At 66.7% G+C, this 57,472-nt stretch carries 56 protein-coding genes, 1 tRNA gene, 1 pseudogene and 1 riboswitch (2 of these 59 running past the window's edge); of the genes and pseudogenes, 37 read left to right on the top strand and 21 right to left on the bottom strand.

The genetic code is table 11. The annotated features are described in order from the left end of the window. Positions 1-531 carry the 5' portion of an ABC transporter ATP-binding protein gene (locus ABZ293_RS29540; protein WP_355185925.1) on the bottom strand. 372 nt of this gene lie to the left of the window's left edge, so the window shows 531 of its 903 coding nt (coding positions 1-531); it begins with the start codon at positions 529-531; the stop codon falls past the left edge of the window. Between the two features lie 283 nt (positions 532-814). Here ABZ293_RS29540 and ABZ293_RS29545 point away from each other — a divergent pair, with 283 nt between their 5' ends. Next, positions 815-2,134: a histidine kinase gene (locus tag ABZ293_RS29545; RefSeq protein ID WP_355185927.1), complete on the top strand. Its 1,320-nt coding sequence runs from the start codon at positions 815-817 to the stop codon at positions 2,132-2,134. Continuing rightward, positions 2,131-2,808, top strand: coding sequence for a response regulator transcription factor (locus tag ABZ293_RS29550; RefSeq protein WP_355185929.1), 678 nt, complete (start codon positions 2,131-2,133; stop codon positions 2,806-2,808). The genes ABZ293_RS29545 and ABZ293_RS29550 overlap by 4 nt, the downstream gene beginning before the upstream one ends. Positions 2,809-2,821: 13 nt before the next feature. Here ABZ293_RS29550 and ABZ293_RS29555 read toward each other — a convergent pair whose 3' ends face one another. The 4 genes from ABZ293_RS29555 to mhuD form a co-directional block, all read right to left on the bottom strand. Then, positions 2,822-3,289 (bottom strand): hypothetical protein, encoded by a 468-nt coding sequence (locus ABZ293_RS29555; protein ID WP_355185931.1) that lies wholly within the window; start codon positions 3,287-3,289, stop codon positions 2,822-2,824. A 36-nt stretch (positions 3,290-3,325) separates the two neighbouring features. Then, positions 3,326-4,111 (bottom strand): CbtA family protein, encoded by a 786-nt coding sequence (locus ABZ293_RS29560; RefSeq protein WP_355185933.1) that lies wholly within the window; start codon positions 4,109-4,111, stop codon positions 3,326-3,328. After that, on the bottom strand, positions 4,102-4,296 hold the full coding sequence (locus ABZ293_RS29565; protein ID WP_040686176.1) for a CbtB-domain containing protein: 195 nt from the start codon (positions 4,294-4,296) through the stop codon (positions 4,102-4,104). Before ABZ293_RS29565 ends, ABZ293_RS29560 begins: the two co-directional genes overlap by 10 nt. A gap of 29 nt (positions 4,297-4,325) precedes the next feature. Then, positions 4,326-4,478, bottom strand: a riboswitch (cobalamin riboswitch). Positions 4,479-4,544: 66 nt separating this feature from the next. Beyond that, positions 4,545-4,859, bottom strand: coding sequence for a mycobilin-forming heme oxygenase MhuD (gene mhuD, locus ABZ293_RS29570; RefSeq protein ID WP_040686177.1), 315 nt, complete (start codon positions 4,857-4,859; stop codon positions 4,545-4,547). A gap of 526 nt (positions 4,860-5,385) precedes the next feature. Here mhuD and ABZ293_RS29575 point away from each other — a divergent pair. Both ABZ293_RS29575 and ABZ293_RS29580 read left to right on the top strand, forming a co-directional pair. Next, positions 5,386-6,132 (top strand): alpha/beta hydrolase, encoded by a 747-nt coding sequence (locus tag ABZ293_RS29575; RefSeq protein ID WP_355185934.1) that lies wholly within the window; start codon positions 5,386-5,388, stop codon positions 6,130-6,132. A 51-nt stretch (positions 6,133-6,183) separates the two neighbouring features. Next, the gene (locus ABZ293_RS29580) at positions 6,184-6,402 is read left to right on the top strand and encodes a hypothetical protein (RefSeq protein ID WP_355185936.1); all 219 of its coding nucleotides are present in this window, start codon (positions 6,184-6,186) and stop codon (positions 6,400-6,402) included. Positions 6,403-6,404: 2 nt separating this feature from the next. Here ABZ293_RS29580 and ABZ293_RS29585 read toward each other — a convergent pair whose 3' ends face one another. After that, positions 6,405-7,304 (bottom strand): A/G-specific adenine glycosylase, encoded by a 900-nt coding sequence (locus ABZ293_RS29585; protein ID WP_355186032.1) that lies wholly within the window; start codon positions 7,302-7,304, stop codon positions 6,405-6,407. Between the two features lie 147 nt (positions 7,305-7,451). Between ABZ293_RS29585 and ABZ293_RS29590 the strand changes: the two genes are divergently transcribed. Continuing rightward, entirely contained in the window at positions 7,452-8,075 is a 624-nt protein-coding gene (locus ABZ293_RS29590) for a carbonic anhydrase (RefSeq protein ID WP_355185938.1), read from the top strand. Positions 8,076-8,195: 120 nt separating this feature from the next. After that, positions 8,196-8,876 (top strand): hypothetical protein, encoded by a 681-nt coding sequence (locus tag ABZ293_RS29595; protein WP_355185940.1) that lies wholly within the window; start codon positions 8,196-8,198, stop codon positions 8,874-8,876. A 114-nt stretch (positions 8,877-8,990) separates the two neighbouring features. Here ABZ293_RS29595 and radA read toward each other — a convergent pair whose 3' ends face one another. Together radA and ABZ293_RS29605 are read right to left on the bottom strand one after the other, a co-directional pair. Then, a complete protein-coding gene (gene radA / locus ABZ293_RS29600; protein ID WP_355185942.1) occupies positions 8,991-10,397 on the bottom strand; it encodes a DNA repair protein RadA in 1,407 nt (468 codons plus the stop codon). 120 nt (positions 10,398-10,517) lie between these two features. Next, complete coding sequence (locus ABZ293_RS29605) at positions 10,518-11,252, bottom strand: hypothetical protein (protein WP_355185944.1); 735 nt, start codon at positions 11,250-11,252, stop codon at positions 10,518-10,520. A gap of 496 nt (positions 11,253-11,748) precedes the next feature. On the opposite strand from ABZ293_RS29605, the gene carD reads away from it, so the two are divergent. The 6 genes from carD to ABZ293_RS29635 all read left to right on the top strand — a co-directional run bounded on the left by carD (position 11,749) and on the right by ABZ293_RS29635 (position 16,300). Beyond that, positions 11,749-12,237, top strand: coding sequence for an RNA polymerase-binding transcription factor CarD (gene carD, locus ABZ293_RS29610; RefSeq protein ID WP_354959943.1), 489 nt, complete (start codon positions 11,749-11,751; stop codon positions 12,235-12,237). Between the two features lie 2 nt (positions 12,238-12,239). Further along, complete coding sequence (gene ispD / locus ABZ293_RS29615; RefSeq protein ID WP_355185946.1) at positions 12,240-12,944, top strand: 2-C-methyl-D-erythritol 4-phosphate cytidylyltransferase; 705 nt, start codon at positions 12,240-12,242, stop codon at positions 12,942-12,944. Between the two features lie 2 nt (positions 12,945-12,946). After that, positions 12,947-13,414, top strand: a complete 468-nt coding sequence (gene ispF / locus ABZ293_RS29620; RefSeq protein ID WP_354959966.1) for a 2-C-methyl-D-erythritol 2,4-cyclodiphosphate synthase — start codon at positions 12,947-12,949, stop codon at positions 13,412-13,414. Between the two features lie 64 nt (positions 13,415-13,478). Beyond that, positions 13,479-14,906 (top strand): cysteine--tRNA ligase, encoded by a 1,428-nt coding sequence (gene cysS, locus ABZ293_RS29625; RefSeq protein WP_355185948.1) that lies wholly within the window; start codon positions 13,479-13,481, stop codon positions 14,904-14,906. After that, positions 14,906-15,886, top strand: a complete 981-nt coding sequence (gene rlmB, locus ABZ293_RS29630) for a 23S rRNA (guanosine(2251)-2'-O)-methyltransferase RlmB (RefSeq protein ID WP_355185950.1) — start codon at positions 14,906-14,908, stop codon at positions 15,884-15,886. The genes cysS and rlmB overlap by 1 nt, the downstream gene beginning before the upstream one ends. A 135-nt stretch (positions 15,887-16,021) precedes the next feature. Next, positions 16,022-16,300: a DUF4190 domain-containing protein gene (locus ABZ293_RS29635; protein ID WP_355185952.1), complete on the top strand. Its 279-nt coding sequence runs from the start codon at positions 16,022-16,024 to the stop codon at positions 16,298-16,300. Between the two features lie 10 nt (positions 16,301-16,310). Here the strand turns inward: ABZ293_RS29635 and ABZ293_RS29640 are convergent, their stop codons facing one another. Next, a complete protein-coding gene (locus ABZ293_RS29640) occupies positions 16,311-17,120 on the bottom strand; it encodes an enoyl-CoA hydratase-related protein (protein ID WP_355185954.1) in 810 nt (269 codons plus the stop codon). Between the two features lie 269 nt (positions 17,121-17,389). Further along, a complete protein-coding gene (locus tag ABZ293_RS29645; protein ID WP_354958529.1) occupies positions 17,390-18,559 on the bottom strand; it encodes an acyl-CoA dehydrogenase family protein in 1,170 nt (389 codons plus the stop codon). 247 nt (positions 18,560-18,806) lie between these two features. Here ABZ293_RS29645 and ABZ293_RS29650 point away from each other — a divergent pair, with 247 nt between their 5' ends. Then, entirely contained in the window at positions 18,807-19,328 is a 522-nt protein-coding gene (locus ABZ293_RS29650; RefSeq protein WP_355185956.1) for a hypothetical protein, read from the top strand. 263 nt (positions 19,329-19,591) lie between these two features. Here ABZ293_RS29650 and ABZ293_RS29655 read toward each other — a convergent pair whose 3' ends face one another. The 5 genes and pseudogenes from ABZ293_RS29655 to kstR form a co-directional block, all read right to left on the bottom strand. Continuing rightward, positions 19,592-20,461, bottom strand: coding sequence for a metal ABC transporter permease (locus tag ABZ293_RS29655; RefSeq protein ID WP_355185958.1), 870 nt, complete (start codon positions 20,459-20,461; stop codon positions 19,592-19,594). Positions 20,462-20,667: 206 nt separating this feature from the next. Continuing rightward, a pseudogene (locus ABZ293_RS29660) lies at positions 20,668-21,498 on the bottom strand (ATP-binding cassette domain-containing protein); the annotation flags it as partial. Between the two features lie 263 nt (positions 21,499-21,761). Beyond that, positions 21,762-22,637, bottom strand: coding sequence for a zinc ABC transporter substrate-binding protein (locus tag ABZ293_RS29665; protein WP_355185960.1), 876 nt, complete (start codon positions 22,635-22,637; stop codon positions 21,762-21,764). Positions 22,638-22,826: 189 nt separating this feature from the next. Beyond that, on the bottom strand, positions 22,827-25,397 hold the full coding sequence (otsB, locus tag ABZ293_RS29670; RefSeq protein ID WP_355185962.1) for a trehalose-phosphatase: 2,571 nt from the start codon (positions 25,395-25,397) through the stop codon (positions 22,827-22,829). Between the two features lie 248 nt (positions 25,398-25,645). Beyond that, complete coding sequence (gene kstR, locus ABZ293_RS29675) at positions 25,646-26,308, bottom strand: cholesterol catabolism transcriptional regulator KstR (RefSeq protein WP_354958534.1); 663 nt, start codon at positions 26,306-26,308, stop codon at positions 25,646-25,648. A 119-nt stretch (positions 26,309-26,427) separates the two neighbouring features. Here kstR and ABZ293_RS29680 point away from each other — a divergent pair, with 119 nt between their 5' ends. The 7 genes from ABZ293_RS29680 (at position 26,428) to ABZ293_RS29710 (ending at position 33,970) form a co-directional block, all read left to right on the top strand. Then, positions 26,428-28,599, top strand: coding sequence for an acyl-CoA dehydrogenase (locus ABZ293_RS29680; protein WP_355185964.1), 2,172 nt, complete (start codon positions 26,428-26,430; stop codon positions 28,597-28,599). Positions 28,600-28,672: 73 nt separating this feature from the next. Beyond that, positions 28,673-29,737: an acyl-CoA dehydrogenase family protein gene (locus ABZ293_RS29685; protein ID WP_355185966.1), complete on the top strand. Its 1,065-nt coding sequence runs from the start codon at positions 28,673-28,675 to the stop codon at positions 29,735-29,737. Beyond that, positions 29,722-30,882, top strand: coding sequence for an acyl-CoA dehydrogenase family protein (locus ABZ293_RS29690; RefSeq protein WP_355185968.1), 1,161 nt, complete (start codon positions 29,722-29,724; stop codon positions 30,880-30,882). The genes ABZ293_RS29685 and ABZ293_RS29690 overlap by 16 nt, the downstream gene beginning before the upstream one ends. A 34-nt stretch (positions 30,883-30,916) precedes the next feature. Then, complete coding sequence (locus ABZ293_RS29695) at positions 30,917-31,855, top strand: OB-fold domain-containing protein (RefSeq protein WP_355185970.1); 939 nt, start codon at positions 30,917-30,919, stop codon at positions 31,853-31,855. Further along, entirely contained in the window at positions 31,852-32,262 is a 411-nt protein-coding gene (locus ABZ293_RS29700) for a MaoC family dehydratase (RefSeq protein WP_354958539.1), read from the top strand. The genes ABZ293_RS29695 and ABZ293_RS29700 overlap by 4 nt, the downstream gene beginning before the upstream one ends. Beyond that, positions 32,262-33,449 (top strand): lipid-transfer protein, encoded by a 1,188-nt coding sequence (locus ABZ293_RS29705; RefSeq protein WP_355185972.1) that lies wholly within the window; start codon positions 32,262-32,264, stop codon positions 33,447-33,449. Before ABZ293_RS29700 ends, ABZ293_RS29705 begins: the two co-directional genes overlap by 1 nt. Before the next feature lie 77 nt (positions 33,450-33,526). After that, positions 33,527-33,970 carry an NUDIX domain-containing protein gene (locus ABZ293_RS29710; RefSeq protein WP_355185974.1) on the top strand — a complete coding sequence of 148 codons (444 nt, stop codon included), beginning with the start codon at positions 33,527-33,529 and terminating at the stop codon, positions 33,968-33,970. Here the strand turns inward: ABZ293_RS29710 and ABZ293_RS29715 are convergent. Further along, a complete protein-coding gene (locus ABZ293_RS29715; protein WP_355185976.1) occupies positions 33,967-34,545 on the bottom strand; it encodes a TetR family transcriptional regulator in 579 nt (192 codons plus the stop codon). The two genes, ABZ293_RS29710 and ABZ293_RS29715, sit on opposite strands and share 4 nt — an antisense overlap. A 64-nt stretch (positions 34,546-34,609) precedes the next feature. Between ABZ293_RS29715 and zapE the strand changes: the two genes are divergently transcribed. The 6 genes from zapE (at position 34,610) to ABZ293_RS29745 (ending at position 40,129) form a co-directional block, all read left to right on the top strand. Further along, the gene (gene zapE / locus ABZ293_RS29720) at positions 34,610-35,584 is read left to right on the top strand and encodes a cell division protein ZapE (RefSeq protein WP_355185978.1); all 975 of its coding nucleotides are present in this window, start codon (positions 34,610-34,612) and stop codon (positions 35,582-35,584) included. Between the two features lie 135 nt (positions 35,585-35,719). Then, positions 35,720-36,667: a DUF4129 domain-containing protein gene (locus ABZ293_RS29725; RefSeq protein WP_355185980.1), complete on the top strand. Its 948-nt coding sequence runs from the start codon at positions 35,720-35,722 to the stop codon at positions 36,665-36,667. Then, positions 36,664-37,158: a hypothetical protein gene (locus ABZ293_RS29730; protein ID WP_355185982.1), complete on the top strand. Its 495-nt coding sequence runs from the start codon at positions 36,664-36,666 to the stop codon at positions 37,156-37,158. The genes ABZ293_RS29725 and ABZ293_RS29730 overlap by 4 nt, the downstream gene beginning before the upstream one ends. A 103-nt stretch (positions 37,159-37,261) precedes the next feature. Beyond that, positions 37,262-38,224: a MoxR family ATPase gene (locus ABZ293_RS29735; RefSeq protein WP_355185984.1), complete on the top strand. Its 963-nt coding sequence runs from the start codon at positions 37,262-37,264 to the stop codon at positions 38,222-38,224. 169 nt (positions 38,225-38,393) lie between these two features. Next, positions 38,394-39,680, top strand: a complete 1,287-nt coding sequence (locus ABZ293_RS29740; RefSeq protein WP_355186034.1) for a DUF58 domain-containing protein — start codon at positions 38,394-38,396, stop codon at positions 39,678-39,680. Further along, positions 39,677-40,129 (top strand): hypothetical protein, encoded by a 453-nt coding sequence (locus ABZ293_RS29745; protein WP_355185986.1) that lies wholly within the window; start codon positions 39,677-39,679, stop codon positions 40,127-40,129. Before ABZ293_RS29740 ends, ABZ293_RS29745 begins: the two co-directional genes overlap by 4 nt. 65 nt (positions 40,130-40,194) lie before the next feature. Here ABZ293_RS29745 and ABZ293_RS29750 read toward each other — a convergent pair whose 3' ends face one another. From ABZ293_RS29750 to kstD, 3 genes are all read right to left on the bottom strand, one after another. Beyond that, positions 40,195-40,359 carry a hypothetical protein gene (locus ABZ293_RS29750; RefSeq protein WP_355185988.1) on the bottom strand — a complete coding sequence of 55 codons (165 nt, stop codon included), beginning with the start codon at positions 40,357-40,359 and terminating at the stop codon, positions 40,195-40,197. 686 nt (positions 40,360-41,045) lie between these two features. Then, complete coding sequence (locus tag ABZ293_RS29755) at positions 41,046-41,906, bottom strand: MaoC/PaaZ C-terminal domain-containing protein (RefSeq protein ID WP_355185990.1); 861 nt, start codon at positions 41,904-41,906, stop codon at positions 41,046-41,048. A gap of 188 nt (positions 41,907-42,094) precedes the next feature. Further along, entirely contained in the window at positions 42,095-43,819 is a 1,725-nt protein-coding gene (gene kstD, locus ABZ293_RS29760; RefSeq protein ID WP_355185992.1) for a 3-oxosteroid 1-dehydrogenase, read from the bottom strand. A 105-nt stretch (positions 43,820-43,924) separates the two neighbouring features. Between kstD and ABZ293_RS29765 the strand changes: the two genes are divergently transcribed. The 10 genes from ABZ293_RS29765 to ABZ293_RS29810 all read left to right on the top strand — a co-directional run bounded on the left by ABZ293_RS29765 (position 43,925) and on the right by ABZ293_RS29810 (position 54,575). Beyond that, positions 43,925-45,565 (top strand): FAD-binding protein, encoded by a 1,641-nt coding sequence (locus ABZ293_RS29765; RefSeq protein ID WP_355185994.1) that lies wholly within the window; start codon positions 43,925-43,927, stop codon positions 45,563-45,565. Position 45,566: 1 nt separating this feature from the next. After that, on the top strand, positions 45,567-46,352 hold the full coding sequence (locus ABZ293_RS29770; RefSeq protein ID WP_355185995.1) for a 2-keto-4-pentenoate hydratase: 786 nt from the start codon (positions 45,567-45,569) through the stop codon (positions 46,350-46,352). A gap of 10 nt (positions 46,353-46,362) precedes the next feature. Further along, positions 46,363-47,277, top strand: a complete 915-nt coding sequence (locus ABZ293_RS29775; RefSeq protein WP_354958557.1) for an acetaldehyde dehydrogenase (acetylating) — start codon at positions 46,363-46,365, stop codon at positions 47,275-47,277. Positions 47,278-47,290: 13 nt separating this feature from the next. Then, on the top strand, positions 47,291-48,325 hold the full coding sequence (gene dmpG / locus ABZ293_RS29780; protein ID WP_355185997.1) for a 4-hydroxy-2-oxovalerate aldolase: 1,035 nt from the start codon (positions 47,291-47,293) through the stop codon (positions 48,323-48,325). A 319-nt stretch (positions 48,326-48,644) separates the two neighbouring features. Further along, positions 48,645-49,535: a hypothetical protein gene (locus ABZ293_RS29785; protein ID WP_355185999.1), complete on the top strand. Its 891-nt coding sequence runs from the start codon at positions 48,645-48,647 to the stop codon at positions 49,533-49,535. After that, positions 49,520-50,704 carry a hypothetical protein gene (locus tag ABZ293_RS29790; protein ID WP_355186001.1) on the top strand — a complete coding sequence of 395 codons (1,185 nt, stop codon included), beginning with the start codon at positions 49,520-49,522 and terminating at the stop codon, positions 50,702-50,704. The genes ABZ293_RS29785 and ABZ293_RS29790 overlap by 16 nt, the downstream gene beginning before the upstream one ends. 738 nt (positions 50,705-51,442) lie before the next feature. Then, positions 51,443-51,919, top strand: a complete 477-nt coding sequence (locus tag ABZ293_RS29795; RefSeq protein ID WP_355186002.1) for a hypothetical protein — start codon at positions 51,443-51,445, stop codon at positions 51,917-51,919. Positions 51,920-51,999: 80 nt separating this feature from the next. Next, a complete protein-coding gene (locus tag ABZ293_RS29800) occupies positions 52,000-53,649 on the top strand; it encodes an asparagine synthase-related protein (RefSeq protein ID WP_355186003.1) in 1,650 nt (549 codons plus the stop codon). A gap of 37 nt (positions 53,650-53,686) precedes the next feature. Continuing rightward, positions 53,687-54,442, top strand: coding sequence for a hypothetical protein (locus ABZ293_RS29805; RefSeq protein WP_355186004.1), 756 nt, complete (start codon positions 53,687-53,689; stop codon positions 54,440-54,442). Between the two features lie 60 nt (positions 54,443-54,502). After that, positions 54,503-54,575 (top strand) — tRNA-Lys (locus tag ABZ293_RS29810). 400 nt (positions 54,576-54,975) lie between these two features. Here the strand turns inward: ABZ293_RS29810 and ABZ293_RS29815 are convergent. After that, positions 54,976-55,698, bottom strand: a complete 723-nt coding sequence (locus tag ABZ293_RS29815) for a flavodoxin family protein (protein ID WP_355186006.1) — start codon at positions 55,696-55,698, stop codon at positions 54,976-54,978. Between the two features lie 132 nt (positions 55,699-55,830). Between ABZ293_RS29815 and ABZ293_RS29820 the strand changes: the two genes are divergently transcribed. Then, positions 55,831-56,730, top strand: coding sequence for a LysR family transcriptional regulator (locus tag ABZ293_RS29820; protein ID WP_355186008.1), 900 nt, complete (start codon positions 55,831-55,833; stop codon positions 56,728-56,730). Between the two features lie 265 nt (positions 56,731-56,995). Here the strand turns inward: ABZ293_RS29820 and ABZ293_RS29825 are convergent, their stop codons facing one another. Then, on the bottom strand, positions 56,996-57,472 hold the 3' portion of the coding sequence (locus ABZ293_RS29825; protein ID WP_355186010.1) for a helix-turn-helix domain-containing protein. It continues 93 nt past the right edge of the window; only the last 477 of its 570 coding nucleotides appear in the window; its start codon lies off the right edge, out of view; its stop codon occupies positions 56,996-56,998.

Below are 57,472 nucleotides of genomic sequence, written 5' to 3' on the forward strand. Positions count from 1 at the left end.
GGCGAGAGTCGTGATGAGTTCGCGCATTTCGGCCATGCCCTGTGGGTCGAGGCCATTGGTCGGCTCATCCAGGATCAGCAGATCGGGGCCGCCGAGCAGCGCCGCGCCGACGCCGAGGCGCTGCTTCATACCGAGGGAGTAGGTGCGGAATTTATCGTCGGCACGGTTGGCGAGGCCGACGCGGTCCAGCGCCTCCGCCACGTCGGCGCTGTCGAGGCCGCGGTACTTCGCGAGCACCCGCAGGTTATCGCGACCGGTGAGATAGGGATAGAAGCCGGGACCCTCGATGAGGACGCCGATGCGACGAACCGCCGCCGGATCGCCGGGCGGGTGTCCGAGCACGGTGGCGGTACCGGCGCTGGGGCGGATCAAACCGACCAGCATGCGCAGCGTGGTCGTTTTACCCGCCCCGTTCGGGCCGAGGAAGCCGTAGATCTCGCCGGGTGCGACAGTCATATGCACGCCGTCGACGGCGCTGTGGGTGCCGTAGCGTTTGGTCAACCCCGCGGTGACCACGATGGAATCTGTCATGCACCGAGAATCCGCCTCCGACCAGGGCCGACACATCCGTCGCGCGGCGACGTTCGATCTACGTAACGCGGCCTACGAAGCATCGTGATACCGGACGCGGCGACTGATTTCGTGAGCACCCGGGTGACTCGTCGCCGAACGCGCAGAAACTGGCTGTCACCTCGGCCGTCGGCCCGCGACGCGACCGTCGGGGCACCGACGGCGGGCCAAATATTGGGGGAGGCGGGGGAGCATACGTAGCGCGATGGACGTCTCAGCGGGGTCGGGCTAATAGGCTGCAAGTGTGACAGCGCCAGGGGAATCGAAACGTGGTCCGGTCGTGCAGGACTGGGTCCTCGCGCTCGTCGTCGCGGTGATCCAGCTCGGTGGGGGCCGCAATGCCAACCTGCGTCAGACCGGAGTACACACGATCGACGCACTCGGCTATGTGTTGTTGCTCGTCGGGCCGGTCGCATTGCTGCTGCGGCGTTCGTATCCGCTGCCGGTGCTGCTCGTGACGATCGCGTCCTGCGCGGTGTACCTATTGCGCGGCTACGGCTATGGCCCGATCTTCGTTTCGCTGGTGATCGCGTTCATCTCCGCCGCGATCGTCGGATCACGCTGGTGGACATATCCGCTCGCCCCGATCGGCTATCTCGCACTGGTCTGGCCGCTGCCCGCGATCGTCGGACATCCCGCGAATCCGTGGCTGGCATTCGGGATGATCGCCTGGCTCGGTGTGCTCGTCGCGATCGCGGAGGGGATTCGTCAGCGCCAGGCGGTGCTGGTGGCGCGCAGGCAGCGCGCCGAGGCGGCGCGCCGCGATGCGGAGGCGCAGCGCGAACGGCGGGCCAGCGAGGAGCGCCTTGCCATCGCGCGTGAGCTGCACGACGTACTGGCACACAGTCTTTCGCTGATCAATGTGCAGTCCTCGGTGGCACTCGAGCTGTTCGACAAGAAGCCGCAGCAGGCCCGATCGGCGCTGGCGGCGATCAAGACGGCAAGTAAGGACGCGCTGGCCGAGGTGCATACGCTCTTGCACTCGATCCGCAACGGCAGCTCGCCGTCAGACGCGCAGGACATGCGCGAATCCGGTGCCGACAGCGCGTCCGAATCCGCAATCGCACACCGCGATTCCGAACTGGCCCAAGACAATTCGACTGTCCACACCAACGGTGCCGCCGAAGCGCGGCCGCCTGCCCCGCGCAGCCCCGCACCGAGCATCGAGGATCTGGACGCACTGTTGCAGCGCGCCCGCGCCGCTGGTCTCACCGTCGACACCCGCATTATCGGCACCGCCCACAAATTGCCGAGCGTCGTCGATGTGGCGGCGGCGCGCATCATTCAGGAATCGCTGACCAATGTGGTCCGGCACGCGCCGGGCGCTCCGGCCGCGGTGACCGTGCGCTATGCCGCCGATTCGGTCGAGATCACCATCGACAATGCCCGCGCCAGCACGCCACAATCGAAGTCCGGAACGAGCGGGGGCAATGGCATTCTCGGCATGCGCGAGCGCGCACATGCCCTCGGCGGCCAGCTCATCGCGGGTCCGCGGCCGAGCGGCGGGTTCCGGGTGGTGGCCCGGCTACCGTCCCGGGTGGGGGCTCCGGAGGAGGCGCAATGAACAAGGAGGCGGGTGGGATTCGGGTAGTGGTCGCCGACGATCAGGCCCTGGTGCGCGGCGGATTCGTCGCGCTGCTCGAGGCGCAGGACGGTATCGAGGTGGTCGGCGAGGCCGATAACGGTGAACAGGCCGTCCGGATGACCCGCAGTCTGATCCCGGATGTGGTCCTGATGGATATCCGAATGCCGGTTCTGGACGGCCTCGCCGCCACCCGCATGATCGCCGAGGATCCGACGCTCGCCGGGGTGAAGGTCGTCGTACTGACCACCTTCGAACTCGACGAGTACGTCTTCGAGGCAATGCGCGCCGGTGCGACCGGTTTCCTGGTCAAGCACACCGAACCCGCCGACCTGGTCCGCGCCATCCGAGTGGTGGCCGCCGGTGACGCCCTGCTCTCACCCGGCGTCACCCGCCGCCTCATCGCCGAATTCTCCGCCCATGCCAAACAGCCGCCACCGGCCGCGTTCACCGAACTCACCGACCGCGAACGTGAGGTCATGACCCTGGTCGCCGAGGGCCTTACCAATGCCGAAATCGGCGAACGCCTGTTCATGAGCCCCGCCACCGCCCGCACCCATGTCAGCCGCATTCTGATGAAGCTGGACGCCCGAGACCGCACCCAATTGGTGGTCATGGCCTACGAATCCGGCCTGGTCCGCCCCGGCTGGCACTGACCACGCACACGGCTCAGGGGCGGAAGTATCGACGGGCACTCGGCCGGTACATTGCGGGGATGGCCACCAGGACGGCCAGGATGTGCGCGGTACGGAAGATTCCGGTGATCACCGCGGTGGCGGTGAGGTCATCGAACAGGTCGCCGATTTCCCTGGCGGATAACGTGGCCGCCAGCGGCTCGATGATCAGCGAGGCCATGCCGATCACGCCGATGCCGAAGGTGAGCACGATCCTGGCCCAGCGGGCGCCGCGCGCCATGTGGACGGCGACCCCGAGCACCACTAGATATATGACGCCGCGAACGGCCAGACCTGTTGTGAGAGAGCCGATATCGGCATTCGTCCGGTCCAATTGCACGGCGGTGTAGGTTATGGCCTCGCCGACACCGCACAGCAATGCGATGACGAGCCCGATGAATGCGACGGAAACCGAGCGCGGTGGGTGAGTGCGTGGCCGTATGGAAAAGGCAGTGCCGGTCATGACACCGACACTGCCCTTGGCAATCCGAATTCCGGATCAGCCTGCGGTAGTGACCGGCTCTCGTACCGGAGTGCTACCGCGCGTGGCGAATTCGGTGAGTGCCGCGAAACCGAGGCCGAGGCAGGCCCACAGCGTGGCCGTCTCGCCGAGCGACGCCGCACGGAACTGCCACAGCAGCGCGGCCGGGAAGTCGTCGGTCACCTCATTGATGCCCGGCAGCAGAATGTAGCCCAGCACGACGATCAGGACGAACGCACCGACCCCCGCGATCAGCCGGAGCGTATCGAGTTGCGCGGCAAGCAGTTTGTAGACGTACACCCCGATGCCGACCGCGGCCAGACCGAGCAGCACCGCCGCCAACCACAGCAGGGTCCGCTGGTTGATGGTGTCCGGATCGCCGACGGCGGGTGGATTGGCCGGGTATTTGAAGAACGGCACCGCCACGATCGCAGCCCAACCGGCCAGTGCCAGCCCGAGCGCGAGCTTCGGCCCCGACAGTGTGGAGTACCTGCGTGCGAAATACGCGACCGAACCGAATATGGCCCCGAGTGCGAGCCCGGCAAGGCCGAGCGCCAAGAATTGCCCCGCCTTCTGTCCGGACCGGCTGACCAGCGGCTCCTCGTCACCGTGGGTATGCCCGGCCGGTTCCTGAGCGTGGTCGGCGGCCTTCTCCTTGGCGGTATTGGCCTCTTCGATGGCAATGGCGGCCTCGATTTTGGGCTCGCCGACGAAATAGCCCACTGTCGCGGCCAGCAGACCGGCGATAAGACCGGCCAGCAGGCCACGGAGCAGCAGGGTCTTGAGCGAACCGATCAATGGCACGGCACACCGAGCAGGTGACGTCCATCGTGCATCAGCTCATGCAGGTACATCCCGCTGCGCGAGATGACACCCTGGTCGAAGCCGACCAGGTACAGGGTGAGCAGTGCGAGTAGAACGACGCCCACTGCGATGAGCAGCGTGCCGAGCGAATCGGTTGCCCGACTCGGTGAATGCGCGATAGCCATTCGAGTCCTCCTAGGGATGCGCGTCCCGTGAGTTGGTGATGCGAAGGTGCCGGTGTCTGGCTTTCCGGCACCAAGGACTCGGTGCAAGAACACAGTGGCGCGACCGCTTCGGAATCTCACCGAATTACCGCGTCACCCTCGCGTTTGTCATTCAAACTGTCGCATCTGGCCGCATCTGCCGTCAACACAACCGCGCCTTGCCCACCACGCGGTGGGGCGCGTCGCGCGCTGGTGCTGGCCAGCGGATTTCAGGATGCGGACTTGGCCGCGACGTCCAGGACGACCTCGAACTCGAGCAGCGATGCGCCCGTCGAAACCGGCTTCTGCCGCTCGCCCGCATGCGCCTCCCGCGCGGGTCCGTCGCGCCATGCCGCGAACGACTCCTCCGAATCCCACTGGGTCACAACGAAGTACCGGTTCTCTCCGGCCACCGGCCGCAGCAACTGGAAGCCGAGGAATCCGGGCGAGCCCTCGACCGCGTGCGCGCGATGGGCGAACCGCTTCTCCAACTCGGGGCCAGCGCCCTCTGGAACCTCGATCGCATTGATCTTCACAACAGCCATGGCTTCGACCATACGTCTGCCCCATTCGGCCACCCCGCAGCGCATGCGCTGGCGCGTCGACGCGCGACTCTGCCACTAGGGAAGCGAGTCTTACGAGCGACCCCGTTCGTGCCGCCTCGCGTCCGGGAAAGAGCGGCCATCGAACTCGGCCGAGTCGGTCGAAGCGCGTGCGGCGCAGGCGTGGGGTTCGGCTGCAGGGCAGGTGTACATGTAGCGCCGAACTGCCCACCTTCAGGTGACGCCGATGTAGCGAGTCTTACAAGTGACCCGGTTCGCGGCTCGTCTCGCCGCCGAGTCCTCGAAGCGCATGCGCCGAGCCGCGAGCCTCGGCCGCTGGGCACGTATGCATCCAGCGCCGAACTTCACGCCCAGGTGACCACCGCGGGGCGGGTCTTACGAGCGATCCGTTCGCGGCTTGTCTCGCGGCCGAGTCGTCGAAGCGCACGCACCGAGGTCTCGACTGGTCGGACGCGAGAACCCAGGGGGCCGTGCACACGCAGTGTCAAAGGCGCTGCAAAATGACACAGTGTTGCACGACGAAGGCGGAGCAGGGGTGCCGATCCTGCTGCTGCACGGACTGATGGGCAGCGCCCGCACCTGGCGCGATCAGCTGGACTGGCTGCGGGCATACGGCCACGTCTACACCTTCGACGCCGCGGGACACGGCCGTCCCGCGCCCGCCGAATTGAGCACCGAGGCCTTCATCGACGACCTCGCGTCGGCGACCGCCGAGATATCCGAACCGATGGTGGTGATCGGGCATTCGATGGGTGGGCTGCACGGCTGGGTGTTCGCCGCGCAGTATCCGGAGCGGGTGCGCGCACTCGTCGTCGAGGACATCGCCCCTGATTTCCGCGGCCGCACCGCCGAGAACTGGGCGGCCATGATCGAAGCCTGGCCGCAGCCGTTTCCGGATGAGCGCGCGGTCCTGGACTATTTCGGTCCGGTTGCCGGACGCTACTTCCTCAAATCCTTCGACCACGGCCCCGACGGCTACCGCCTGCACGGCTCGGTCTCGACCTTCCGCGATATCTCCGAGGAATGGGGCACTCGCGACTTCTGGGCCCAGTGGCGCGCGGTCAAAGCCCCGGTCCTGCTGATCGAAGGCGAATTCACCATCACCCCGGAGGGCCAGATGGGGGAGATGGCCGCGGTCCACCCCGACGCGGTCTACGTTCGCGTTCCGAACTCCGGTCATCTGGTCCACGACGATCAACCCGAGCGCTACCGCGCCGAAGTCGAGCAGTTCCTCCGCAGAGTCCTCGACCCCTAGTCACTCCCGCGCACCGGAACCGTGCAGATTCGTCTCCGTTCCGCGGCGAAGATGCCCGGTCTGATCGAGATCACCGGCCTGACCAGGGATATCACCCCGGGGCTCACCTACCCGGTGACGTTCAACCTCGAGCAGAACGGCACCGTGACGGTCCAGGTCCCGGTCGATGCTGAGCCGCTGGCCGAACGGCACGAGGGCCAGGCCACTCCGGTAGGCAGCGACTTCGGCGATAGTTTGGCGGTAGTCGCAGGAGCGTTGGTTGCCCGATGAGGTCAGGCGCGGGTGGGATCGCCCTCGCCCGCGAGAGCGAACAGACCGTCGGCGGTTTGCTCGATCAGGCCGTCTACGAGCAGTGAGTCCAGGGCGCGGTCGCGTTGGCCCGGATCGCGAGTCCAGGCCAGGTCCAGGCGAATTCGCTCGACGGGGCCGGTGGCGTCGCGTAGTACGTCGAGCAGGCGACCGCGCGCCTGGCGATCGGTGCCCTCGTATTTCTGCGTCTTGCGAACCACCTCGGATACCGGCCTGCCCGCGGCGACCCACGCGCATGCCGGCAGCGGACAACGCGCGCAGTCGGGCGTGCGGGCCGTGCACACCGTGGCGCCCAGTTCCATCAGCGCGGCGGAAAACATTGCGGCATGGTCGATTCGGCGCGGCAGCAATGCCTCGGTTTCGGGCAGATCGCGCGCGGACGGATTACCCGCCTCCGCCCGCCCGTGCACTGCGCGCGCGACCACTCGCCGAACATTGGTGTCCACCACCGGAACTCGCTGCCCATAGGCGAAGCAGGCCACCGCCCGCGCCGTATACGCGCCGATGCCGGGCAGACCGAGCAGCACCTCGACATCGGTCGGCACCTCGTCGCCGTGTACCTCGGCGAGCACCTTGGCGCATTCGTGCAGCCGCAGCGCCCGGCGCGGATAGCCGAGCTTGCCCCAGGCGCGCAGCACCTCGGCCTGCGACGAGGCCGCCATCGCGGAGGGGACCGGCCAGCGCGCCACCCACTCCCGCCAGATCGGCTCGACCCGCACCACCGGCGTCTGCTGCAACATGATCTCGCTCATCAGAATCTGCCAGGCGGTGACATCCGCACGCCGCCACGGCAGATCCCGCGCGGTCGCTCGGTACCAATCCAGCAACGAGTCGGCATCCACCCGGTTGGCTACCGCCGTGATCTTGGGTTTCCCGCCTGCACGCCCGTGCGCTGCGCTGCCCTTCAGCACTGCCCTCACCGTTCCTATTGTCCTGCGGACAGTCGATATTTGCCGATCCGTAACGCACCGAACTCGCTGGTAACCGCTGCGATGTGCACAATGGTCGGTATGCCGGATTCCAACCCGATCAGTGCCTGGAAATCCCTTCGCGAGGGTAATGAGCGCTTCGTGAACGGCACGCTGCTGCATCCTAGCCAGGGCGCGGCCGACCGGGCCAAGCTCGTCAGTGGCCAGCACCCGCAAGCCATCCTGTTCGGCTGCGGTGACTCCCGCGTCGCCGCTGAGCTGATCTTCGACCAGGGTCTCGGCGATATGTTCGTCGTGCGCACCGCGGGCCATGTGGTGGACAGCTCGGTGCTCGGATCGATCGAATACGGGGTGCAGGTGCTGAATGTGCCGCTCATCGTGGTGCTCGGCCACGACAGCTGCGGCGCGGTGAAGGCCACCATCGACGCGCTGGACGGTGGCGAGGTGCCCGGCGGATTCATCCGCAGCGTGGTCGAGCGGGTCACGCCGTCGATTCTGGTCGGCCGCCGGGAGGGGCTGTCCACCGTCGACGAGATGGAGGCCAGGCATGTGGTGGAGACCAGCCGTCTGCTCATGCAGCGGTCGATGATCATTTCGCAGCGGGTGGCCACCGGTGAGTGCGCAATCGCCTGTGTCACATACAAACTGGCCGAAGGTCAGGTGAAGTTGCAGCGGGTCATCGGTAATATCGGCGAGATGGCCTGACGCGGCCGATCGAAGCGGTCCAGCGTGCGAGCGGAATTTACCTGCCGCGCTCGGGTTTTCCGATCCGACACGCCGGGGTCCTGAGTCGCTGTACCGGATCGTGCCCTTACCGTTGACTTCGTGCTGGAACCGAATGGACCGCTGCCTCCGGAGATCTATTGGCGACGCCGCGCGTTCGCCATCGGCATCCTGGTCGTAGCGCTCGCACTGGTCATCTGGTTGGTCTTGACGGTCACGCGCGGCGGCGATTCGCCCGGCACGACAAAGGCGGCCGCGACGAGCACGTCCTCGGCGACGAGTAAGCCAGCGGGTGCGTCCTCGACACCCCCGCCGACCACCGCCGAATCCAGTGCGAAGCCCTCCGGCACCATCACCGCCGCCGCTCCGGCCAGCAGTCCGGTCGCCGCTGGCGCCTGCCCGGATCAGTCGCTCGCGGTGAAGGTGACCGTCGAACAGCCGACCTACAAGACCGGGGAGACCCCGGTATTCGGCATCGTGATCACCAATATCTCGTCCTCGGCCTGCTCCCGCGATGTCGGCTCCGGCCTGCAGCAGGTCTCGGTGACCACCCTCGACGGCCAGCGCCGCCTCTGGTCGAGCACCGACTGCTACCCGGACGGCGCCCCCGACGTCCGCACCCTGAACCGCGGCGAACAGGCCGCCTTCATGGTCACCTGGTCCGGCTCCACCTCCCAACCCAACTGCGCCGGTGACCGCGTCCAAGTCCCCCCCGGCGCCTACGCCGTAATCGCCCAACTCGGCTCCCTACGCAGCGCCGCCGAACCCTTCAACATCGCCTAACGCCCGCCCCAGGGCGCTGCCGCATCCACTGGTTATCGCGCACAGAGTGTGGGTTGTGCGTGATACCTACCGGCGGTGCGTGATCAATTAGGTTGCGCAACAGCCGTTATCGGCTCAGAAGTCGGGGGCGGTTTCGGCGGGTGTGGTGCGTGACTTGCGGAGACCGGCGAGGCGGATGGCCGATTTGACGTCGGCTACCTCATGCACCTTCATGCCGTTTTTCGTGCGCGCCAGGCCCGGCGGTACCAGGGCGGTGGTGAAGCCGAGTCGTTCCGCCTCGGCCAGTCTGCGCTCCAATCCGGTGACCCGCCGCACCTCGCCCGCCAGGCCGACCTCACCGAGGATGACCCAGCCGACGGGCAGCGCCTGATCCCGTTCGGCGCTGGCGATGGCAAGGGCGATGGCCAGATCCGCGGCGGGCTCGAGCAGCCGCATACCGCCCACCGTCGCGGCGTACACATCGTGTTTGCCGAGGAACACCCGGCCGCGGCTCTGCAGCACGGCCAGCACCATCGCGACCCGGTTGTAGTCGAGTCCGCTCACCGCCCGCCGTGGATTCGGGATCTCGGTGTGCACGGTGAGCCCCTGCACCTCGGCCACCAGTGGCCGCTTACCGTCCATCGCCACCGTGACCGCCGTGCCCGGCACCGAATCGGTGCGGTGGTGCAGGAACAGGCCGGACGGATCCGTGACGCAGGAGATCCCGTCGTCGTGCAGTTCGAAACAGCCGACCTCATCGGAGCTGCCGAAGCGGTTCTTGATGCCGCGCACCATGCGCAGCGTGGAATTCTTATCGCCCTCGAACTGCAGCACCACATCCACCAGATGCTCCAGCGTGCGCGGGCCAGCGACATTGCCGTCCTTCGTGACATGTCCGACCAGCAGCACCGCGATACCGCTCGCCTTGGCCAGCGAGGTGAGTGCGGCAGCCACCGCGCGCACCTGGGTGACGCCGCCGATGGTGCCGTCCACCTCGGGGACCAGCATGGTCTGCACCGAGTCGACGACGAGCAGCGTCGGACGCACCTGCTCGACATGGCCGAGCACCACCGACAGATCCGATTCCGCTGCCAGATAAACCCTTTCGTGCACCGCATCGGTCCGGTCGGCTCGCAATCGGACCTGGCCCGCCGATTCCTCCGCGGTGACATACAGCGACTTCTCATCGCGCTGGGTGGCCCACCGATGCGCGACCTCCAACAACAGCGTCGACTTGCCGACCCCCGGCTCACCGGAGAGCAGCACGACCGAGCCCGGCACGATGCCCCCGCCGAGCACCCGGTCCAGTTCCTCGACGCCGGTCGGCCTGGCCTTGGTGACCTTCGAATCGATCTGTGAGATCGGCGCGGCGGCGGTGCTCGGCAGCATCGCGCGCCGCCCGACCGGCGATGCGGCGGTCGCCGCCGCTCCGGCAACCTCGTCGACGGTGCCCCAGGCACCGCAATCCGGGCATTTGCCCACCCACTTGGCGACCTCGTGTCGGCAGGCGGAGCATCGGAAGATCGACTTGGTCTTGGCCACAGGCGCACCTTACGTACCATCTCCGACAAGCGGGCTCGACAGTGCCAAGTGGGCTCGACAGATATGAAAACGGCTGCCGCGCGATTGCGCGACAGCCGTAGGTGGGGATCGGTCGGCGGATCAGTGTCCGCCCTTGTGCTCGCCCTCGTTCGCAGTGGCCTGGCCCTCGTGCCGTTCGGCCAGCGGCCCGGCGTCGACCGGGACCTGGACCGTCACGGTGCCGTTCTGCTTGAAGTTGAACGTCACCGGGTAGGTGAGGCCCGGGGTGATATCCCTGGTCAGGCCGGTGATCTCGATCAGGCCGGGGTTCTTCTCCGCGTCGGCGGTGGCCTTGTCACCGGCGCCGTGCTCATCGGCCTTGGCGGTGGTGGACGGCTTCGCGGTGGTGGACGGCGACGCGGCGGTGGACGGTGTGGCGGTGGCCGACGGTGTGGCGCCGTGCTCGTCGGACTTGGCCGCAGTGCCCGGCGCGGATGAGGCCGCGACGACGGTCTGCTGTGGTGCGATACGGAATGCCGGATCACCCGCGGGCGGGGTGATCTTCACCGTGCCGAGGTCGGTGTTGATGCTGGTCAGCTCGTCGGTGACGGTCTCGCCGTTATTGATGATCGACAGCGCGATGATCGCCTTGCCGCCCTTGGCGTTGGTGTAGTCGCTGCCCGCGGCGGGGAAGACGATGTGCACATTGCGCAGCGAGATCCGGTCGACGTCGGCATGGTTGCCGTTGACCGCGGCGACCTGGGTCGCGGTCTGCGAGATCTGGCCTGCACCGCAGCCGGACAGCACGAGCGCCGCTCCGGCGGCGAGCGCGGCAACCGAAACCATGCGACGTCGCGCCCCTGTCGAGGCGGTCACAGCTTTCAGGGCAGTCACGGGTTGTCCCTCCATGTCGACCGGGCTCACTCCGCTAGGGAGAGTAATAACTAGGCAGCGTAGTAGTAGCCTCCGCCGAGCGGACGTCGGGGCTGTGTTGAATTTGCCGCGTCTGCACGCGGCCGACGCGATGGCCGCGCTTCGCGACCGAGACGGGTCGCTCGTAAGACTCGCTCCATGGTGTCCTGAGACCCACTCCGCGTGGTTCTGGCTACGCGGTGGGGACACTCCGGGGCATCGCATCCGTTGGGTAACGGTTTTATCCGGCGCGCCGAGTTGCCAAGGTGCTGCTGGGCTTATCGATCGGCGCGTGTGGTAAGCATGCCGGTCGATAACCCGTTCTGGCACAACACAATGCACACCGCACCGGTTCTGTCAACCCCGGCGGTCGGCTCGTTGTGGCCCTGACCTGCACAGTTGATCGCGCCGTTACCGAGTCGCATGTTAAACTGTGAACATCGAAAGGGGCACGGGACACATGATTTTTAAGGTCGGAGACACCGTCGTTTACCCCCACCACGGAGCGGCGCTGATCGAAGCAATCGAGACTCGCACCATCAAGGGTGAGCAAAAAGAGTATCTGGTCCTGAAGGTCGCCCAAGGTGACCTGACTGTTCGCGTTCCCGCAGAGAACGCCGAATATGTCGGCGTGCGAGATGTCGTCGGCCAGGAGGGTCTCGACCGAGTCTTCCAAGTGCTGCGTGCGCCGCACACCGAAGAACCGACTAACTGGTCTCGCCGCTACAAGGCCAACCTGGAGAAGCTCGCCTCCGGCGATGTGAACAAGGTGGCCGAGGTCGTTCGCGACCTGTGGCGTCGGGAGCAGGACCGCGGCCTGTCCGCGGGTGAGAAGCGGATGCTGGCCAAGGCCCGTCAGATCCTCGTCGGTGAGCTCGCGCTCGCCGAGGGGACCGATGACGGCAAGGCCGAGTCGCTCCTCGATGAGGTTCTCGCCGCGGCCTCCTGACCGTGAACGTTTCTAACAGCGACGGTTCCGTCGTTGCGTTGGTGCCTGCCGCCGGTCGTGGCGTTCGCCTGGGTGAATCGACACCCAAAGCGTTCGTCGCGGTCGGCGGCACACCTATGGTCCGGCTGGCCGTCGACGGCCTGATCGCCTCCGGGGCGGTCGACCGGATCATCGTGATCGTCCCCGCCGAACTCGTCGAGAGCGCCGTTGCCCTGCTGCCGCCCTCGGAGTCGGTGCGTGTGGTCATCGGCGGCGCCGAGCGCACCGATTCGGTGCGTTCGGGTATCGCCGCCGCCCCCGATGCCAGCTATTTCCTGGTGCACGACGCCGCCCGCGCATTGACCCCACCCGAGCTGATCGCCCGGGTGGTCGCCGAACTGCGCGCCGGTGCCACCGCCGTCGTGCCCGCATTGCCCGTGGTCGACACCATCAAGTCCGTCGACACGCGCGGCGGTGTCACCGGCACTCCCGATCGAGCGAGCCTGCGTGCCATTCAGACGCCGCAGGGTTTCGCCGCCGAATTGCTGCGCGCGGCCTACGCCGATGAGACGCTGCGGGCCACCGACGATGCCGGACTCGTCGAACTGCTCGGCACCCGGGTGCTCACCATCCCCGGCGACCCCATGGCTTTCAAGATCACCACCCGGCTCGACCTGCTGCTGGCCAATGCGGTACTCGACGGCGCACGGACGGTGGGCCGGTCATGACTATGCGCGTCGGCATCGGCAGTGATGTCCATCCCATCGAAGCGGGCAGGCCGTGCTGGATGGCGGGCCTGCTTTTCGACGGTGACGACGGCTGCGCCGGCCACTCCGACGGTGATGTCGCCGCGCACGCGCTCTGCGATGCGCTGCTTTCCGCGGCCGGACTCGGCGATGTCGGCGCGGTCTTCGGCACCGGACGCCCGGAATGGGCAGGTGTATCCGGCGCGGCCATGCTGAAGGAAGTGCGTAGGCTCCTTGACGAGGCCGGCTTCGAAATTGTCAACGCCGCGGTCCAGGTAATCGGCAATCGGCCGAAAATCGGACCGCGTCGCGCCGAGGCCCAAGAGGTACTCGGCGGACTGCTCGGCGCCCCGATCTCGGTGTCGGGCACCACAACCGACGGCCTCGGGTTGACCGGCCGCGGCGAGGGTGTGGCCGCGGTGGCTACTGCCCTGCTACAAGCGTGTCGCTGAGCCAGCCCTCGCCGACCCGAGCCGCTCCGTGAACGGCCTTATATACCAGCTAGGATCGACTTCCGTGACTCTGCGCCTTTTTGACACCGACACGCGGACCATGCGCGACTTCGCGCCCCTGGTCCCCGGCCGTGCCTCGGTGTACCTGTGTGGCGCCACCGTGCAGGGTGAACCGCATATCGGCCATGTGCGCAGCGGAGTCGCGTTCGACGTGCTGCGGCGCTGGCTGCTCGCGCACGACTACGACGTGTTGTTCATCCGCAATGTCACCGATATCGAGGACAAGATCCTCACCAAGGCCGCCGAGGCGGGTCGACCCTGGTGGGAGTGGGCGGCCACCTATGAGCGCGCCTTCGACCGGGCCTATCAAACCCTCGGCGTGCTGCCGCCCTCGGCGGAACCGCGCGCGACCGGCCACATCACCCAGATGGTCGACCTGATGCAGCGGTTGATCGACCGCGGGCACGCCTACGCCTCGGCGGGCAATGTCTATTTCGATGTGGTCAGCTATCCGGAATACGGGAGCCTGTCCGGGCACCGGCTCGATGACGTGCATCAGGGCGAGAGTGCGGGCGAGGGCAAGCGCGATCCGCGTGACTTCACGCTGTGGAAGGCCGCCAAACCGGGTGAGCCGACCTGGCCGTCGCCATGGGGGCCGGGGCGGCCCGGCTGGCATCTGGAATGCTCGGCAATGGCCGAGTTCTACCTCGGCGCCGAATTCGATATCCATTGCGGCGGAATGGATCTGATCTTCCCGCACCACGAGAACGAAATCGCCCAGTCCAAGGCGGCCGGTGATGGGTTCGCGCGGTATTGGTTGCACAACGGCTGGGTGACCATGGGCGGCGAGAAAATGTCCAAATCGCTCGGCAATGTGCTCTCGGTGCCGAATGTGCTGAAAAAGGTTCGGGCCGTTGAACTTCGGTTCTACCTCGGCAGCGCGCACTACCGGTCCATGCTGGAGTATTCGGATAAGGCGCTTTACGACGCCGCGGCCTCCTACCAGCGGATCGAGGCGTTCATACACCGAGTGGCCGAGCGGGCCGGGGAGATCGCGGTCGGCAAGTGGACCGATGCGTTCGCCGAGGCGATCGACGACGATCTGGCGGTTCCGCGGGCCCTGGCCGAGGTGCACCGGGTGGTGCACGAGGGCAATAAGGCGCTGGAGTCGGGCGCCATCGATACCGCGGTCGAGCTGGCCGGACAGGTCAGGGCCATGTTGAATATCCTCGGCGTCTGCCCGTTCGACCCGCAGTGGTACACCCCGCAGGACAATTCGGTCGCGCTGGACGCATTGGACGTGCTGGTGCGCGCCGAACTCGAGCGCCGCCAGCAGGCGCGCGCCGATAAGGACTGGCCCAGCGCCGACGCGGTGCGGGACCGGTTGCAGGCCGCCGGAATCGAAGTGACCGATACCCCACAGGGTCCGGAATGGTCCCTGGGCGCGGCGCAGCATTCGCCGGGTGCGGTACAGCGTGGAAAGGCGAACTGATGGCAGGCAACTCACAGCGTCGCGGTGCGATCCGTAAGGGCAGTACCAAGAAGGGCGCCGTCGTCGGCTCCGGTGGGCAACGCAGGCGTGGACTCGAACCGCGCGGCGCGACCCCGCCCGCCGAGGCCAGGACCAAACATCCCGCGGCCAAGCGGGCAGCGGCGAAGGCGAAGGCCGCGACCCAGGGTCGGCCGAGCCCGCGCGGCGGCGGTGGTCGTCCGGCCGGGCGCAAGAGTGACGACGGTCCGGAGATGGTGCTCGGCCGCAATCCGGTTGTCGAATGTCTGCGTGCCGGTGTGCCGGCGACCGCGCTGTACGTCGCCGTCGGCACCGAGAACGACGATCGGCTGACCGAGAGCGTGAAAATGGCTGCCGATGCGGGCATCTCCATTCTGGAGGTGCCGCGCACCGATCTGGATCGGTTGAGCGCCAACGGATTGCATCAGGGTGTGGCATTGCAGGTGCCGCCGTACCGGTATGCCCATCCGGATGATCTGGTTGTGCGGGTACGGGATTCGGCCGAACCCGCCCTGCTGGTCGCGTTGGACAATATCTCCGATCCGCGCAACCTCGGTGCGGTGATCCGCTCGGTGGCCGCCTTCGGTGGCCAGGGCGTGCTGATTCCGCAGCGGCGCAGCGCCAGCGTCACCGCGGTCGCCTGGCGGACCAGCGCCGGTGCCGCGGCCCGGCTTCCGGTCGCCCGCGCGACGAATCTGACTCGCACGCTGAAGGATTGGGCGTCGCAGGGCTTCCAGATCGTCGGCCTCGATGCGGGTGGCGACACCACCCTCGACGATTTCGACGGCAGCATCCCGACTGTGATCGTGGTGGGTTCGGAGGGCAAGGGCCTGTCCCGTCTGGTCCGCGAGACCTGCGATTCCATCCTCAGCATCCCCATGGCCGGTCCGGTCGAATCCCTGAACGCCTCCGTGGCCGCGGGCGTCGTCCTCTCTGAAATCGCCCGTCAACGCCGTATCTGAGCACACCGCATACGTCCTTTGATGACGATCGGCTCGGCAGGGCGTGCGCGGCCCGGCCGTAGCCGCTGCCGCGGTTTGCGAATCGGCGGATCGGGTTGGACGGCAAATCGGCTCGCGCCCCGTAGAATTCGACTCGTGGCCATCCCGAACCAGGCTCCTCAGGAGACGATCGAGCATCCGCATGCGACGGCAGTGCTGGCGCTCGGCGTGGTGAGTCTGCTCTGCTGCGGCGCGCTGGGGCCGGTGGCCTGGGCGCTCGGCAGACGTGCGCTCGACCAGATCGAGCAATCGCACGGTGGCTACGGCGGCCGCGCTCAGGTGCTCGTCGGTTACGTCCTCGGCATCATCGCCACGCTTTTGATGGTCTGTATGGCGATCATCTTCCTGCTGATCCTGATCGGCGGCCGGGCCTAGATTCCAGCGATCAATCCAGGCTGGGACGTTCGGGTTCGCCCTTGCTGTCCCAGGCGGGCCATTCCTCGCTGATACTGCCGGTCCAGTTGGGCTGGCGGCGATCTCGGAAGGCCGCCATTGCCTCGCCGCCGTCGATACTCTTGGTGACGTGGTTGTTCATGTCGGTTTCCAACTGTCCGACCATCCCCGGGCTCATGCCCAAGCCCTCCCATAGCAGCCGTTTCGACAGCGCGACCGGCAGCGGCGCCGCACCGTTCGCGATGTCATGGGCGATGGCCAGCGCCGTCGGCAATACCTCGCCCCCGGGTAGGCAGCTATTGGCCAGGCCCATGGCCTTGGCCTCCTCGCCGTCGAAGGTGCGGCCGGTCAGCATGATGTCGGCGGCATTGGCCATACCGGCCAGCCGCGGCAGCGTCCAGTGCGCATAGCCGTCGGCGACTACGCCGCGGCGCACCTGATTGAGGCCGTATACCGCGTCACGCGCCATGTAGCGCAGGTCGCATTGCAGGGCCAGCGCCAGTCCGATGCCGACCGCATGGCCGTTCACTGCCGCGATCACCGGTTTGCGCACCCGCCACGGCGGCGGATCGATGGTGGCGCTGACATCGCCGACCCGGCTGGACAGATCCGCACCCGCGCAGAAAGCGGGTGCCGTACCGGTGATGACGACCGCGCGGATCGCATCCTCGGCATCGCAGCGCTGCAGCGCCGCACTCAGTTCGGCGGCCATGGCCGGGGTGACGGCATTTTGCTGAGCGGGTCGGTTGAGCGTGAGGACGGCGATGCCCGCGGAGACATCGACGAGCAGTTCCGAACTCATGCCAGGCATGTTAGCCGACCAAGACAAAGGTGGGCTCGGCCCGAAGGACGGCGACCAAGCACCGGTCGCCCCCCACGGAGCGAGTCTTACGAGCGACCGTTCGCGGCCCGGCTTGCGTCCGAGTCATCGAAGCGCATGCGCCGCAGGCGCGAGTCTCGACGGCTCGGGTGCAAGGCCCACCCGTCGCCCGACCACCACCCCTCATCGAATCGCTACGCGATGCTGGTTATTCGGGGCCGCGAACACGCAGCGCCGCAAGCGCTGCAAATTCAGCGGAGCACATGGCGGCCGATCGCGTACTTGTGGACCTCGGTCGGGCCATCGTAGAGGCGGAAGGCGCGCATATCGCGGAAGATCATTTCGACCACCGTTTCATCGCTGATGCCGATGCCGCCGAGCACCTGAACACAGCGGTCGGTGACCTTGAACAGTTCTTCGGAGACGAACGCCTTCGCGATCGAGCTCTCATGTCTGGCCTTCTCGCCCTGGTCCATCAGCCAGCAGGCATGCCAGATGGTGAGGCGGCACTGGTGCAGCGCGATCGCGTTATCGGCGAGCATGAACGATACGCCCTCGTGGTCGCCGATCGGCTTGCCGAAGGCGGTCCGAGTCTTGGCGTATTCGACCGCGATGGACTGCGCGCGTTCGGCCGCGCCGAGCCAGCGCATGCAGTGGGTGAGCCGGGCCGGGGCGAGCCGCAGCTGGGCATAGCGCAGCGCTTGGCCGGTCTCCCCGAGCAGCGCCGACTTGGGCAGCACCAAATTCTCGAAGCGTACGACGCCGTGGCCGCCGACGTAGTTGCGATCCATGGTGTTCATGGTGCGTTCGATAATGATGCCGGGCTGATCGCCCTCGGTCAGGAACAGTGTCGGGCCCTCGGGCAGATGCGGGTTCGGCGCGACCCGGGCCATGATGATCCAGCTCTTGGCGCCGTCGGCGCCGGTGATGAGCCATTTGCGGCCGTTGATGGTGAAATTCTCGCCGTCGAAGACGGCCTCGGTGGCCAGCTGATTCGGATCCGAACCCGCGCCGTCCGGTTCGGTCATGGCGAAGACGGTGCGCCGGTGACCGGCGACCGCGGGTGCGAGGTGGCGCTCGACCTGTTCGGGATCGGCGATCTTGGAGAGCAGGAACATATTGCCCTCATCCGGTGCGGCGCAGTTCATTGCGACCGGGCCGAGGGTGGACCAGCCGGCGGCCTCGTAGATCACGGCCTGCTCGATATGGGTGAGACCCCGCCCGCCGAGTGCTTCCGGAGCCTGCACGGTCAGCAGCTTCTCCGCGCGCGCCAGCTCGACGAGTTCCTGGCGCAGTTCATCGGTGGGGCCGTGTGAGGTGACGCGCGGGTCGCGCTCGAACGGGACGATCTTGTCGATGACGAACCGGCGGACCCGGTCGCGTTCAGCGGCGAGTTCGGCGGGAATCGTGAAGTCGATCATTGGTCACCATTCGTTCGACGGGGCGCGTGGGTCGAGCATACGAAATCAGGGTCTATTGACTGACGGCGGCTGCCATCAAACTACGGCTTGTCGCCGGAAGGGCCTTGCTGAACTGCGCTGATAACGGTGTCAGCAGGGGCGGCGGAGGTGTCAGCGCGCTGTCAGCGCCGCAGGCGATCGTTTGGTCATCGAGCACGGGGAGCCCACACCGGCCCTCGGATGAACAACCCGCTGAGGAGAAACCGCCATGATGACCGTCGCTGCCGTCGCCCAGCTGCTGATCGCCCTCGCCTTCGTCAGCATTCCGCTGGTGCGGCACCGGTACGGAGCCGCCGCCAAGGCCGCCGCCGATGCCGACCTGACCCGTCAGGGTGTGCGGCCCGCCGTCCTCGAGGAGAACGGTATGCGGTTCGACGCGGGCGGCCACGAGACCTGGGCGCCCGTCGGTATCGCACTGGTGATGACCACCCTGGCCGTGTTGAACGTCGCTGGCAACGATTGGGGTCGGATGCTGTCCTGGATCTTCCAGGTGCTGGTGCTGCTCGGCAATGGCGTGATCCTGTACAGCAACCTGACCGCGGCCAAGAGCATCCGAGCGGCCTTCGCCCGCAAGGCCGACCCGGAACTGGCCCGCATCGACGTCGAGCGATTCCTGGATGCCGCCGAGAACGCCTTCCCCCGTTGGGTAATGCCCTACCTGCAGAACCTGCGCCACGTCATCGTGTTCGGCGGTTCGATCCTCGTCTTGATCGCCCTGCTCGTCGCCTGATCCCCCCAGAGGCCAGGTGCCCGCCTCCGCGAGCACCTGGCCTCTGCGCTGCCATCAGTCCGCCGAGTATCCGCATTTGGCGTGCCGCGCAGAAAATTGTCCAGAAATTCCATGCGCGTAGCTGCGCTTCGGGTCCGGGAGCGGGGCAGCGGGAGCGGGCGGCCTGGCGTCGAATGGCATGGGTGCGATCCGCGCATGGACTGGGTGTCGTGCGTGGCGTTCCCGGTGACTCCGGGCGCGGCATCGGGTCGGTGAGCGGGAGGTCAGTGGGTGCGGGCGGCCTGGCGGCGGCGGGGGCCGAGGATTCGGCAGATCAGGTAGATCAGGAAGGAGATGGTGGTGACGAACGTGGAGACGGGGACGCCGGGGGCCAGGGACAGCAGGATGCCGCCTACTGCGGCGATTTCGGCGAAGACGACCGCGAGCACGGTGGTGCGCACGGGATTCGCGGTCAGCTGTGCCGCGGCGGCGGCGGGGGTGATGAGCAGCGCGAGGACCAGCAAGGCCCCGACGATCTGCACGCCGAAGGCCGCGGTGATGCCGAGCATGACCGCGAACACCACCGAAAGCGCCCGCACCGGAACCCCGCGGGCGACTGCCACTTCGGGATCCGAGCTCGCGAACAGCAGCGGCCGGTAGACCACCGCGAGCACGGCGAGCACCAGTACGGTGCAGGTCACCAGCAGGGCGAGTCCGCTGTAGCCGACGCTCACCACCTGACCGGTGAGCAGCGAGAATTTCGAACCGGCGCGCTCGGGGCCGAGCCACAGGAACAGCACCGAGAGTCCGAGTCCGAACGACAGCACCACCGCGATCACCGAATCACGTTCTCTGGCTTTGCTTCCGAGCAGACCGAACAGCACCGCCGCCACCACCGAGCCGACGATCGCGCCCAGCCCGACCCCGATTCCGGCGAGCAATGCGGCCGCCGCGCCGGTCAGCGACAGCTCGCTGGTGCCGTGCACCGCGAACGACATCTGCCTGCTGATGATCAATGGACCGATCACCCCGGCCAGCAGTCCGAGCAGCGCGGCCGCGAGCACCGCCTGCTGCACGAAGGAGTAGGAGAGCAGATTCGCGGTAGTGGAGAAGTCGAACATCTTCGAAATGACGTCCGACAGCTTGTCGATCACGAACGAACCCCACTCGTCTTCGGCGGTGTTTCGGAGACCGGCCGCCCATCCGCCGCCGGCCGCTCAATGGCGACCGACGGCGGGTGCGCAACCGGCTGCCCATCGGCAACCGGCTGTGCGTCGGCAACGGAGTGCGTGTCGGCGACTGGCTGGGTAACAGCAACCCGTTCGGGATCGGAAAGGGTTGCGCCGTGGCAATGTTGGGCTCCGGCGGCGCCGAGGGCGTCCATGGTGTCGCCGGTGCCGACTACGACCAGTCGGCCGCGTACTCGCAGCACGTCGACCTCGGTCCGGTACAGCTCCGAGAGGACTGCCGAGGTCATCACCTCGTCGGGGGTGCCGATACGGAACTTTCCGTCGACCAGGTACAGCACTCGATCCACCAGCGGCAGAATCGGATTGATTTCGTGTGTCACGAAAAGCACTGCGGTGTTGTGGGTTCGCCTGCGCCGATCGATCAGCTCGGATACCAGTCGTTGATTCGCCAGGTCGAGGCTGAGCAGCGGTTCATCGCAGAGCAGCACCTTGGGATCGCCGACGAGCGCCTGTGCCACGCGCAGCCGCTGCTGTTCGCCGCCGGACATGGATTCCAGTGGCGCATAGGCGAATTTCTCGGCGCCGACATCGGCAATGGCGGCGCGGACCTTGCGCTTGCGCTCGGCGCGGCGGCGCAGGCCGAGGCCCCAGTTGTGCCCGTCGACACCGAGCCCGACCAGGTCGACCCCGCGCAACTGGACACCGGCGTCGATCGTCTTCTGTTGTGGCACGTAGCCGATATCGGGGTTGCCCGCGCGTGCGGGTCCGCCCGCGATATCGGCGCTGCCGGCGCTGAGTGCGAGCTGTCCGAGCAGCACCTTCAGCAGCGAGGTCTTGCCGGATCCGTTCGGCCCGAGAATCGCGATGAATTCACCGGGCGCAACCTCGAGATCCAGTCCCTGCCAGAGCGTGCGTTCGCCGAATGCCAGGCTGGCGGCGTCGAGGTGGACGACGGGGCGGGTATCCGACGGCCGCTGCTCGGTGGTCGGCGCGGCTTCCATGGACGCACCGGTCACCAGGCTTCTCATCGAATCGTTGTGTGATGCTGGCCCACTTCTCACCCGGCCACCGCTCCTCATCAAATCATTGTGTGATGCTGGCCCATCCGTCACCCGGCGACCGCCGCTCATCGAATCGCTGTGCGATGCTGGCCCATCCGTCGCCCGGCCACCGCCCCTCATCGAATCGCTGCGCGATGCTGGCCCACCCGTCACCCGGCCACCACCCCCCATCGAATCGCTACGCGATGCTGTCATGATTGTGGTCAGGCCAGCGCCGCGGCCAGTGCCTGGGCGTTCTTGGTCTGCCACTGAATGTAATCCATACCGGCAGGGAGGGTTTCGGTCACCTCGACGATAGGTAGACCGTTCGATTGCGCGAGCGCGCGTAGATCCTTGGTGATCTTGTCCTCGGTCTGGATGTTGTAGACCAGCGCGCGAACCTTCTTGCCGGTCAGCAGATCCCGCGTGGCGGCGACCGCGGCGGGGGCCGGATCGGTCTCCTGCTCGATCGCCTCCTGGAACTCGTGCGGGGTCAGATCTTCGGTTCCGGCGGCGACCAGCAGGTAGTGCGCCAGCGGTTCGGTCTGCAGCACCGGGGTCTTCGGGTGCTCGCTGGCGATCTTGCTGGAGATCGCGCTGATCGCGCTCAGTTGGGTCTTGAACGCGGCGGCGCGGTCGGTGTATGCGGCGGCATGCGCGGAGTCGATTTCGCCGAGGGCGCTCGCGATCCGATCGGCGACCGTGCTCACCGTGCGCGGGTCGAAGAAGACATGCTCGTTCTCGTCGCTCTTATCGGTGCGGGAGTCGAACGCGTCGACGGTGCGCTTGCCCCGGATCGCCTTCTCGACGAATTCGTCGTAGCCGCCGCCATTGAAGACGACCAGGTCGGCGTCGCTGATCTTGGCCGACTCTACGGCCGAGGTCTCATGCGAATGCGGATCGGCGGCGGGATCGGTGATCAGCGAGGTCACCGAGGCGTCCGGACCCGCGATGGTCGCGGCGATATTGCCCCAGACGCTGGTGGCGGCGACGATATTCGGCTTATCCGAATCCTTCGAGCTTCCGCATGCGGTGAGTGTCAGCGCGGTGGCCACCCCCACGGCGATACCGGCGAATCCGAGGGCAATTCGTGTGCTCACGCGCGGGGTACTCCTGGCAATGCGGCAGATCTGAGCGTGCTCTAGATCATAATGGAAATCGTTACCATTTGAACTGTAGCAGGAGCCTCCGCCCAGCACGAGCCGGTGTTCGCCGCATCACTTCGCGCCGGATATGGGCCGGGCCCGCGAATTGATGGTTCGCGGGCCCGGAACTATGCGACGGTCGCGTCAGACCAGCGCTTCCACCGGCTTGCCCAGCAGCTGTGCACAACGCAGCAGGCCGAGATGGCTGTAGGCCTGTGGATGGTTGCCGAGTGAGCGCTCGGCGACCGGGTCGTACTCCTCGCTGAGCAGACCGGTCGGTCCGGCGACATCGACCAGCTGCGCGAACAGTGCCTCGGCATCCGAGCGCTTGCCGATCAGCAGATACGCCTCGACCAGCCAGGCCGCGCACAGGTGGAACCCGCCCTCGCCGCCGGGCAGGCCGTCGTCGTGGTGGTACCGGTACACGGTCGAGCCGCTGCGCAGCTCCGCCTCGGTGGCCACCACCGTCGCCGCGAAGCGCGGATCCGACGGTTCGATCAGGCCGCTGAGGCCGATGTGCAGGGTGGCCGCATCCAGATCGGTGCCGTCGTAGGCGGCGGTGTAGGACTGGACCTCGTCGTTCCAGCCCTTGGTCTTCACCTCATCGGCGATGGTCTCGTGCAGCGTGATCCAGGCCGGGTCGATCTGACGCTCGAAGCGCTGCGCCAGCGTGATCGCCCGGTCCACGGTCAGCCAGCCCATCACCTTCGAGTACACGTGGTGCCGCGGGTTGCCGCGGATTTCCCAGATGCCGTGGTCGGGTTCCTGCCAGCGCCGCTGCACCGCGGAGACCATGGCGTGCACCAGTTCCCAGTCGGCATCCGGCAGTGCCTTGGCCGGATCGGTCAGCCCTTTCGCCTCGCGGCCGTGCGCCAGCGATGCAATGAGATCGACGATCGGGCCGAAGACGTCCAGCTGCACCTGCATATTCGCGGCGTTGCCGACGCGGACCGGGCGCGAACCCGCATAACCGGGCAGCTGATCGATCGATGCCTCGGGGGGCAGCGTCTCGCCGTAGAGGGTGTACAGCGGGTGCAAACGCTCCGGACCGGGCAGCGTCTCCAGCACCCGGTGCACCCAGCCTAGGAATTCCTCGGCCTCGGTCAGTGAGCCGAGCGAAACCAGTGCCTGCGCGGTCAGCGCGGCATCGCGCAGCCAGCAATAGCGGTAATCCCAGTTGCGCACGCCGCCGATATCCTCCGGCAGCGAGGTGGTGGCCGCGGCCAGGATGGAACCCGACGGCGCGTGCACGAGTCCGCGCAGGGTGAGTGCCGAGCGCTTCATCAGATCCCGCTTCAGCGGCGGCAGCTGCAGTTTCGCCGCCCATTTCGACCAGTAGTCCTCGGCATCCTTGCGCCGCTCCGCCTCGCTGCTCATGGCGGGCGCGAGATCCTGTGTACCGCAGCGCATTTCCAGCACGATCGGGCCGCGTGACGGATCGACGACGGCGCGCGCCGAACTGTACATACCGTCGGACTGGATCTCCCAGTGCACGCCGGGGGAGCGCAGCACCATCGGATCGTTGGTGCCGAGCACGCGCAGGCCGGTCGGCTCACATTCGATGCTCACCGGCACCTGGCCGAATTCCGGTCGGGGCGCGAAGGTTACGACGGCCTTGGCATCGCCGGTGATCACCCGGGTCAGGTCGGTGCGGTTCGGTGCCACGTCGTGCGGCAGATAGTCGACCACTTGCAGACTGGCCCAACGGGTTTCGACGGTCATGGTGCCGTCGATATAGCGCTGCGACAGCGGCAGGCCGGGCCGCTCCGGTTCGATGGTGAAGTGGCCGGCCTGCGGTCCGCCGAGCAGATGGGCGAAGACCGCGGCCGAATCCGGTTCCGGATGGCAGAACCAGGTGACAGTCGCGTCGGGGGTCAGCAGCGCCACCGAGCGCGGACTGGCCAGCATGCTCAGCCGCTCGATGCGCGGCGCGCTGGCACCGGCCAGCCAGGTGCGCCGTTCTTCGAGCAGGAAGGCCAGTGCCCAGGAGACGGCCTCGGTGCTGTCCACCCGGTATTTGGCCAGGCTCTCGCCATCGCCGACCTTGATGCCGACATCGGGGCCGGAAAGCATGCGGAAGGCCTTTTCATCGGTGACGTCATCACCGAAGAACACCGCGGCCGATGCGCCCTCCTGGTGCCGGACGGTATCGAGCGCGACGCCCTTATCCGTCTGGATCACCGCGAGTTCGATAACGGATTTCCCCTCGGTCACCTGTACGCCGACCCAGCAGGACGGGCCCAGCCGCACCGCTTTCAGCGCGCGCAACCCGATTTCCGGACTCGCATTGCGCACATGCAGCGCGACACTGGCCGGTTTGATCTCGACGCTGGCACCGGGATTCTCCGCGGCGATCTGTGACAGACTCGTCTGCACTTCAACCAGCAGTTGTTTGGCATCGTTGTCGATGGCGTGTACGAAACCCACATCGAATTCCGAGCCATGACTACCGATCAGTTGTACCTCGACCGGCAGACGCGACAATGCGGCGAGATCCCGCAGTGCGCGGCCGGAGATAACGGCGGCGGTCGTTCCGGTTAGACCGGCGAGCGCTCGTAGCGCGCTCACCGATTCTCGGTGTGGAAAGGCCTTCGCCGGATCGGACACGATGGGTGCGATAGTCCCGTCGTAGTCCGATGCGACCAAAAGCCGTGGCACGCGCGCGACCGTCGACAGTGCACGGCGAAGTTCCAGTGGCAGATCCTGTGCGCTCACGCATCCAACCTAGTGATCGGAGGAGTTTTTTCAGGGGCACGCGTGACAATACTGTGTTGAATTTGCCGCACCGAAGCGCGCCGTCATGCGTGCGCAGTAATGCGTTAACGCAATGGTCGCCCACCTCCCCGGCGCGCCGCCATGCGTACGGCGCGGTGAGCTGTGGATGTGACCGAAATTACGACGCGCGCACCGGCCTCCGATATCGAAATTGCCTGGTATGCGCTGGTAGTCGAGCCGGGTGATTGCTACTTGGCGCCATTTTCGCCGAGCAGCAGATCGACGGTCAGCTCGAGGCGTTCGGTGACGTCGGTCGCCGATGCGCGCCTGGTCAGCCAGGCCACCAGATTGGACAGCCAGACGTCACTGATGACGCGCGCGATCGCCAGCTGACGTTCGGTGGGTTCACCGTCGTTCATGGCGCGGGCGAAGACCCGATCCATCACCTTGCCGACCCGATCGACCTCAGCGGCCGCCGACGCGTCGGCGAACATGAATGCGCGGGTCATCGCCTCGGTGAGCAATGGATCGCGCTGCATCATCCGGGTGATCTGAGTCAGCAACAGATGCATGCGCTCATTCGGCGTCTGTCCGGCAAGCGGCTTACGTTTGCCCTCGATCTGCTCGAATTCCCGCGACAGCGCGGAGACCAGCAAATGCACCTTGGACGGGAAATACCGGTAGAGCGTCCCGACGGCAACATCGGCGCGTTCGGCCACCGCACGCATCTGCACGGCGTCGTAACCGCCCTTGGAGGCCAGTGCGAGGGTCGCGTCCAGAATTCGCTTACGCCGCTCCCGCTGCGCGGCCGAGCTCAGCTCGTCTTCGCTGAGCGTCGTGACCGTCGCGTTGGCCGACGCTCGCCCTGCCGCATTCGAATCGGCTGGCTGCGATCGGGAGGGACTGGCCATGGATTGAGAGTCCTTTCGCATTCCGGCAACGGGCCTCGGTCGTCTCTTGACTTCCGCCCAGCTAGGATATTAGAACATGTTCTAGGTGTGGGAGTCACGCCGGAAAGGCGGTACGGACTGTGACCATCGCCACCACTGACGAGCATAAAGCCGGTCAGGAGTCGATGCGCGGATGGGCTGGATCGGTGCGTCCGATTGCAACAATGCGGGACGACCCGGCGGACTTCTGGCGCGCCTATTGGCCCGGACTGGCCGACTTCGGGATATTCCGGGTCGCGGTTGCCGAAGCGGACGGCGGCCACGGCGGATCGGTCGCCGACCTCGCGGTATTGGTCGAGCAGGCGGCGCACGACCTGGTCGGCGGGCCGGTGCTGGCCACCGCATTGGCGAATCTGGTCACCGCTGGCGCCCTCGCCGAGGATATGCCGTGTGGTGTCGCGCTCGACTTCGTCGTCGGACCCGTCGCGAGTGTACCGGCCGCATCCGGTGACCTATTGCTCACGGGTGTCTGGGATTCGGTGCTCGGTGCCGCGCCGGGTACCTCGGTGCTGTTGCCGGTGCGCACGCCGGAAGGGTTGCGCTGGTGTGTGATCGGACCCGATGCCGATGGTCTGCGCATCGAGTCGCTCGCACCGGCTGACTCGAGTACGCCACTGGCGCGTGCGCACTGTGCCGAGGTGCGGGTGCCGGCGGAGCGGGTGTTCGAGTCGCCGCACGCCGTGGAAGATCTACTCGCAGTGCTGGTTTCGGCCGAACTCGCCGGTGTGGCGGGTTGGTGCCTGGAGACCGCGGTCGAATATGCCAAGGTGCGTGAGCAATTCGGCCGCAAGATCGGGTCTTTCCAAGCGCTCAAACACATTTGCGCCTGGATGCTGTGCCGCACCGAGCTGATCCGCTCCGTCGCGGCAGATGCCGCGGCGGCGGTCGACGAAGGCGGTGCGGAACTGCCGATCGCGGCCGCGATCGCCGCCGCGATTTCCCTGGACGCCGCGGTGGAGACCGCCAAGGACTGCATTCAGGTGCTCGGCGGCATCGGCTTCACCTGGGAGCACGACGCGCACTTCTACCTGCGCCGGGCCACCGCATTGCGGCAGCTGCTCGGCGGCTCGGCGCGGTGGCGGGCCAGGGTCACCGAGCTGACCCGCGGCGGTCAGCGCCGGACCACCGGTGCGGACCGGATCTTCGCCTCCGCCGCGCAGACAACGCCCCCCGGGGCGGTCGCAGGGTCTGACAGCGGCGTGCCCGAACTGGCCGCCGAGGTTGCCGCGATCGCAGCGCTGCCCGTCGACAAGCAGCGCAATGCGCTGGTCGAGGCCGGACTCGTCATGCCGCACTGGCCGGCGCCGTACGGCCGTGGCGCGAATCCCATGACGGGCCTGGTGATTTCGGAGGAACTGCGCCGCGCGGGGGTGGAGTCACCGGATCTGGCGATCGGCGGCTGGGCGATTCCGACGCTACTGCAGCACGGCACTCAGCAGCAGATCGATCAGTTTGCCTGGCCGACGCTGCGCGGTGAGGTGATCTGGTGTCAGCTGTTCAGCGAGCCGGAGGCCGGTTCGGATCTGGCGGCGCTGCGGACCACCGCCAAGAAGGTCGACGGCGGCTGGGTGCTGCGCGGGCAGAAGGTGTGGACGTCGCTGGGCGACCGGGCGAACTGGGCGATCTGCCTGGCTCGCACCGATCCCGACGCACCCAAGCATCGCGGTATCAGCTATTTCCTGGTCGATATGCGCAGCGCGGGGCTCGAGGTGCGCCCGCTGGTGCAGATCACCGGTGAGGCGCGGTTCAGCGAGGTCTTCCTCGATGACGTCTTCGTGCCGGATGACTGTGTGGTCGGCGCGCTGAACAACGGCTGGAAGATCGCCCGCTCCACCCTGTCGACCGAACGCGTCGCCATGGGTGGCAATGGGATCGGGCCGGTGCTCGAGGAACTCATCGCCAAACTGCCCGCCACCGGGCCGGGCGCCGAGCTTTTGAACGATCGGCTCGGCGGTTTCGTCGCCGATGCCATCGCTGGACTGCTGCTGGAACAGCGCGCCGCGGTGCGGATGCTGGCGGGCGGTGATCCGGGAGCGCAGAGCAGTGTGCGCAAGCTCGTCGGCGTCCGGCATCGCCAGGCGGTTGCCGAATTCGCGGTGGAGACGGCGGGGGCCATCGGTGCGCAGGACTCCGAGGTACTCAAGGAGTTCCTGCTCACGCGCTGTCTGTCGATTGCGGGTGGTACCGAGCAGATTTTGCTGACCGTTGCCGGTGAGCGAATTCTCGGACTGCCCCGCGACGGGGACGGCTAGTCGACGAGGTCGATTGCCAGAAGATCGCCCCACGTCGAAGCGCGGAGCGATACTGAACTTAATTGGAGTAAGCGTGGACTTCACCCGGGACGAGGGCCAGGACGCCGTGGCCGAAGTTGTAGTGAGTTTGCTGGAGCGTGAACCGGCACGCGATATCGAGCTCTGGCCGAGTCTGATCGAGACCGGCCTGCTCTCGCTGGCGCTGCCGGAGCGGTTCGGCGGTGACGGCATGGGCCTGCCGGAGGTCTCGGTGCTGCTGACCGAACTGGCCACCGATGCGGTGGCGGTGCCCGCCCTGCCGACCCTCGGCTTCGGGCTGCTGCCGCTGCTGCCGGTCCTGCCGGACAGCGTCGCCGAGCGGGTCTATCCGGAGGTCGCCAAGGGTGCGGTGCTCACCGCAGCCCTGAGCGAGCCCGCGAATCCCTTCGTCGTCAAACCCGAGACCACGGCCGTCTCCAATGGCGACACCGTGCGCATTACCGGCCACAAGGTGGCGGTGCCGTATGCGGAGCAGGCGCGCTGGCTGCTGATCCCGACGAATTCCGGTATCGCACTGGTGGATTCGGATGCGGCCGGGTTGAACCTGACGCCGACGCCGGTATCCGGTGGCATCCCCGAATGCAGTGTGCGACTCGACCAGGTCGAGATTCCGGCCGAGCAACTGCTGCCGGGCGGCATCGCCGAACTGCACCGCTCGGCCGTCGCTTCGATCGGCGCGACCGCGGACGGACTGCTCAAAGGTGCGCTCGTACTCACCGCCGAACATCTGCGGACCCGCCACCAGTTCAACCGGCCGCTCGCCGAATTCCAGGCTGTCGCCCAGCAGATCGCCGATGTCTATGTCGTCTCGCGAACGTTGCATACCGTCGCCGTCTCGGCGAACTGGGCACTGGCACAGGGCGATTCGACGCCAGCGCACCAGGAGCGCATCGATGACGACCTCGATGTGCTCGCCTACACCGTGGCCTCGGAACTGCCCGCCGCCATGCAGAAATGCCATCACCTGCACGGTGGTCTCGGGGTCGACGTGACCCATCCGATGCATCGCTACTACTCACAGGCCAAGGACCTCGCCCGCTGGCTCGGCGGCGAATCCCTGCGCCTCGACCGATTGGGGGCCAGATGCTCATCGATCTGACCGCGGAGCAGCGCCGGCTACGCGACGAACTGCGTTCCTATTTCGCCGATCTCGTGACTCCCGAGGAGGAGGCCGAGATGGCGGTCAACCGCCACGGTGACGCCTACCGGGCGGTGGTGCGCCGGATGGGCGCGGATGGCTGGCTCGGCGTCGGCTGGCCGAAGGAATACGGCGGCCAGGGCTTCGGCCCGATGGAACAGCAGATCTTCTTCAATGAGGCGGTGCGCGCGGATGTGCCGCTACCGCTGGTCACCCTGCTGACGGTCGGGCCGACGCTGCAGAGCTTCGGCACCGATGCGCAGAAGGCGAAGTTCCTGCCCGGAATCCTTTCCGGCGATATCCATTTCGCGATCGGCTACTCCGAACCGGAGGCGGGCACCGATCTGGCCTCGCTGCGCACGAGTGCGGTGCGTGACGAATCCGGCGACTGGATCGTCAACGGGCAGAAGATCTTCACGACCGGCGCGCATGAGGCCGACTACATCTGGCTGGCCTGCCGCACCGGGTCGGTCGAATCGCGGCACCGCGGCATCACGATCCTGATCGTGGACACCACCGATCCCGGCTACTCGTGGACGCCGATCATTACCTGCGATGGGGCGCACCACACCAACGCGACCTACTTCGACAATGTGCGGGTTCCCGCCGATATGCTCGTCGGCGAGGAGAACCGCGGCTGGCGGCTGATCACCACCCAGCTCAACCACGAGCGGGTGAGCCTGGGTCCGTCCGGCAAGATCGAACAGCTCTACGACCGCGTGCGCGAGTGGGCGCAGCCGCGCGGCGTGCTGGCCCAAAATGACGTACGCCGTTCACTCGGGCGCATCCACGCCATGGTCCGGCTGAACGAATTGCTGAACTGGCAGGTGGCGGCGACCGTCGACGGCGATCAGGCCTCCGTGATCGCCGATGCCTCGGCCACCAAGGTGTACTCGACCGAATCGCTGCAGGAGGCGGGTCGGCTCGCCGAGGAGATCGTCGGGCACTACGGGGATCCGGCCGATCCGGCCACCGCCGAATTGCTGACCTGGCTGGACCGCAGGACCAAGCAGAACCTGGTGGTGACCTTCGGCGGCGGCGTCAATGAAGTGATGCGCGAACTGGTCGCCTCATCCGGTCTGAAACTGCCTCGGGTACCACGATGAATCCCGCGAGATGGACTACAGCAAGGAGCCGCGCGTGCCGGAAACTCTGACTCCGGAAGCGATTACCGCCGCCGCAGAGAAGATCATCGCGGCGGGGGATTGCGCGCCACGCCTCGGGCGTGACCGGGTGAACCAGCCGATGATCAACAACTGGGTGGAGGCGCTCGGGGACAACAACCCGATCTACGTCGACGAAGCGGCCGCCCGCGCCGCCGGATTTCCCGGCACCGTGGCGCCGCCCGCCATGATCCAGGTCTGGACCATGCTCGGGCTCAACGGTTCCCGTGCCGCGGACGATCCCACGAACCAGGTCATCGAGCTGCTGGACAGCGCGGGCTTCACCTCGGTGGTCGCGACCGACTGCCAGCAGACCTACCACCGATACCTGAATGTCGGTGAGCAAGTATCGGTTACCAGCAGGCTGTGCGATATCCGCGGCCCGAAGCGGACCGCGCTCGGCGAAGGGTGGTTCGTCACCTTCGAGATCAGTTGGCGGGTGGGCGACGAGGTGGTCGCCGAAATGCTGTGGCGGCTGCTGAAATTCGCCCCGGGGACCGGTACCGCCGCGAAGGCGCCCGCGGGCGACCGGGTCAAGCCGCTGGTCTCCTGGGATACCGAATTCTTCTGGGAGGGTACGAAAGCCGGTGAGCTGCGGATCCAGCGGCTGCCGGACGGCACGCTGCGGCATCCGCCGATCCCGGCGCTGTGGCAGGACAAATCCGAGCAGACCGACTACGTCGTCGCCGCGGGGCGCGGTGAAGTCTTCAGCTACGTCGTGCATCACGCGCCGAAAGTGCCAGGACGGCAACTGCCGTTCGTCGTCGCGCTTGTCGAATTGGAGGAGGGCGTGCGCATGCTCGGTGAACTGCGGGGCATCGACCCGGCAGATGTGAAGATCGGCCTGCCGGTGCAGGTGGAGTTCGAAAAGCTCGACGACGAGGCCGTGCTGCCGGTCTGGCGGGTGATCGCATGACCTACGTCGAACCCGCCGCCGTGCAGGTCGGGACCGCACTGCCCGAGCTGGTGATTCACGCCGATCCCACGTTCGTGATCAGTACGGCATTGGCCACCAGGGACTTTCAAGATGTGCACCATGACAGGGACAAGGCTGTCGCCCGCGGTTCCAAGGACATCTTCGTCAATATCCTCACCGATACCGGGCTGGTGCAGCGCTTCGTGACCGACTGGGCCGGACCGCGCGCCATCGTCAAATCGGTCGCGCTGCGCTTGGGGGTGCCGCTGTATGCCGGTGACACCCTGACGCTCTCGGGCACCGTCGCCGCCATCGAGGGCGATGACATCCACATCGATGTCGTCGGACGCGACAGCCTCGGTGACCACATCACGGCGAAAGCCGTTATCGCCCTGCGGAGGCCATGATGACCGCTGACAACACCACCGGGATCTCCGGCCGCGCCGCCATCGTCGGCATCGGCGCCACCGACTTCTCCAAGGACTCCGGCCGCAGCGAATTGCGCTTGGCCGCCGAGGCGGTCACCGCGGCGCTGGCCGATGCGGGTCTGACACCCGCCGATGTCGACGGCCTGACCACCTTCACCATGGATACCAATACCCAGGCGGCGGTCGCGCGTGCCGTTGGCATCCCACAGCTGAAGTTCTTCAGCCACATCGGCTATGGCGGCGGCGCGGCCTGTGCCACCATCCAGCAGGCCGCCATGGCGGTCGCCACCGGTGTCGCCGATGTGGTCGTCGCCTACCGTGCCTTCAATGAGCGGTCGGTATCGCGCTTCGGCCAGTTCTCCACCGCACTGGCCACCGCGCCGACCTCCTCGGGTATCGATGCGGGCTGGTCCTATCCACAGGGCCTCGGAACTCCGGCGGCCCAGGTGGCGATGGTCGCCAGGCGCTATATGCACGTCTACGGCGCGACCAGCGCGGACTTCGGCCGGGTCGCCGTCGCCGATCGCAAACACGCCGCGGCGAATCCGGCCGCCTTCTTCTACGGCAAGCCGATCACCCTCGAGGAGCACCAGAATTCCCGCTGGATCGCCGAACCGCTGCATCTGCTCGACTGCTGTCAGGAGTCCGACGGCGGCGTCGCGATCGTGGTCACCAGCGTCGAGCGCGCCCGCGATCTCCCGCAGCGCCCGGCCGTGATCACCGCCGCCGCACAGGGTTCCGGTGCCGACCAGTACGTGATGACGAGCTACTACCGCGACGCCCTCACCGGCCTGCCGGAAATGGGTCTGGTCGGCGACCAGCTCTGGGCCCAGAGCGGTTTGCGCCCAGAGGATATGCAGGCCGCCATCCTCTACGACCACTTCACCCCCTTCGTGCTCATGCAATTGGAGGAGCTCGGCTTCTGCGGACGTGGTGAGGCAAAGGATTTCATTGCCGACGGTGCCATCGAAATCGGCGGGCGGCTGCCATTGAACACCCATGGCGGACAGCTCGGCGAGGCGTATATCCACGGGATGAACGGGATTGCCGAGGCCGTTCGCCAGATTCGCGGTACTTCGGTGAATCCCGTTGCGGGCCTGGAGAACATCCTGGTCACCGCCGGTACCGGCGTGCCGACCTCGGGGTTGGTGCTCAGCGCCAACTGAGTCCGATCGGGCACCGACCGGGTTCATTCGGGTATACCGGTGGATCGGTAGGTTGCAGCGTCACCGGGAGGAGTCTCATGACCGATCGACACCTTGTCGACGTGCATATTCTGCTCGTTCGTGGCCGGGAGGTGCTGCTCAGCAGGCGGCGCAGTGCCGACGAGTTCGATGGGCTGTGGCATCTGCCCGCCGGAAAGCTGGAAGCGGGGGAGTCGGCCACCGCCGGTGCGGTGCGGGAGGCATATGAGGAGGTCGGGGTCGTTATCGACCCGGCGGATCTGCGGCATGTGCATACCGCTCATGTGGTCGGCTCCGGCCGCGAGGCGCGGCTCGGGGTGTTCTTCGAGGCGCTGCGCTGGCGCGGCGAGCCGGTCAACCGGGAACCGGATAAAAGCTATGGGCTGCAATGGTTTCCGTTGGACGCGCTGCCCGATGACTCGATCATCGGGTATCCCGCCGCTGGGCTGCGTGGCTACCTCAGCGGGGTTACCTACAGTGAGCGCGGCTGGTCGCGACGCTAGCCGTCGAGGTGACGGGCAAGCAGCCCGGTGAGTTGATCAACGCTGTCGGCGGTGCCTGCGGGGAGGTGGGCGCGAGCGCCGGCGAAGCGATCGAAGACGGCGCCCTCGATGACCGCGATGAAGTCGGCGGCGGCACCGCTGGGATCGGGGAAGTGCAAGGCGCGGAACAGGTCTCGGGCTCGAACGGTCGAGAATAGGCTGTGCGCGAGTCGATCGTGCAGTTCAGGATCGGCGTGTAGGTCGATGATGAGCGCGTGCCGGACGATCAGGTGATTGCGTCGTTCGACGAGCAGTCGATCGAGCCATATCGCGATGGCACGGGCGACGTCGGTCGCGCTGGCGGCTTCGGATGATTCGAGCTCGGCGGCGGTGAAATCGTCGCGGGAGCGGGTGGTGATCCGGTCCGCAATCGCCTCGATGAGTGCCCGCTTGGTGCGGAAGTAATAGGAGGTCGATCCGGCGGGCAATTCGAGCGCGGTATCGAGGGCGCGGTGGGTGAGCGCTCGAATGCCCTGGGTGGCAATGAGGTCGATGGCGGCATCGACGATCAGTGTGTGCCGGTCGGTTGTGGACATCATCACCTTCTGTGGCGTCCTTCTGCGTCGGTCCTCTACAACTGTAGAGGGCCAGGAGGATGCCGTGCAGAACAACATCACATTGGATGCCGATCAGCTCCGAGCGCGGGCGCGGCTGCTGGAACTGCTCGACCGGCGCGGCCATCCGCTGAAGCGGCATCGCGGCGCCTACCTGCACGGCCGACCAGGCCGCGGCAAAACCATGCTGATGGACGATTTCTTCGCGAGCGTGTCATCGAATCGCAAGCGCCGCTTCCACTTCCACAGCTTCTTCGCCGAATTGCACACCGCGGCACATGAGTCGGGCTCCATCGACAAGGCCATCGACACCCTACTCGGCAATGCCGAACTGGTCTGCTTCGACGAATTCCATGTGCACGATATCGGCGATGCGATGCTCATCGCCCGCATGCTCGACGCGCTCTTCGCCCGCCACATCGTGCTGGTGGTGACCTCGAACTATCCGCCGGAGCAGCTGCTGCCCAATCCGCTGTTCCACGATCGCTTCCTGCCGACCATCGCGCGCATCGTCGGGCACCTGGATGTCGTCTCGGTCGATGGTCCACTCGACTACCGCAGGCGCGGCGGTGCGGATACCGCCTTCGCGGGCGGGCGCTACCTCGTGTGCGACGCGGACAGCCCGACAGCTCCTGCTCTCCGGGAGGCGGCCTCCGGCGTCGATATTCCGGTCGGCACCCGCATGATCCGCGCCCGCGCCGTCGATGATGCCGCGCTCGTCATCGACTTCACCGCCCTGTGCGGCACCGCAACGGCCGCCGCGGACTACGTCGAGTTGGCGCGCCGCTTTCAACGGTGGACCCTGCGCGACGTGCCACCCCTGCGCGAGGTCCCACCGGACTGGGCCATGCGCTTCGTCAACCTGATCGACGTGCTCTACGACGCGGATCGCGAACTCACCCTCGCGGCCCGGGTGCCGCTATCGGACCTGGTGGCCGACGTTGCCGGCGTCCCCGATATCACGCGGACCGAAAGCCGTCTCGGCGAACTCCATCAGCCCGAATCCGTCGCGATCGGCTAGCACCGTACACGATCGAAGTGGCGCTATCGTCGATTAAGAGGAGGCGATCGGAAGTATTCGATTCCATCTCGAGCCGACCACTCGGCATGTAACTATGTGCCTGTTCAGAGCTTTACTCAGATGTGGTGGTAGCAGGTGGTTAGGGCGGGAGCGCCGATAACGCGCGTGATCGTGCTGATCACGCTGCTGGCGTGTGCCGCGATCGCGCTGCGCGGCCACATTCCCGGGGCGCATGCCTCCGGTGACCACCGCACCGTGCCCTCGGCCATCTCGGTGGTGCTGATGCCGGTGCTGCTCACCGTATCGGTCGTGATCCTGATCGCCGGGGTGATCGCCAGTCAGCACCGGCTGCCGCTGGCCATGCCGGAGGTGGACCGTGATTCCGAGCGCGGACACGGACGTCTGGGCCGGGTCGGCCTGCTGATCCTGGCCGCCCTGGCGGTGGGTTCGCTGATCGTCGCGGCCGCATCCGCGGTCTTCTTCGTCGGTTTCGGGCGCGAGGGCGAGCCGGTGCCGTCCTCGGTGCCGCGAGACGGCTCGGGCCGCACCACCGAGCAGGTCATCACCACCGCGCCGACCCCCGATGCCGCGCCGACCCCCCATCTCGGCGGCACGGCGATGCTAGTGGCCACCATTGCCGCGATCGCGCTGGTCGGTGCCGCACTGGCCGGGGTGATCGCGGTCGCGATGGCGGGTCAGCGCAAGCAGCGTCCCGCAGCGCCACCGCTGCCCCCCACCGCGCCTACGGTTGCGGGTTCGCTGGCCCGAGCGGCCGAGATGGGCCTGGCCGCGATGAACGCGCCCGGCCAGGATCCGCGTGAGGCCATTATCGCCTGCTATGTCGCGATGGAACGCGGCCTGTCCTTCGATCGCGCGGCCGCGCCACTGGCCTCCGATACCCCCATGGAAGTGCTGGCCCGCGCCTTCGAACGCGGCGCACTGCACGACGCATCCGCCAGGGAACTGGTCGCGCTGTTCGAGGAGGCCAGATTCAGTCCGCATTCGATGCTGGAGTGGCAGCGGATGCGGGCCGAACAGCTGCTGCGCATCGTTTTGGCGGATCTGCAGGGGGAGATGGTATGAATCGCGCGATCGTATTCGGTGCGCTGATCATCATCGTGCTGATCGAGTTGATCACGCTCGGCCGGGCGCGGGGCGCATTGCTGATCGCCGCCGGAATCCCGGTGGCGCTGGTCATGATTGCGCTGATCTGGTCGCTGTCGAGCAGGTCCGGCCCGAGGGCCGATGCGGAGCAGGACTACATCGAGAACGGCCCCGCGGAAATGCTGCGGCACTGGCATGCCAGGGCGGAAATGCTCGCCGACCGCGCGGACGGCACCAGAGCCGACTGGGATCGGCACCTGCGTCCGCTGCTGGCCAAGGAGTTCGAGTTGTCCACCGGACTGCGGGTCGCCAAGAACCGCAAGGCGACCGAGGCCGCCGGGATACTGCAGTTCGGCCCGGAATTATGGCTCTGGGTGGATCCGGCCAATTCGGCGCTGCGGGATCAGACGACGCCCGCACCCGGGCGGGCGGCACTGGACGAAATCCTGCGCCGTCTGCAGAGAATGTAAGTGCCCCGCCATGAGCGGTCGGGCCCGGAGGAGGCGGGGTCCCGATCATGCGCAATTGAATACGGCCGAAAGAGAATGGGTTGAGGCAAGTGCGAGTAGACAAATGACGATGCCGATGGACGCAACCATCCAGCGCAGCGAGGCGGTACTGCGGGAACTGTCCCGAGTGATCGTCGGCAAGCGGGATGAGTTGCAGCTGATCATGATCGCCGTGCTCTCCGGCGGTCACATCTTGATCGAGGACCTGCCCGGCCTCGGCAAGACGCTCATCGCCAGGTCCTTCGCCGCCGCGCTCGGCCTGGACTTCACCCGCGTGCAGTTCACGCCCGACCTGTTGCCCGCCGACCTGCTCGGCTCCACCATCTACGACATGTCATCGGGCCGTTTCAATTTCCGGCGCGGTCCGGTGTTCACCAATATGCTGCTGGCCGACGAGATCAACCGCACGCCGCCGAAGACGCAGGCCGCGCTGCTGGAGGCAATGGCCGAGGGGCAGGTCAGCATCGATGGCGAGACTTTCCTGCTGCCGCAGCCTTTTATCGTGCTCGCCACGGATAACCCGATCGAATACGAGGGCACCTATCCGCTGCCCGAAGCGCAGTTGGACCGGTTCGCGATGCAGCTGCGGCTGGGATATCTGTCGGAGAACGATGAACGGCAGATGATCCGCCGCCGCCTCGAGCGCGGTTCGGCGACACCGCAGGTGGTCCAGGTGGTGGATGCGAACGGGCTGATGGAGATGCGGCAGTCGGTCGAGTTCGTCACGGTGCATCCGGATGTGGTCAGCTATGTGGTCGCGCTCGCGAGTGCGACGCGCGGGCATCCGCAGGTCGAGGTGGGCGCGAGCCCGCGGGCCGAACTCGATCTGGTGCAGATGTCGCGGGCCCGCGCACTGCTGCTCGGACGCGACTATGTGATTCCGGAAGATGTCAAGGCGCTGGCCGTTCCGGCGATGGCGCACCGGATCACCCTGCGTCCCGAGATGTGGGTGCGTCGGATCCGCGGCGAGGACGTGATCACCGAATTGCTGCGCCGTCTGCCGGTTCCGCGCGCATCGGTGACCTGATGCGGGGCAGGACATGACCCAGCCAGGTGTTTCCCAGCCGGATGCGACGGAGTCGGGCGGGATGCAGCCGGGAGCGCCGCAGTCCGGCGGGATCGAACCGGACGCCGTTATCCAGGGGATCGCGGCGGCCCGGGCCTATGACGCGCGGCGGCCGGGCCGCGACGAGCCGATGGCGGGCGGTGCGCGGCACAGGGATATCAGCACGTCGGTCGAGGCCGAATTGCGCTGGCGCCCGGCCCCATTGGTGTTCATGCTGGCGGTGGCCGCGGCCGTCGCGCTGGTGCTCGCGCTGGTACTCGGCCGCTGGCAGCTGGTCGTATTCGCGGCCCCGCTGCTCGGTGTGCTCGCCACCGCGCCATGGCAGCAGTCGACGACCCGGATCCTGGTCGACGGCGGCGGCACGCTGCGCTGCTTCGAGTCCGAGGAGATCGTGACGACTATCGTCGCCTTCGTCGAATCGGGCCATGCACTGCTGCGGCTGACTGTGGAGAAGTCCGCGGGCCTCGCAATCGAAACCGAGGAGGCGATCGATTCCGGGACGGCACCCGCCGGGCTGCGGCTGGCCCTGATGGCGGACCGCTGGGGTCGCTATCCGCTATCGGTCCGGGTCTCCGCGCTCAGTCCGGCGGGTCTGTCGGTCGCGACCGCGGTGCTGCCGGCGGGTCAGCTCTTCGTCTATCCGATCACCGACCCGCAGCGAATGAAGTTGCCGCGCACCGAACTTCCCGAACGGCTCGGCACCCACCTCACTCGCAAGCACGGTCCGGGCGTCGAGTACGCCGATATCCGCGCCTACGCGCCCGGTGATCAGCTGCGAATCGTGAACTGGCCGGTCAGCGCCCGGCGCGGGCGGCTATACGTCACCGAGCGGCTCACCAACCGATCCGCGGATGTGGTTGTGCTCGTCGACACTTCGCAGCAGGCACCGGGTCCGGCCACCGACTCCCTGGAACTGTCGGTGCGCGGTGCGGCGCAGGTGGTGCAGTCGACGCTGCAGGCGGGGGATCGCACCGCGGTGGTCTGCCTCGGCCAGTCCCCCCGCTGGCTGCGCCCCGATATCGGGCGGCGGCAGTTCTATCGGATCGTGGACACCGTCCTCGATGTCGGCGACGAGCACATCCCGACCACCGGCACCCTCGCCCCACACGCCGCCGTCCCACTCGGTGCCATCGTCGTCGCCTTCTCCACCCTGCTCGACACCCAATTCGCCCTCGCCCTCATCGACCTGCGCAAGCGCGGCCATGTGGTCGTGGTGGTAGACGTACTGCGCGGCACCCCCTTCCAGGAAGAGCTCGACCCAACCCTCGCCAGAATGTGGAATCTGGAGCGCGCCTCGATGTATCGAGATATGGGCACCGTCGGCGTGGACATCGTCGCCTGGACCGAAGACGCCCGCCTGGACCAGGTAATGCGACTGATCCCCGAGCACCGCCGAACAGTACGGGTACGCCGATGATCCGATTCCTAGCAATCCTCTCCGGCGCCCTACTGGTCACCTCGATAACCCTGCTGACCCCCTGGGCAGGCCTCCCCGCAGTCCTACTCGTAACCGCAGGCTGGTGGTTCCGCCTCCCCGCCGTCGCCGCAGTCCTCCTGGCAATCGGCGTACTAGCCGCCGCCGACACCGGCGTACTAGCCGCCGCAGCAACAGGATTGGTGGCAACGGCCTACCTCCTCAACACCGCCACCGTCTCCGCCCCCGCGGGCGTAGTCCCAACCACCGTCCCCTCGGTAATCGGCGCAGTAGCCTTCGCAACCGTCGCCGTATGTGCGGCACTGCTCCCCCTACACCTGGCCTGGGTCCCGATCGCCGCACCGATCCTGATAGTCCTCCTGTACGCCTTGGTACTCCAAGGCCTAACCACCAAACGCCGCCGTACCAACAACACTCCCCACCCCACCTAAACCATCCCTCGAGAATGCACTGATGCAGGCCCTTCTCGGCGTTTGCCTACACCAGCGCATGGTGATCAACCGTCCAGCTGGGGCAGGACGAAATGTCGCAGCTGGTCGCCTGCCTCGGCATGGAAAGTCGTGCAACGCAACCACAGCCAGTCCTCGCGCTGGAAGCTGCGGGCCTGCCTACGCAAGCTGCGGAAGACAAAGCCGGGTACGTCACCCGTCGCGCCCAGCACCGCCCCCAGCAAACCCCTGTACAGCAGCCTCTCCGGGACAGGCATTCCCCGAGAAGTCGGTGCCGAACGACAGGCCCCACCGCAGCCCAACCACCCAACACCCGCCGAGAATGCACTGATGCAGGCCTCACTCGACGTTTGCCTACACCAGCGCATGGTGATCAACCGTCCAGGTGCTGGAGGGGCAGGGGCGAAATGTCACCGCTTTTGCCTGCTTCGATATGGAAAGTCGTGCAACGCAACCACAGCCAGTCTTCACGCCGAAAGCTGCGGGCCTGCCTACGCAAGCTGCGGAAGACAAAGCCGGGTACGTCACCCGTCGCGCCCAGCACGGCCCCAGCAAAACCCCTGTACACCCCCCCTTCCAGGACAGGCGGCCCCTCGAGAAGTCCGTGCAGGACCACAGGACCCACCGCAGCCCGCCCCCGCATCCGCATCCGCATCCGCCGAGAATGCACTGATGCAGGCCCCACTCGACGTTTGCCTACACCAGCGCATGGTGATCAAACGTCCAGGCGACGCGGCCCCAGTGCAGCACCCATTTCCAGGACCGCTACCCCGAGAAGTCAGTGCATTACAACAGAACCCACCGCAGCCCACCCCACATCCGTCGAGAATGCGCTGATGCAGGACCCTTCTCGGCGTTTACCTGCATCAGCGCATGGTGATCAACTGTCCAGGCGGGCTCAGGTGAAGCGGAGGGTTACGTCGGCGAGGACGGGGGCGTTGTCGCGTTCGGGGGCTGTGGCGGAGATGAGGAGTTCCCCTTCGGTGCGCCAGATTTGGGTGCGGATTGTTTCGCCGGGGTATAGGACGCCGGCGAAGCGGGCGCGGAAGCCGGTGACGCGGGTTGCGTCCGAATCGAGGACTGCGTCGGTGGCGGTTTTGCAGACGATGCCGTAGGTGCAGAGGCCGTGCAGGATGGGGTTGGGGAAGCCTGCGGCTCGGGCGAATTCGGGGTCGGAGTGCAGGGGGTTGCGGTCGCCGCACATGCGGTACAGCAGGGCCTGCTGGGGGAGGGTTGGGGTGGTGACGTCGAAATCCGGGGTGCGGGTGGGGAGTTCGGCTTTCGTGCTCGGGCCGCGTTCGCCGCCGAAGCCGCCCTCGCCCTTCGCGAAGATGGATGAGCGCGCGGTCCAGAGGGGTTCGCCGTCGGAGCCGGTGACGGTCTGCTCCTGCACGACAACGGCGGCGGAGCCTTTATCCCACAGTTCGGTAATGCGTCCGGTGCTGGTGGCCTTGCCGGCGGCCGGAATCGGGCGATGCACCTCGACCTCCTGGTGGCCGTGTACCACCTTCGCGAGATCGATATCGATGCCAGGGAACTTGACCTTCGGCGGTTCGGTGTCGTGGAAGGTGGCCGCGACGGTCGCGAAGGTCGGCAGCACCTGCGGGGTGCGGTCGTCGAGGTAGCGCAGTTCGGCCGCATCGGTCCAGCGCGTGCCCGCCCCGAGTCCCAGCTGGTACAGCTGCACATCCGACGGCGTCCAGGCGAACTCCCGGCTGGGCAGTTCCGCGCCGAGGGCGATATTCGGATCGATGGGCATCGAGTTCTCCTTGTGAATGCTTGTGGACAGATTCATCTGCCCGGTGCGGCCGGTCCTGGTCGGATGTGGTCCGGCGAGGTGGCCTGCGGTTCGTCGCGCACGGGGACGGTTGCCTCGAATCGATCCTGCGGCGAGCGCATCCGCGTGGGCAAGGGGGCGTCCGCTCGGTGAGACGCCCCCTCGGTCGCTCACGCCTCGGCGGCAGCCTCGGCCGACGGTCGCTTCTTGCGTTCGGCGATATCCAGCACCGCGAGATAGCCGAAGGTGATCGCGGGGCCGATGGTGGCGCCCGGGCCCGCGTAGGTGTGGCCCATCACCGGGGTCGCGCTATTGCCGGAGGCATACAGACCCTCGATCACGGTGCCGTCCTCGCGCAGCACCCGACCGGCGGTATCGGCGACCAGACCACCCTTCGTACCCAGGTCACCGGGCACGATCTTGGCCGCGTAGTACGGACCCTGCACCAGCCCCGCAAGGCAGGGGTTGGGCTTCACCGTCGGATCGCCGTAGTAGCGGTCGTAATGGCTGTTGCCGCGGCCGAAGTCTTCGTCCTTACCGGTCTCGGCGAACTTGTTGAACCGCTCGACGGTCGCCGCCAGACTGTCCGCGGGCACGCCGATCTTGGTGGCCAACTCCTCGAGGCTATCGGCCTTGACAATGAGGTCGTTTTCCATCCAGCGGGACGGAAACCGCTGACCAGGCTGCAATCCGGCGAAGATGTAGCGGTTCCGGTAGCGCTGGTCGAAAACCAGCCACGCGGGGATATTCGCGCCCGGACCTTCACCCTGCCCATATTCGCCGCCGTACATGGTGTGCACAGCCTCGACGTAAGGAGCGGACTCATTTCCGAATCGCTTGCCGTCGGCGTTGACCATGATGGTGCCGGGCAGATTCCGCTCGGCCAGTGCGAACCAGGGCTTACCGCCCTTGAAGATGGTCGGCCCCCACCAGGAATCCTCCATGAAGCCGACCGCGGCGCCCACATCCATGCCCGCATTGATGCCGTCGCCGGTGTTGGCGGCCGCACCGGTGGTCCACTCGGTGGTGATGGGCTGGCGCTGGTACTTGGTGCGCATTTCGGCGTTGTGCTCGAAACCGCCGCTGGCCAGCACCACCCCGTACTTGGCGGTGAACCGCACCGGCTCGCCGTTGTGCTCGGCCTCGACGCCGGTGACCACGCCGTCTTCCACAATGAGCTTGGTCAGCGGAGTGTTCAGCAGCAGCGGCACATTCGCATCCAGGAGCCCCTTGCGCATGGCGGCGATAATGGCCTGCCCCATGCCGAGGATGTGCTTACCGGTCCACTTGGCGAAATAGGTGCGGGCGCCGACTCGCATCGCCCGCATAATGCCCTTCGGGTGGCGGCGGATCAGATTGAGCCGCACGAAATCGGCCTGCATGACGACCACATTCAGCGGAGCCTTGGCGTACGGCGGTTCCAGATTGAACCGCTCCTCGCCGAGGACCTTGGCGTCGAACGGCGCGGGTTCGCACGAGCGTCCAGCGCCGAGGCCGCCCGGAGCCTCCGGGTAGTAGTCGGAGTAGCCGGGCACCCACTTCATCTTCAGCGGCGTGTGGTCGAGGACGAAGTCGAAGGCCTCCGCACCGCGGTCGATGTAGGTGTCGATCCGGTCCTTCGGCACCACGTCACCGATGATGCTGTGCAGGTAGGTGCGCGCATCCTCACGGTCATCGGGACGGCCGGACGCCGCGAGCGCCTTGTTACCGGGGATCCACACACCGCCACCCGAGCGCGCGGTCGACCCGCCGTAGTGCGCGGCCTTCTCAATGATCACCGCACTCAGTCCATGGTGGGCTGCGGCGAGGGCGGCGGTCATACCTGCAGCACCACTGCCGACCACCACCACGTCGTAGCTCTGTGGATCATTAACCGGATCAGTCATGTAGAACACGTTATAGAATGGGGGCGCATTTGGTCTATGTTGAGTGGCAGAAGACTTGCTCGGCGTTCCATTCGTCGAGAAAACTTGTTTCAGTTTCTGACCGGAGTGATGTACATGGGCCTCGAATGGGACCTGGCCGCCGACGTGGTCGTCGTCGGATTCGGCGCCGCGGGTGCGGCGGCCGCGCTGGAAGCGACGGATGCGGGTGCGCAGGTGCTGGTGCTGGAGCGCTTCACCGGTGGCGGCGCATCGGCACTGTCCGGCGGCATCATCTACGCGGGCGGCGGCACATCGGTGCAGCACGAGGCGGGTGTGCGCGATACACCGGAGCAGATGCTGGCCTATCTCGAGCGTGAAGTCGGCACCGCCGTCACGCCCGAGACGCTGCGGCGATTCGTCGCCGAGAGCCCCGCGATGATCGAATGGCTGAAGGGGCACGGGGTGCCGTTCGAGGCGTCGCTGTGTCCGTACAAGACGTCGTACCCCAATGACAGCTACTACCTCTACTACTCGGGCAGTGAGGTCTCCGGTTACGGGCGCGAGGTCGCGGTGCCCGCCCAGCGCGGACACCGCGTCAAGGGCAAGGGCACCTCGGGTAAGCAGCTCACCGGTCCACTGGCCGCCTCGGCCGCGCGGCGCGGGGTTCGGGTGGAAACCCTCACGCAGGCAACCCGATTGATCGTCGATGACAACGGCACGGTGATCGGCGTCGAATGCGAGACCCTGCGCGACGCCCCGGGAGCGGTCCGGGACCGCTACGCCCGGATGGCGAAAATCGCGGCCAAGCCCGGCATCTACTACCCGCCGCTGCGTAAGGCGCTGGAGCATCGGCTGGCGAAGCTGGATCGCCGCTACCGCACCACGATTCGGATCCAGGCACGCCGTGGTGTGGTGCTCAGCGCGGGCGGGTTCATCGCGAATCGGGACATGCTGCGCGAATACGGCCCGCGCTACCGCGGGGGACTCGCACTCGGCACGACCGGTGATGACGGCAGCGGGATCCGGATGGCCCGGCAGGTCGGTGCCGCGACGGATCGGATGGGGAATATCTCGGCGTGGCGGTTCATCCTGCCGCCCAGCGCTTTTACCGGTTCGGTACTGGTCGACGCGGACGGCCGCCGGGTCATCGATGAGACCCGCTACGGTGCCGCGGTCGGCCACGCGTTGATCACCGAACACGACGGCAAGGGCTGGCTGCTCGCCGACGACAAGCTCATGCGGACCGCGATCGGACAGATCCGGACGCAGTCGGCCTGGTTCCAGCGCGGGCAGTTCGAGGCGATGCGGCGGACCGCGGTGCGCGGCGCGACCCTGGACGCCGTCGCGGCGAAGGCCGGTATCAATGCCGACGGGCTGCGTGCCACCGTCGCCGAGCACAATGCCGCCATCGAGAACGGCGCGCCCGATCCGGTCGGCAAGCCCGCGGAGTTCACCAAAACTGTGGGGGCCGGGCCGTTCTGGTTGTTGGACGTGGGTATCAAGCCGAGCGTCATCAACCCGTGCCCGATGCTCACCCTCGGCGGCGTGGTCGTCGACGAGAGCACCGGAGCCGTGCAATCGAATGCCGGAACCGATATTCCCGGCCTGTTCGCGGCCGGGCGGACCGCGGTCGGTATCTGCTCGGACTCCTACGTCAGCGGATTGTCCCTGGCCGACTGCATTTTCTCCGGTCGGCGTGCGGGCAGGTTCGCGGCAGGTGCCGACGCGCTTTCGCGGGCAGCCGTGCCCGAAGCGACAACAGTGGAAGGAAGTTAGCGTGCTGTCCGATGCGGTACGAATCGAATTGGCCGATGAACTCGACGTCGCCGAGCGCGACCGGGTCGGCATCGAACCCCTCATCGCCAGGCATCCCGATATCGATGTCGTGGACGCCTATGAGATCCAGCTGATCAATATCCGGCGCAAGCTCGACAATGGCGCGAAGGTGGTTGGGCACAAGGTCGGGCTGTCCTCGCTCGCCATGCAGCAGATGATGGGTGTCGACGAACCCGACTACGGTCATCTGCTCGCGGATATGCAGGTATTCGAGGATGTTCCGGTCGAGACCTCGCGCTATCTGATCCCCCGGGTGGAGGTCGAGGTCGGCTTCATCCTCGGCGCGGATCTGCCCGGTGCCGATTGCACCGAGGCCGATGTGCTCGCCGCGACGGTCGCATATGCGCCGTCCATCGAGCTGATCGATTCGCGGATCAAGGATTGGCAGATCGGGCTGGCCGACACCATTTCCGATAACGCGTCCTCGGCCGGTTTCGTGCTCGGTGCGGAACGAGTCGCGCCGAAAGACATTGATATCAAGGCCATCGACGCAGTGCTCACCCGCAATGGCGAGGTGATCGCCGAGGGCCGCAGCGATGCCGTGCTCGGCGATCCGGTCATCGCGGTGGCCTGGCTGGCCCGCAAGGTGGCCAGTTTCGGGGTGCGGCTGAAGGCGGGCGACATCGTGCTGCCCGGCTCCTGCACCCGCGCCATCGACGCCCGTGCGGGTGATTCGTTCCATGCCGAGTTCGCCGGACTCGGTTCTGTCCGTTTGCAATTCAAATAGGAGGCTGGCCGTGTCCGAAACGGGGACCGTCACCGCCGCGATCGTCGGATCCGGCAATATCAGCACCGATCTGCTGTACAAACTGCTGCGCTCCACCACGGTGGAACCGAAGTGGATGATCGGAATCGACCCGGAGAGCGAGGGTTTGAAGCGCGCCCGCGGGCTCGGGCTGGAGACCTCGCACGAGGGCGTTGACTGGTTGCTCGCGCAGTCGGAACTGCCCGATCTCGTCTTCGAGGCGACCTCGGCGTATGTGCATCGCGCCGCGGCACCCAAATATGCCGAGGCCGGGATCCGCGCGGTCGACCTCACCCCCGCCGCCGTCGGGCCCGCGGTCGTGCCGCCGGTGAACCTGGTCGGTGCGAATCTCGATGCGCCGAACGTCAATATGATCACCTGCGGTGGTCAGGCCACCATTCCGATCGTCGCGGCGGTATCGCGCGTGGTGCCGGTGCCCTACGCCGAGATCGTGGCCTCGGTATCGTCGGTCTCCGCCGGACCGGGCACCCGCGCCAATATCGATGAGTTCACCAAGACCACCTCGCGTGGTGTGGAGACGATCGGCGGCGCGCAGCGTGGCAAGGCGATCATCATTCTGAACCCGGCCGAACCGCCGATGATCATGCGCGACACCATCTTCTGCGCAATTCCGGAAGATGCCGATACCGATGCGATCGCCGATTCCATCCATCGGATGGTCGAGGACATCCAGAAGTACGTGCCCGGCTACCGGCTGCTGAACGAGCCGCAGTTCGACCCGCCGTCGGTGGTTTCCGGTGGTATGGCGAAGGTTTCGGTCTTCGTCGAGGTCGAGGGCGCCGGTGACTTCCTGCCGCCGTACGCGGGCAACCTCGACATCATGACCGCCGCCGCCACCCAGGTCGGCGAGGTCATGGCACAGCAGATTCTGTCGGCCCGGGTGTAAAGGAGCCTTCGATATGGTCTATTCAGCAGAACTCGACATCCGCGTCACCGATACCTCGCTGCGCGACGGCTCGCACCACAAGCGCCACCAGTTCACCGCCGACGATGTGCGCAATATCGTCACCGCGCTGGACGGCGCCGGTGTGCCGGTCATCGAGGTGACCCACGGCGATGGACTCGGCGGCTCATCGTTCAACTACGGCTTCTCGCACACTCCCGAGCAGGAGCTGGTCAAGATCGCGGCGGAGACGGCCAAGCAGGCCAAGATCGCGGTGCTCATGCTGCCCGGCGTCGGCGTCAAGGAGGACATCAAGATCTCCCAGGACAACGGTGCCTCGATCTGCCGCATCGCCACGCACTGCACCGAGGCGGATGTGTCGATCCAGCATTTCGGTCTCGCGCGCGAGCTGGGACTGGAAACCGTCGGCTTCCTGATGATGTCGCATACCCAGCCGCCGGAAGCGCTGGCCAAGCAGGCCCGCATCATGGCGGACGCGGGTTGCCAGTGCGTCTACGTGGTGGACTCCGCGGGTGCGCTTGTGCTCGAGCAGGTTTCGGACCGGGTCGCCGCGCTGGTCGCCGAACTCGGCGATGATGCCCAGGTCGGCTTCCACGGGCACGAGAACCTGGACCTGGCTGTTGCCAACTCCGTCTACGCCGTTCGCGCGGGCGCGAAGCAAATCGACGGCAGCGCACGGCGATTCGGCGCTGGCGCGGGCAATACCCCGGTCGAGGCATTCGTCGGCGTCTGCGACAAGCTCGGCATCAAGACCGGTATCGACTTCTTCGCGATCGCCGATGCGGCCGAGGACGTGGTCCGCCCGGTCATGCCGCAGGAATGCCTGCTGGACCGCCAGGCACTGATGATGGGCTACGCGGGCGTGTACTCCAGCTTCCTCAAGCACGCCGAACGTCAGGCCGAACGCTACGGCGTCTCCGCCGCCGAGATGCTGGTCCGCGCAGGCAAGCGCAAACTCGTCGGCGGCCAGGAGGACCAGCTGATCGATATCGCCCTCGAACTCCAGCGCGAGGCCACCGTCTCCGCCTGACCCAGACCGCAAGGCCGCGACCGGTCCCCAACTGGTCGCGGCCTTTGCGTGGGGTGCCGCATATCCAGTGGGTACCGCGCACAGGCTGCAACTTGCGCGCGGTACTCAGTAGATATGCGTCGGTCGCTGGCCGGGTGGGTGAACATTGGAATTTTGGGGTCGCGGGTGGTGGGGGAATCGGAGACTATGAGGCGTGATCTGTCCGCATTGCAATGCGAATCTGTTGCGCAAGGAGCGTGGGGGGCGGCGCTGTTCGACTTGTAAGCGGGAGTTTGCGCTGGAGCCGAAGGAAAGTCCGTTCGGGCTGCACGATATTCGGATGCGCAAGCTGGCCGAGCGGCTCGGGGACGGGCGGGGCCTGCGGTATACCTTGACGCAGCTCTGGTATGCGGCGGGGCGCAAGAAGGTTCCGGATGCGCTGCAGGTGTTCAAGCGGGTGCGCATCGGGGTTTCGGTGGCCATTGTGGTGGTGGCCTTCTTCCTGATGGTCAGTGGCGCGGCACCGGCGGGGGTGGTGATTCTGCTCGGTGCGCTGGTGCTGGCGCTGGCCATTGTCGGTCTACAGTCGGCGCGGCCCTGGTTCCTGAGCCGGGCCTCGGTCCGAATGCCGGTGTCGTACGCGGTCTTCCGGCGGGATGTGATCGGCCGGTGGGCCCCGATCTACCACGGTCCGCCGCCCGGCTCGGTGGACGAATCGCTGGTGAAACCACCCGCCGTGCAGCGGCCCCGATTCGCCGTGCTGTGCCCGGATGCGAGCGTGCTGGCCTGCCTTGCTGCGAACGAGGTATCGCGGACCTGGGATATGGCCCTATCGGATCGCATCGATCGGCTGCCACCGGATGTGCCGGTGATCGTGCTGCACGATGCCAGTCTGGCCGGTGTCGCCCTGGCCGGACAGGCTCGCGCGGCGCTCGGTACCCGGGTCGTGCCGGTCGGTCTGTGGCCGCGCGCGGTACTGGCCAATGCGTCGGCGCTGCGGCTGCGTGAGCCTCGACCGCCGGAGTCCGATACCGCATTTCTGCGCGGGGAAGCGCTCTCGGCGGCGGAGATCGAATGGCTCGCCGAAGGGTGGTGGTCGCCGATCGCCGCGATTGCGCCGGCGAAACTGCTCGCGGTGCTGGAACGGGCGGTCGAGCGGGTCGAGGATGCGGCCGATCCGGAGCGGCGGCGCGCCCGCGAGATAGGTTTCCTCACGTGGCCGGCCGGGTGAAACCGCATATGCTCGATCGGCTGCTGCGCATCGCCGCCGAGCGAGCCGCCGCGCCGAGCGGTATCCGATTCACCGAGCGCCAGCTCTATTACGAGGTGTGCCGAATCCTCACACCGGTGCATCGGCTCCCACGGCGCTTCGCATTCACGGTCCCCGCACCGCTGAGCTACGCGTCCTTTCGCACCGCGCTCGACCGCCACGGCGAGCTGCCGGGCCTTTTGACGATCGCGCCACCGGAGGCCACCCGAGCCGGACGGCACACACCCGAACCGGACCTGTTCGACTACGGCCTACCGCGGCTGCTCGTCTGCGAATCGGACGCAATCGCACAAATGCTGCGCGCCAACGGATTACCGATGGAATCCGCATGTCCGGTACTCAGCGCAGCCGAACTCCCCCTCGATCCCGGCATCGCAGGCATGCTCGCAAGCGTGCGGGGCACCATCTATCTGCTACACGATGCGAGCACCACCGGACTCACCTTCCCAGCGCGGCTCAGGGAACTGACCGAAATCCCCGACGGCGTGCGAGTTGTCCCCTTGGGCCTACGCCCGCGCCAGGCAGGCACACTACACCTGCTTCATGTCCGTGGGTTGGTGCCGAACACGTTTGCGGCGCAGGTGGATTCGATGAAACGTGCACAGTTGTGCCGCGGCCCAGCGTTGAGCGCCGAGGCGGCACAGATGGATCAGTGCCAGCGCGAAGAGCCGGACTGCGATCCTGGGGCGAACGCGATAGCGGCGCAGGTGGATTTGTCCGGACGTGCACGGTTGCGCTGTGACCCAGCGCCGGGCGCTGAGGGGGCGCAGGTCGATTCGTACGAGCGCGAAGAGTTGGACGCCCCGGCGCCGAGCACGTTTCTCGAGCACGTGGGTCCGACGCAAAGTACACAATTGCGCCGCGGCCGGGCATCCAGCGCTGAGGCGGCTTCGTGGGAACGCGAAGAGCCCTATGGCGACCCTGCACTGAGCGCGATCGTGGCGCAGCTGGATTCGCGGGAACGCGCATGGCTGCGCCGCGGCCGGTACATCGAGGTCGCGGCAGTGCGCCCGGTCTCGCTGCTGCGTACCGTCCACCGCCTCGTCCGTGAGGTCCGCCCACCCCGATCCACCTTCACCGAGTTACGCCGCGCCCGAAAAGCAGGCTTCCTGACCTGGCCCGCCGCATGAGTTTCCATGCCGCCGTAGGGCAGCAGGGTGTGCTGGCGAACAGTCGATCAAGGGGAGGATATCGCTGTGGCACGGGCGCTGGATCGAGCGCGGCGTCGCCGGTGTGGTGGCGCTGTGCATCGCTTGGTTCGCGGGGTGCGCATGCCGACTACGCGTGCTACTGGTGTGCACCGCGCACGGCACGCGGGCTTGCTCATGTGAGTTGCCGCATGAGTTTCCACGCCATCATGGGTCAGCAGGGTGCGTTGGCGACCGGTCGATCGTGGGGAGCATGTAACTGTGGCATGGCCGCTGGATCGAGCGGGACGCCGCCGGTGTGGTGGCGCTGTGCATCGCTTGGTTCGCGGGGTGCGCTTGCCGATAACGCGTGCAACTGGTGTGCACCGCGCACCGCACGCGGGCTTTCTGATGTCGCTCGCCGCAGGAGGTTCCAGGGCATCACGGGGCACGCAGGTTTGCAGGCTAGTGGATCGGCGGGGGCGTGTAGATGTGGCATGGATGCTTCGTCGAACGGGCTGCCGTCCGTCCGGCTGCGCTGCGGACCGGCTGGTTTGCGGGGTGTGCGCGCCTATAGCGCAGGTGGCTGTGGCACGGCCGCTGGATCGAGCGCGATGCCGTGGGTGCGGCTGCACTGTGCATCGCTTGGTTTGCGGGGTGCGCGTGTCGATAACGCATGTGACCGAACTACGCAGGACTACGGGCTTGTTCGTCTGGCCCGACGCAGGAAAGGGGAGCGCCGTGTCAGAGCATCGGAAGATCACCTATACCGATGAATTGCTGGCGGATGGGTCCGTGCATCGGCGCTATGCCGATGGGCGTCAGGAGTGGCGGACTCGTGACGCGCAGGGGGTCGTGTCGTGGCGTGATGATCGAGGTGGCGCTGGGACCGATGAGGCGCTCGGACCGAAGATCGTGAAACGTGTGTACCGCAATGGATCCGTTGTGTACGGGCGGGAGGCGGGTTTCGGGCGCACGCTGTGGGGTGACGGAGTGCTGACGGTGAATCGATCCTCGTTCGGTGGTCGGCTCGGTGCGACTGTGGCCGCGGGCGCACTGCTGGGCGCGCTGGTTATGCCGCCGATTTCGCTGACCGCCGAGGAAGAGGAGGAACTGCGCCGACAGGCGGTTGCGCAATCGTCCGGTTCCAGTGAGGGGGGCGGCGATTACGGCGGCTGGGACGATGACGGCGGGGATGACGGCGGCGATTTCGGCTGAGGGGAACCATGTCTCGTTGGTGTGCTTTCCAGACGCCGGATGACCCGGCCGGTCAGGTGCGGGCGGTAGGTGGCGATCCGGTGTCGGTCATCGGTCGTCATGCGCTGGGGTTGCTCGAAGGTCCCGGTATCGCGGCGGGGCCCTTCACCGTCGGTGCGTTGACCGCGGTCGGTGAGGTCACGCTGTTCAATGCCGCCCCGCTGCGTGCCCGACTCGGCGCGGACGTATCACCGGACTGCGCCGACGGCGAACTGCTACTGCACTGCTACGCCCGTTTCGGACTCGACGGAATCGCCACCGCGGACGGCATGTTCGCACTGGCCATCGCCGACGGTACCGATCTGGTGTTGATCCGCGACCACGTCGGCACCCGCACGCTCTTTCACGCGCGCGCAGGCCATGGCTGGGCCGCATCCACCTCGCTGCGTGCACTGCACCGCTGGCCCGCACTGCGCACCGGACTGCACCTACCCGCGGTTCGGTCATTCCTCACCTTCGCCTACCTGCCGGGCCGCGAGACGCTGCTGCGCGATATCAGCGAGGTCCTGCCCGGCCGCTGCGTTCGCCTGCACGACGACGGCTCGATGACCGAGGAAACCTACTGGGAGCCCATCGAAATCGAGGATGCGCGCTCGGCCGCCGACCACGCGCTGGCACTGCGCGAACTGCTCGAGGACGCGGTCGCCCGGCGCCTGCCCGCGGGCGAACCGGTCGGGGTGCTGCTCTCCGGCGGTATCGACAGCAGTTTGGTCACTGCGCTCGCCGCCAAACTGCACGATCAGCGCGTGCGGTCGTATTCCATCAGCTTCGGCGGCGCCACACCGAACGAGCTCGCCTACTCCGGTCTCGTTGCCACGCACTGCAATACCGAACATCGAATACTCACCGTGCCCGGTGCGACGGTCGCATCGCGACTGGCGGAGACGGTATCGCTGCTGGACTGCCCGGTCGGCGATCCGCTTACCGTACCGAATCTGATGCTCGCCGAAGCCGTTGCCGCGGACGGTATTCGGGTGGTGCTCAATGGTGAGGGCGGCGACCCGGTCTTCGGCGGTCCCAAGAACCTGCCGATGCTGATCTTCGAATTGTCCCGCGACGATCCGGCTCCCGACGCCAGGGCCTCGGCCTATCTGGACAGCTACCGCAAGTGCTACAGCGACCTGCCGGTGCTACTGAGCCCCGACGTGCTGACCGCACTCACCGATGCGCCACCGCTGACCGAGCTGATCGCCCCATACCTGCGCCAGGGTCGAATGACCGGCCTGCTCAACCAGTTGCTGCATACGAATCTGCGCACCAAGGGCGCACATCACATCCTGACCAAGGTCGAACGACTGACCGCCGCAAGCGGTTTGGAGGGACGTGCGCCGCTGTTCGACCGCGCCGTTATCGACCACGCCTTCCGCGTGCCCGGTCGGTACAAGCTGGCCGGTACCAGCGAGAAGTGGATTCTCAAGCAGGCTGTGCGAGACCTACTTCCGGCCACCATCGTGGACCGTCCGAAGAGCGGTATGCGAGTGCCGGTGCAGCAGTGGCTCTCCGGACCGCTGCGCGAACTCGGCCACGACCTGTTGCTCGGCTCGTCGGCCCGGGCGCGTGGCCTGTTCCGCGAGGACACCATCCGCTCGTGGCTGCGCGGTGACGGCGCGCTGCTGCCGCGACAGGGCGGCAAGTTGTGGCTGGTGCTGTCGTTGGAGCTGTGGTTGCGGTCCTTCGACGTTGGGCCGTGACCCGCATTCGTCCGTTGGAGTAGCACCGAGGAGCCGCATGTCCGATCCGCGAATCAAGTACCGCGCAGACGATGAGAACGAAATCCACGACCTCGCCGAATTCCAGGATGCGGGACGCAATGTCGTCACGCCCGTCGCGCAATTTCCGGCCGAGGTCGCCGCGGTGGTCGTCCGAGCGTTCGCCCAGATAGTCCGCAATGCCAAGGCAAGTCGTGCCGCCACCGCCCCCGACGCGGATGGCATCGTCCGGTCCCAGACCTTCGAAGAGGGCGACGTCTATATGATCGAAACCCCCTTCGACGGCTTCTTCGCCGACCGCTACCTCATGGATTTCTACAATGCCGAGGAACGCGGCATCTGCTCGCGCATGCATTTGCACACCGGCCTGCGTTTCGTCCGGATGATGACCGGCCCCGACACCCACATCCGGGTCAGCAGCCTCTCGCCGTTCCGGGTGACCGATGTCGTCGGCGTTACGCCTTTCGTGCCGAGCGAATTCGAGGACGAACTACCGGATACGCCGCCCGGCCTGTACCGCACCAGATACAACCTGATCGTCCCGCCATGCTCCTTCGTCGATATGCAGATTCCGCGTGGTGTCAGCCACCAGTTCAATGCGATCGGTCCACATGCGGTCATCGATTCGGTGCATCCGGAAGAGTCCATCGAGGTTTTCCGCGAACAGATGTCCGGCTTCAAGATGATGGCCCAAACCGTTTTCCTGGCAGAAGAATTGCCGGATGCCGCCACGTGCACATCGCACACCTGGCCCGACGCGGATGCCATCGGATAATTCGATTGCGATCGCGCGCGGGCGTTCTTACGGTGGATACAACGAATTCGAGGTCGCCATGCGCCTGTAGCTCAGTTGGTAGAGCTCCGTCCTTTTAAGTCGGTTGTCGTGGGTTCGATCCCTACCGGGCGCACTGCGGAAAGACAACCAGACGAGCGTCTGGGATCGCCTGCTGAGCGAATCGAGGTGTAAGCCTTGGGGATCGTGCCCTCGTCTTTCCGCGGCACCACGGAAAGACATGCGGACCGGCGTCCGTCACCGTCTTGAAAACGGATGGTCCCATACGAATGGGGTCACATCTCGGTTACGCACTCCTTGAATGCGTACCTTGGGCCGACCGGTTCAGGGTGACATCTGGGCGCAGGTACGGGCGTCGATGCGGGTCCATCTCCCAGTCAGCGGTCTGCGGCGGGGACCGGATGAGCCGGTTTACCTGTCGCCGCTCGAAACGGCGCGGGTGAACCGGCCACAGAATCCCGCTGTTCGAAGTGGCTCAGCCACCGGTGCGGCTGATCCGCGAGATCGTGCTCGGTTCAAGCTGCCGGTGCGCCGCTGGTGTCCCGGAGTGAGGCCGATAGTGCGCGCGCCTCATGCTCCGTCATCCGCGGGGTGTCGTACGGTAAAGCGTTGACCCAACGCTGAGTCAGCCGCGCGATCCGCTCGCCGTACCGCTGCGCGGTGATCAGGTCGCCGCGCGACCCGGCGTGCTCGGCCTCCTGGTCGGCGTGGCTCTGGCTCATCAACCCCAGCCACGAGCCCAGCCGGTTCACATCGTCGCGGGAGCCACCACTCCAGTTATTGCCTGGCATGTCGCCCACACCGACCCACTGCATGCCCAATTGTGCGCCGAAGACTGCCAATTGCTGCAGAACCGACAGCTTGTCGCCACTCTGCGAGGCGGACATAGTGAACCCTCCGCCCAGCTTGTCCTTCCACGCCTGCGTCGTGAATGGTGTGAACGCCGCCTCCATGAACGCCTTGAACACCGCCGACACGCTGCCCATCAGAGTAGGGCAGCCCATGACGATCGCGTCGGAGCGGTCGAGCAGCGCCAGCACCTCTGGGTCACGCCAACGGCCCGCGTTGACGTCCTCCGCCCGGAGCTCGACCAGATGCACCCGAGCGCCCGGCACCAGCCGCGCCCCGTCGGCGAGGTGCTCGGCCAGGACTCGGGTGTGCCCGTGCACTGAGTGATAGACCACGGTCACCGTGACCGTCGGCGCGTTATGTTCACCGTCGACGTCGTTGACTGTCATGTGTTTCCCTGCTTTCGGTCGTGCAGTGTTGCTGCCTGCCTATCCATCACAACCCGCGTATGGCACGGCATCAACGCCGTATCTCGGCTTGCAGCGATCGGTATCACCGATTGATCGTGCTACCTTGGCCCCGTGGACAGGATTGAACTGGAGGCATTCGTAGCGGTCGCGGAAGAACTCCACTTCGGCCGTGCCGCCACCCGCCTGCATCGTGGGCAGCCCACCGTCAGCGACGCCGTCAGGCGGCTGGAGAGAACCGTGGGCGGGCGGCTGTTCCACCGCACCAGCCGCCAGGTGGCACTGACCGATCTCGGTGCGGCGCTGCTGCCCGACGCCCACGCCGCCCTGGCGCAGCTGCGCCGTTTCCAGCAGCGTGGCCGCTCCTTGGCAGCCGGAGACCAGGCACGCACCACTCTTGTCGTCGGTCATGCCGAATACACCGACCACGAGCTGCTGTTGCGCTGCCTGCCACAACTGCGCGACCGTTGCCCCGATGTGACGATCGTGCCGGAGGCGATGTCGACCACAGCTCAGCTCACCGCCCTGCGGGCAGCGACGATCGGGCTGGGCATCGGCTGGGCAACCGGTGGCGACGTCATCGGAGTACGCGCGAGAGTGCTCTCCACCGAGAGGTTCATGGCGCTCGTACCCGCTGATCACCCCCTCGCCGGGCGTACTGAGCTGAATGCGTCCGAGCTGTCGAGCACCGGCCTGCTCACCTGGCCGCACCAGATCAACAGCGGCCTGTGCGACCGCCTGCTGTCCGCCTTCCACATCAGTGGAGCCGATCTGCAGATCATCAGAACCGCCGACAGCGTGCACTCCATCGCCGCTCACGTCGCCGCTGGAACGGGCATCGGCATCACCATCGAATCTGCACTCGATCACCAGCCACCCGGCTTGCGCATCATCCCCCTCACCGGCCCATCGACCACCGCCGACCAAATTGTCCTCACTCCCGTCCAGCCATCGGACACCACCGCGGCACTGCTCGACCTGCTACTGGATGCTTCAGCGCAGTCGAGGCGGTGAGCGGAGCGGCGGTTGGCGCCCACGACATCCCAGCGACTGGCAGCACCAGCACCGACGAGGACTACTTCCAGACCGACCAGCCCCGCTGGTGAGGTGTAGGTGACGTTGGAGTGGAACACCCGTGCCTGCCCGCACCGCACGAAGCCCGCCCTACGAGGGCCGGCCCGGTCCTAGGGGGAAACGGCACCTCGCCGGGCGGGTCGAAGGGGTCGGTCACCGATGGGTGGGATGGGGATCGACACCTCGGCTTTCCGCCACAGCGCGCTCAGTCCGATGCGCGCATACCGTCGAGCGTCACGGTGAGCATCCGATCGGCGGCTTCGGGCATCGTTTCGCACGCGACCCCGATGCCATGGCCGAATCTGAGCAGATCGCGCGGCTCGATATCGCGACGGATCTGGCCGGCGTCCTGTGCCGCCTGCAGGAGTGCGCTCGCTGCATCGGTGATCAGGGTCCGGCACAGCTGGAAGGTCGGCGAGCCCTTGTCCATTCCGGCCTTCAGGGTGGTCGCGAGGCTGCGGTTGTCCATCACCCATTGCACCTGTTCGCGCAGCCACTGCTCGAAAGCCTCGGCAGCCGGACGGGTTTCGAGCAGGTCGTGGGCGCGGGCACTCAATTGTTCGATGCTGGAACGGTATACGGCCTCGACCAGTACCTCGCGGCTCGGAAAGTGCCGGTAGAGCGTGCCGATGCCGACACCGGCGCGGCGCGCGATCTCTTCCAGCGGCGCCTCGGGGCCTTG

The sequence above is a fragment of the Nocardia sp. NPDC005998 genome (assembly GCF_040614395.1).
Taxonomy (GTDB): domain Bacteria; phylum Actinomycetota; class Actinomycetes; order Mycobacteriales; family Mycobacteriaceae; genus Nocardia.

Excerpts from the sequence above, each read along its gene's own strand:
- ABZ293_RS29550 (WP_355185929.1), top strand. The coding sequence starts at position 2,131 with ATGAACAAGGAGGCGGGTGGGATTCGGGTAGTGGTCGCCGACGATCAG.
- ABZ293_RS29555 (WP_355185931.1), bottom strand. The coding sequence starts at position 3,289 with ATGACCGGCACTGCCTTTTCCATACGGCCACGCACTCACCCACCGCGC.
- ABZ293_RS29565 (WP_040686176.1), bottom strand. The coding sequence starts at position 4,296 with ATGGCTATCGCGCATTCACCGAGTCGGGCAACCGATTCGCTCGGCACG.
- mhuD (WP_040686177.1), bottom strand. The coding sequence starts at position 4,859 with ATGGCTGTTGTGAAGATCAATGCGATCGAGGTTCCAGAGGGCGCTGGC.
- ABZ293_RS29580 (WP_355185936.1), top strand. The coding sequence starts at position 6,184 with ATGCCCGGTCTGATCGAGATCACCGGCCTGACCAGGGATATCACCCCG.
- ABZ293_RS29590 (WP_355185938.1), top strand. The coding sequence starts at position 7,452 with ATGCCGGATTCCAACCCGATCAGTGCCTGGAAATCCCTTCGCGAGGGT.
- carD (WP_354959943.1), top strand. The coding sequence starts at position 11,749 with ATGATTTTTAAGGTCGGAGACACCGTCGTTTACCCCCACCACGGAGCG.
- ispF (WP_354959966.1), top strand. The coding sequence starts at position 12,947 with ATGCGCGTCGGCATCGGCAGTGATGTCCATCCCATCGAAGCGGGCAGG.
- rlmB (WP_355185950.1), top strand. The coding sequence starts at position 14,906 with ATGGCAGGCAACTCACAGCGTCGCGGTGCGATCCGTAAGGGCAGTACC.
- ABZ293_RS29640 (WP_355185954.1), bottom strand. The coding sequence starts at position 17,120 with ATGAGTTCGGAACTGCTCGTCGATGTCTCCGCGGGCATCGCCGTCCTC.
- ABZ293_RS29645 (WP_354958529.1), bottom strand. The coding sequence starts at position 18,559 with ATGATCGACTTCACGATTCCCGCCGAACTCGCCGCTGAACGCGACCGG.
- ABZ293_RS29650 (WP_355185956.1), top strand. The coding sequence starts at position 18,807 with ATGATGACCGTCGCTGCCGTCGCCCAGCTGCTGATCGCCCTCGCCTTC.
- kstR (WP_354958534.1), bottom strand. The coding sequence starts at position 26,308 with ATGGCCAGTCCCTCCCGATCGCAGCCAGCCGATTCGAATGCGGCAGGG.
- ABZ293_RS29690 (WP_355185968.1), top strand. The coding sequence starts at position 29,722 with ATGCTCATCGATCTGACCGCGGAGCAGCGCCGGCTACGCGACGAACTG.
- ABZ293_RS29700 (WP_354958539.1), top strand. The coding sequence starts at position 31,852 with ATGACCTACGTCGAACCCGCCGCCGTGCAGGTCGGGACCGCACTGCCC.
- ABZ293_RS29705 (WP_355185972.1), top strand. The coding sequence starts at position 32,262 with ATGACCGCTGACAACACCACCGGGATCTCCGGCCGCGCCGCCATCGTC.
- ABZ293_RS29710 (WP_355185974.1), top strand. The coding sequence starts at position 33,527 with ATGACCGATCGACACCTTGTCGACGTGCATATTCTGCTCGTTCGTGGC.
- ABZ293_RS29715 (WP_355185976.1), bottom strand. The coding sequence starts at position 34,545 with ATGTCCACAACCGACCGGCACACACTGATCGTCGATGCCGCCATCGAC.
- ABZ293_RS29730 (WP_355185982.1), top strand. The coding sequence starts at position 36,664 with ATGAATCGCGCGATCGTATTCGGTGCGCTGATCATCATCGTGCTGATC.
- ABZ293_RS29735 (WP_355185984.1), top strand. The coding sequence starts at position 37,262 with ATGACGATGCCGATGGACGCAACCATCCAGCGCAGCGAGGCGGTACTG.
- ABZ293_RS29740 (WP_355186034.1), top strand. The coding sequence starts at position 38,394 with ATGGCGGGCGGTGCGCGGCACAGGGATATCAGCACGTCGGTCGAGGCC.
- ABZ293_RS29745 (WP_355185986.1), top strand. The coding sequence starts at position 39,677 with ATGATCCGATTCCTAGCAATCCTCTCCGGCGCCCTACTGGTCACCTCG.
- ABZ293_RS29755 (WP_355185990.1), bottom strand. The coding sequence starts at position 41,906 with ATGCCCATCGATCCGAATATCGCCCTCGGCGCGGAACTGCCCAGCCGG.
- ABZ293_RS29765 (WP_355185994.1), top strand. The coding sequence starts at position 43,925 with ATGGGCCTCGAATGGGACCTGGCCGCCGACGTGGTCGTCGTCGGATTC.
- dmpG (WP_355185997.1), top strand. The coding sequence starts at position 47,291 with ATGGTCTATTCAGCAGAACTCGACATCCGCGTCACCGATACCTCGCTG.
- ABZ293_RS29785 (WP_355185999.1), top strand. The coding sequence starts at position 48,645 with ATGCGCAAGCTGGCCGAGCGGCTCGGGGACGGGCGGGGCCTGCGGTAT.
- ABZ293_RS29805 (WP_355186004.1), top strand. The coding sequence starts at position 53,687 with ATGTCCGATCCGCGAATCAAGTACCGCGCAGACGATGAGAACGAAATC.
- ABZ293_RS29815 (WP_355186006.1), bottom strand. The coding sequence starts at position 55,698 with ATGACAGTCAACGACGTCGACGGTGAACATAACGCGCCGACGGTCACG.